The sequence below is a fragment of the Cupriavidus basilensis genome, from assembly GCF_000876015.1.
In the GTDB taxonomy this organism is placed as follows: domain Bacteria; phylum Pseudomonadota; class Gammaproteobacteria; order Burkholderiales; family Burkholderiaceae; genus Cupriavidus; species Cupriavidus basilensis_B.
Genome location: NZ_BBQM01000007.1, coordinates 1 through 54,488 on the forward strand (window position 1 = coordinate 1; position 54,488 = coordinate 54,488).

Genomic DNA, 54,488 nt, shown 5'->3' on the forward strand with positions numbered 1-54,488 from the left:
GCGCGCGGCGCCCGCCGCGATGAGCAGCGCCAGCGCTGCGAAGATGGCTCGTGCGGTGGTGGTCATGGGTGGGCTCCGGGGGGCGCCGCGAGGCGTGCCAAACCCTATCACATCGCGCGCGCGGATGTGATGCGCAATACGCAGATCGATCTGCGCCGGCTGCGCGGCACGGAGGATGCCGGGGCCGGCGCTGCAATGGGTACGCGCCGCTGCGTCAGGGCAGGTTGCGGCCCGGCGGCAAGGCCACCGGCGACGAGACCGGCGCGGTGACGGGGCTGGCCGTGGCGCCCGGCGCGGGGGTGTCGGGCGGCGACAGCGGCGCCGGCTGTGCCGGCACGTTGCTGCCGCTTTCGCCCGGGGGCGGGTTCTGCGAGCTCGCGGCGGCGTCCAGCCGCGCGCGCTCGGCCTCGCTGATGTAGTCGAAGGTCTTGACCACCTTGACCACGCCGCCGGCATTGCGCGCCACGTCGGTGGCGCGGTCGCCCTCGGCCAGCGTGACCACGCCCATCAGGTAGACCACGCCCTTCTCGGTGACGACCTTGATCGAGTTGGACGGAATGCCCTCGGTGGTGATCAGCAGGGTCTTGACCTTGCTGGTGATGTAGGTGTCCTGGCTCTGCGTGGCGAACGACGGCGACGACACGATCTCCAGCTCGTCGATCACCTCGCGCGCATTGGGCAGGCCGCGCACGTATTGCTCCACCTGCTGCCTGACCTCGTTGTTCCTGGCCTCGCCGGTCAGCAGCACCTTGCGGTTGTAGACCGTGACGCTGACGCGCGCCTGGCCGTTGTAGCGCGAGTTCAGGGTGTTCTCGGCCTCGAGCTGCAGGCCGCGGTCGATGGCCTGGGTGCCGGTGGGCCGGCGGTCGGTGGCCAGGGTCACGCCGCCGGCCATCGCGCCGGCGAGCACCGGGAAGCAGCCGGCAAGCTGGGTGGCGGCCACGGTCAGCGCCGCCACCGTGGTGGCGGTGCGGGCCAGGCGGAAGAGACCTCCGAGGCGTCCGGAAAAGCGTCCGGCGGGACGGACGGTGCGGGATTCACGCGGGTTGGGCAGAGTCGTCATGCGGTCCTTGCTGGAAGCGGTGGGGCGGAAATGCGCCATGAAGCACGGTTGCGGAAAAGCGGCGGCGCCGGGCGGGCTCAGCCTTCGCCCAGCAGCGCCTCGTCGATGCCGTCGCACAGGCAATGCAGGGTCAGCAGGTGGACTTCCTGGATGCGCGCGGTGCGCTCGCTGGGCACGCACAGGCTGACGTCGAATTCGTCGAGCAGGCCGGCGACCTCGCCGCCGCCCTTGCCGGTCAGCGCCACCACGCACATGTCGCGCTGCTTGGCGGCGGCCACCGCGGCCACCACGTTGGCGGAGTTGCCGGAGGTGGAGATCGCCAGCAGCACGTCGCCGGGCTGGCCGAGCGCCTGCACCTGGCGGGAGAACACCACGCTGAAATCGTAATCGTTGCCGACCGCGCTCAGGATGGAGCTGTCGGTGGTCAGCGCGATCGCGGCCAGGCCGGGCCGCTCGCGCTCGAAGCGGCCGATCAGCTCGGCGGCGAAGTGCTGGGCGTCGGCCGCCGAGCCGCCGTTGCCGCAGGCGAGGATCTTGTTGCCGCTGGTGAGCGCGACCACCATGCGCTCGATCGCCGCGGCGATGTGGGGCGCCATCACCTGCGCGGCCTCGCGCTTGGTGTCGGCGCTGTCGAAGAAATGTTGCTGGATGCTGTCGATATGCATGGCTCGATCGGCCTTGTCTGAATCCCTGCCTGTGTTGCCGCGCGGCGCGCGCCGCGCGATACCGCGCATTATGACGCAGGCGCCCGTGCCCGCCCGCACCCGCCGGCGCGCTAGCCGCCGTCCGCGTCGAACGCGCCGCGGATCCATTCGAGCCGGCCCGGCTCCAGCGCCACCACGTCGAGCCGGCAGGCCTCCGCCGGCGCGCCGCCGGCCTGCCGCGCGGCGAGGAAGTGCGCCGCCGCCAGCAGGATGCGGCGCTGCTTGGCCGGCGTGACGCTGGCCGCGGCGCCGCCGAACGCGCGGCTGGCGCGCTCGCGCACTTCGACGAACACCAGCGTGCCATCGGCCTCGCGCATGACCAGGTCGATCTCGCCGCCTTTGCAGCGATAATTGCGAACCACGAGCGCCAGGCCCCGCCCTTGCAGGTAAGCCAGCGCGCGCGCCTCGGCCCGGGCTCCCCGCGCCTGCGTGGTGGATTTGAATGATGGATTCAACGGAAGTTCTCAAGCATGACTGACTGGATCTCCCTGGCGGCCGGCCAGTCCTACCCGTCCGGCACCCTGTACGTGGTGGCCACGCCGATCGGCAACCTGGCCGATCTCTCGCTGCGGGCCCTGCACGTGCTCGGCCTGGCCGACGCCATCGCCTGCGAGGACACCCGCAACACCGGCCAGCTGCTCACGCGCGTGGGCCTGCACCGGCCGCTGCTGGCCGTGCACGAGCACAACGAGCGCGAGGCGGCGCAGCGCATCAACGCGCGCCTGGCCGCCGGCGAGCGCATCGCCTACGTCTCGGACGCCGGCACGCCCGGCATCTCCGACCCCGGCGCGCGGCTGGTCGAGGCGGCGCGCGCGGCCGGCCACAAGGTGGTGCCGCTGCCGGGCCCGAGCGCGGCGGTGGCGGCGCTGTCGGTGGCCGGCGAGCTGCTGGACAGCGGCGGCGGGCGCTTCACCTTCGCCGGCTTCCTGCCGCCCAAGGCGCGCGCGCGCGCCGAGGCCATCGCCGCGCTGGCCACGCTCGACCACGCCTGGGTGGTCTACGAGGCGCCGCACCGCATCGCCGACACGCTGGCCGCGCTGGCCGCCGCGCTGCCGGCCGGACGGCGCCTGCTGGTCGGCCGCGAGCTGACCAAGCTGTTCGAGGAAATCCCGGTGATGCCGGTGGGCGACGCGCCGGCCTGGCTGGCCGCCGACCCGTCGCGCGCCAAGGGCGAGTTCGTGCTGGTGGTGGAAGGCGCGGCACCGGCCGCGCCGGACGCCGGCCTGCCCGACGCGCGCGCGCAGCAGGTGCTGGCGCTGCTGCTGGCCGAGCTGCCGGCCAAGCGCGCGGCCAAGCTGGCCGCCGCCATCACCGGCGCGCCGACCGACGCGCTGTACCGGCTGGCGCTGGCGCAGCGCGCCGGGGACGACGGCGAGGACAGGGAAGACTAGCGGCGGACCGCCGCGGGCGCCGGCCGGAGCAGGAATCGGGATACCGGCCACCGCGCGGGCGGCGAGGCTGACAGCGCGGGCGTGCCGGGTCCACATCACGCCGCCGGCGCCGTCAGCGCTGCTTGCGCCGCACGGCCGGCTTGCGCGCCTTGCGGGCCGCGCGCGGCGGCGGATCGGCGACGAGCGCGTCGGCAAGGTCGCCGCCACCGGCGTCGCCGCCATCGCCGCTGTCGTCGTCCGGCCCGGTGGTCTGCGGGCCCAGCGCGGCGACCTCGCTGCGCGACAGGCGGCGGATCTCGACCTGGGTCGAGCCGTGGCTGGTGAAGCCGAGGCGCCGGGCCGCGCCGTATGACACATCGAGCACGCGGTTGCTGTGGTACGGGCCGCGGTCGTTGATGCGCACCACCGCCACCTTGCCGTTGCGCAGGTTGCGCACCAGCACCCAGCTATCGAGCGGCAGCGACGGATGGGCGGCGGTCATGGCGCGCATGTCGAAGCGCTCGCCGTTGGCGGTGCGGCGGCCGTGAAAACCCTTGCCGTACCAGGAGGCCATGCCGCGCTGCTCGAACGAGCCGAGGTCGGGACGCAGGCCTTCGAACGAGCCCGGGCCGGTATCGGCCAGGCCTTCGTTGTTGCCCCAGCGGAACAGGCCCCAGCCGTTTGTGGCGTCCTTGCCGGCGTCCTTCGCGCCATCCTTGCCGGCCTCCTTCTGGACCGGCTCCTGCGCGCCCGGCTTCGCGCCGGCGGGCTTGACGGCCTTGGCCGGTTTGGCCGGTTTGGCCGGTTTGGGGGTGGTGGCGACCGGCGCGCTCTCCTGCTCGTCGCCCGCCGGAGGCAGGGCGCAGGCGGCAAGCGCCAGCGCGCATGTGGCGTGCACGCACAGACGGGCGATCCGCCCGGGGCGGGAAAGGTAGGGGGGGAACCGAAACATCGCGCGAGTCTAGCATCAGGCAGTTGGGCGTATGGTCTTGATTTTGTTACGAATTGTCTGTAACAAAGCTGAAAAACGGCGAAAACGCCGGCTACCGGCGCGTACCCGTGGCCGCGTGGCGCCGGCGCCAGCCCAGGCCTGGCAAGGCTTTGCGGTGTGACGCGGGCACGGCTTCGCGCGTGCCCGGCGCCGGCGCGCCGCGCATCCGGCCACGCGCCAGACGCTACAATGCACGGCACCGCGCGTGCCGGCGGCGAAGGCCGGCAACGGAAGTTGGCAACGAAGCCGGCAACGAATGAATGCCGGCCACCGGGGCACGCGCCCGCAGAACCCACATTCCACGTCCCTCCCCGCCCGCCCATGCAAGTCCTCCTGATTCCCGTGACGCCCTTCCAGCAGAACTGCGCGCTGCTGATCGACGAGACCACCGGCCGGGCCGCGGTGACGGATCCCGGCGGCGACCTCGAGCGCATCCACGCGGCGGTCAAGGAGCGCGGCGTGACGCTGGAGAAGATCTTCCTCACCCACGGCCACCTCGACCACTGCGCGGGCGCGGCGGCGCTGGCGCGCGAGCTGGGCATCCCGATCGAGGGGCCGCACGAGGACGAGCGCTTCTGGATCGACCAGTTGCCGGAGCAGACCACCCGCTTCGGCTTCGGCCATGCCGAGGCGTTCGAGCCGCAGCGCTGGCTCGATACCGGCGACACCGTGCAGTTCGGCAGCGAGACGCTGGAGGTCTACCACTGCCCGGGCCACACGCCGGGCCACGTGGTGTTCTTCTCGCGCGCGCACCGGCTGGCCATCGTCGGCGACGTGCTGTTCGCCGGCTCGATCGGCCGCACCGACTTCCCGCGCGGCAACCATGCCGACCTGATCCGCTCGATCCGCACGCACCTGTGGCCGCTGGGCGAGGACGTCACCTTCGTGCCGGGCCACGGCCCGGTCTCGACCTTCGGCGACGAGCGCAGGAACAATCCCTACGTGGCCGACCACCTGATCGACGTGGGCTGAGCGCCGCCACGCCCCGCTCCCCGCGCCCCGCCCCCCGTTCTCCCAGTCATGGCAAAGAAACAGGCACCCGACACCCGCCCCGAGATCTACGTGAGCACCGACGTGGAGGCCGACGGCCCGATCCCCGGGCCGCACTCCATGCTGTCGTTCGCCTCGGCGGCGATGCTGGCCGACAAGACCGTGCTCGGCACGTTCTCGGCCAACCTGGAGACGCTGCCGGGCGCGGCCGGCCACCCGGCGCAGATGCAGTGGTGGCTGACCCAGCCCGAGGCCTGGGCGGCCTCCCGCCGCGACCTGGAGCCGCCGGCGCAGGCCATGACGCGCTACGTGGAGTGGGTGGAAAGCCTGCCCGGCAAGCCGGTCTTCGTGGCTTTCCCGGCCGGCTTCGATTTCACCTGGATGTTCTGGTACATGATGCGCTTCGCCGGCCGCTCGCCGTTCGGCTGGGCCGCGCTCGACATCAAGACGCTGGGCTTCGCCATGACCGGCCTGCCCTACCGCAAGACGGTCAAGCCGGCGCTGCCGGACGCCTGGAAGGACCCGCTGCCGCATACCCACGTGGCGCTGGACGACGCGCTGGAGCAGGGCGCGCTGTTCTGCAACATGCTGGCCGAGTTGCGCGCGCGCGAGGCGACGGCGGCAACAGCGGCGGCGGCATCGACACCCGCGGAAGCGGCCCCGGGCGACACGGCGGCCTGAAGCGCCCGCCGGCGCGCGCCACATCGCCACATCGCCACATCGCCGCCGCGGGCCATGTCACGCGAAGCTCGCATCTTGCGCCGCGCGGCCTATAGTTAAGTCGTATATGGCCCGAACCCGCGAGTTCAGGGCTGCCGCGCCGCCAAGCCATATACGCATGCCGTCATGCACGCCATCGTGCACGCCCTCTCCGGCTTCCGGCATGCCCGGCCGGCGCGCGCCATGCCCAGGAGGTGTCGCCCATGCGTTTCCATCCCGACCTGCACCTCAGGCAGATGGCCGGCCGGCTGCACTGGCCGCACTGGCCGCACTGGCCGCATTCATCGCACTCGCCGCGCGCGCCGCATCCTCCGCGGGAAACGAGCGGAGCCCGCGAGGCAACCCGCGAGACATCCGCGCCGCGCGACACGCGCGGCGACGCCCACTGGCATTCCCTGCAGGAAGACGCCGAGGTCGCCAAGGCCACGCTCTACGTCAGCGCCGTGACGCTGGTGATCCTGCTGGTGGTGCTGGCGGCAATCGCTTTCGGTCAGGAGGCCATGCACTGGCTGGGTGTTCAATAGACGACCCGCCTGAAGCAGCCGCGTCTGTCTGACCGGGCCGGCCCCCGCCACGCGGGGGCCGGTTTTGTTTGGGGCCGCGCCAGGCTCAGGCCAGCAGCGGCGCCACGTTCTCGGGCGGGCGCGCGATCACGGCGCGGCGGTTGCGCACCACCACCGGACGCTGCAGCAGGATCGGATTGTCGGCCACCGCGCCCAGCACCTCGGCATCGGTCAGGCCGGGATCGTCGAGGCCCAGCTCCTTGTAGGGCGCCTCGTTGGCGCGCACCATCTCGCGCACCGGCACGCCCAGCATGGTGTGAAGCTGCTTGAGGGTGGACAGCGTGGGCGGCGTCTTCAGGTATTCCACGATGTCGACCGGCTCGCCCAGCCGCGCCGCGGCGGTCTCCACCAGCGCCAGCGCTTCGCGCGACTTCGAGCAGCGGGGATTGTGATAGATGGTGATCATGGCGGTCCTCCTCGTCCGGACGCGCCCGCGGGCGCGCAAATCCGCACTATACAAGCGCGCCGGCGCCGGCGCAGCCGCTTCTGGCCACTTCTGGCCGCCGCAGGCGGCTTCAGGCGGCGTCAGGCCGCGCCGTCCGGCGCCGGCGCGAGCGCGCGCAGGGCTGCCACGGTGGCGCGCAGGCCGGCGCGCAGCGGCTTGTCGTGGCGCAGCACCAGCGCCAGCGTTCGCGCCAGCGGCGGCGCCAGCGGCCGCACCGCGATGCGCGCGCGCGGCTGGCCCGGCGGCAGGGCCATGCCCGGCAGCACCGAATAGCCGAGCCCGGCGCCGACCAGCTCCTTGATGGCTTCCACGCTGTCGAGCTCCATCACCGGGCGCGCGCCGACGCCGGCGCGCAGGAACCACTCGTCCACCAGCCGGCGCGTGTTGCCGCCGGGCGAGAACAGCACCAGCGGCAGGCCGGCGAGGTCGGCCGGCGCCACCGTGGCCGGCAGCGGCGCACCGTCGGCCGGGCCGATGGCGACGAAGGCGTCCGGCAGCACCGGCGTGATGTCCAGCATGCGGCCCGCCGCCGGCAGCGTGACGAAGGCGAGGTCGAGCGCGTTGTCTTCCACCGCCTTGAGCGCTTCGCCGGTGTTGAGCGTGCTGACCACGATCTCCAGCGCCGGCATGGCGCGGCGCAGTTCGCGCAGCGCCGCCGGCAGCAGGTAGATGCAGGCGGTGGCGCCGGTGCCGAGCCGCACCCGCCCGACCGCGCCGCCGGCGTGGCGCGCCATGCTGTCGTCGGCCGCGGCCAGCGCGCCGGCCACGCCGCGCGCGTGGGCCAGCAGGTCTTCTCCCGCAGCGGTAGGTACGGCATGGCGGCCCACGCGCTCCAGCAGGCGCAGGCCGTAGCGCTGCTCGAGCTGGCGCACCTGGAGGCTGACCGCCGGCTGGCTCAGGCCGAGGCGCTGCGCCGCCGCCGAGAAGCTGCCGAGTTCGCAGACCAGCGCGAAGGCTTGCAGGAAGTCAGGATTGAGCTGGCGCATGGCAAAGAAATGCTTATGCCGGGCATAAGTTGGCGAAGCTTCCTTTATAGCATCGCGGCGAGGTAAGGTAGCGCCATCGTCGATATGACAACCTCAACGCCGCCCGGCCCCGCCGGGTTCCGACTCCGCCCCGCAGACCAGCCCGCACCATGAAGACCCCGCTCGCCACGCTCTCCGCCGCCTCCGCCACCCCGCTGGCCGTGGCCAACGCCACCGCCGCCGTGCAGGGCAGCGCCGGCCTCGCCGTGCGCGACGCCGGCGCCGCCGACATCCCCGCCATCCAGGCCATCTACGCGCACCACGTGCGCCACGGCCGCGCCTCGTTCGAGGAGGTGGAACCCGGCGTGGACGACATGCGCCTGCGCCACGCGGAGGTCAGGCGCCAGGGCCTGCCCTACCTGGTGGCCGAGCGCGGCGGCGAGGTGCTCGGCTACGCCTATGCCTCGGCCTACCGCACGCGCAGCGCCTACCGCTTCGCCATCGAGGATTCGGTCTATATCGACGACCGCCACCGCGGCCAGGGCCTCGGCCTGGCGCTGCTGGCGGCGCTGGTGTCGCGCTGCGAGAACGGCCCGTGGCGGCAGATGATCGCGGTGGTGGCGTGCACCGCCAGTGGCGAGGGCGCCGGCTCGCTGGCGCTGCACGAACGCGTGGGCTTTCGCACCATCGGCCGGCTGCAGTCGGTCGGCTTCAAGCACGGCCAGTGGATCGACACCGTGCTGATGCAGCGCGCGCTCGGCGACGGCGACGAGCGCCTGCCCGGCGCGCCGGCGGCGTGATGGCGGCGTGAACGCCGCTCAGCGGCCGCGCAGCGCCTGAACCACGCTTGGCTTGCCCGGAAACCAGTGCCCGAGCGCGCAGCCGAGCCCGACGGCCAGCATGCACGCGACCCGCGCCGGCCGCCGTCCTCAGGCGGCCGCGCGCGGCTGCGCCGGCGCCGGCGGCGAGAAGCGCAGGCTCACGGCGATGCGGTTCCATGCGTTGATGTTGGCGATGGCCGCGGTGAGATGGGCCAGCTCGGCGGGCGGGAACTGCGTACTCACCGCTGCGTAGACGGCGTCGGAGGCGCTGTCGTGGCCCAGCAGCGTCAGCGCCTCGGTCCACGCCAGCGCCGCCTGCTCGCGCTCGGTGTAGATGCCGGCGTCGCGCCAGGCGGCGAGCAGGTCCAGCTTGCGCGCGTCCACGCCGGCGGCGCGCGCGAGGTTGAGGTGGAACTGCAGGCAGAACGCGCAGCCGTTGATCTGCGAGGCGCGCAGCTTGAGCAGTTCGGTCAGCGGCTTTTCCAGTCCGGCGTCGTCGACGGCCTTGGTCAGCGCGCGCAGCGCGGCGGCCACGCCGGGCGCGATGCCGGTGAAATCGGTGAACTCCATGCGGGAATGGTTCGACATGCTGGCTTGCTCCTTTGCGGTCCGGTGGCCGGGATGGCGGTCGGCTATATCAGGGTTCGAACATAATATAAGAGCACTGATATAAAGAGCAAGCGGCAGACGCCGCGGAGACATCGCTCCGGGCTGGAACTATATGCTGGAGAATTTGATGCTGCAATTTTATTGATGCCGATCATTCGTCCGGGGAATGATCCGCGTCATGCAGCAGGGAAAGGAAACCCGGCGGGAATGCCCGGGTCCCGGGCCGGCGCCATGCGGGCCCCGGCGCGCCGGCCCGGAACGTGGGCAACCTTGCGGACCACTTCGCCGGCAGCGGGCGGCGCGCCGTGGCGCCACCCGCTGCGCGCCTGAAACGATTTCAGCCCAGCAGGTCCGACAGCGCCAGCGCCACCACCTTGGTGGCGCGGTTCAGGTCGTTCAGGCGCAGGTTCTCGTCCGAGTTGTGGCCGCGCGCTTCCATCAGCGTGCGCGGGCCGGCGCCGTACAGCACGGTCGGGATGCCGCGCGCGGTGTAGTGGCGCGCGTCGGTGTAGAGCGGCACGCCGTGCACGGGGATCTCCACGCCGAACACTTCCTCGGCGCGGCACTTGAGCGCGCCGATCAGCTTTTCCACGCCGGGCAGTTCCGACAGCGGCTCGGCCAGGATGATGCGCTCGACCTTGACCTCGATGCCCGGGCGCTCGGCCGCGGCCTTCTCCACCACGGCGCGGATCTCGCCCTCGGCGTCGAAGCCGATTTCCTCGGGGATCATGCGGCGGTCGACGCGGAACGTCACCAGGTCCGGCACCACGTTGGTGTTGATGCCGCCCTTGATCAGGCCGACGTTGAGCGTGGCGGTGTCGATGCCCGGCGTCTTCGACTTGCGCGTGGCCAGCTCGGCGCGCAGGCCGTAGATGGCCTGCAGGATGTGGGTGGCGGCCTCGATCGCGTCCACGCCGGTGTGCGGCATGGCGGCGTGGCCCTGCTTGCCCTTGACCGTGACTTCCACGTGCAGGCAGCCGTTGTGGGCCGAGGTGATGCCGTAGGAGAAGCCCGCCGAGATGGCGTAGTCGGGCTTGCTCAGGCCCTGGTCGAGCAGGAACTTCGGGCCGATGTCGCCGCCGGTTTCCTCGTCGTAGGTGAACTGCAGCTCGACCGTGCCGTTGAGCTGCGCGCCCTGCTGCTCGGCCGCCATCAGCGCCAGCAGGGCGTAGGTGTAGGTGGCGAAGTCGGACTTGGACACCGCCACGCCGCGGCCGTACATGACCGGGCCGTGCTCGCTGTCGCCGGTCTCGGCGCCGTAGGGGTCCCGGGTCCAGCCCAGGCCCGGCGGCACCACGTCGCCGTGCGCGTTCAGGGCGACGGTGGGGCCGCCGCTGCCGAAGCTCTTGCGCACCACCAGGTTGGTGGCGCTGATCATGCCGGCGGCCTTGACCAGCGCGTCGGGCACCTTGTGCGCCTCGACCTGGAAGCCCAGTCCCTTGAGCAGCGCCGCGGCGCGCCGGCTGTGCGCGTCGCAGTCGCCGGGCGGGTTGTCGGACGGCACCTTGACCAGTTCGGCCAGGAAGGCTTCCTGCGCGGGGCGCTGCGCGTCGATGTAGCTGGTCAGGGTGGTCTGCAGCGGGTTCACGTTGTCTCGTGCGGTCATGTCTGGTCTCTGATCTTTGCGTGTCTGGGAAATGCGGGGGAATGCGGCGTGCCTTATCGCTGCGGCGCGAAGTGCTCGACGAAATCGCTGAACACCGCCGCCGCGCTGGCCGCGTCGGCGGCGGTCATGGTTTCGGTGGGATGGTGGCTGATGCCGCCGTTGCCGCAGCGCACGAACAGCATCGCCACGTCGGCGATGGCGGAGATCGCCATCGCGTCGTGGCCGGCGCCGGACGGCAGGTGGCGCACCGGCAGGCCCTGGCGCGCGATGGCGTCGGCCCACTGCGCCTGCAGCCACGGCGCGCACGGCACGCTCGCGGCCTCGTGCGTCTTGCGGATCTGCGCGCGCACGTTGCGGCGCGCGCACACGCGCTCGATCTCGGCCAGCACGTCGTCCACCGCGGCCCGTCGCACCGCGTCCTCGCCGGCACGGATGTCGATCGAGAACACCGCGCGGCCCGGCACCACGTTGGTGGCGCCGTTGGGCACGTCGAACTGGCCCACCGTGCCGACCAGCCCGGGCAGGCCGCCGCAGCGGCGCTCGATGAACAGGCCGATCTCGGCGCCGGCCATCGCCGCGTCGCGGCGCATGTCCATCGGTACCGTGCCGGCGTGGCCGGCGAGGCCTTCCAGCTCGACGATGAAACGGGTGGCGCCCGAGATCGCCGTCACCACGCCCAGCGGCAGCCCTTCGTTGAGCAGCACCGGACCCTGCTCGATATGCACTTCCACGAAGGCCAGCACCTGCGCGCGCGGATGCGCGGCGGCGGGCAGGCCGGCCGGGTCGAAGCCGGCCTCGCGCATCGCCTCGCGCATGGTCTTGCCGGCCTCGTCCACGTTGTCGAGCACGTTGGTGTCGAAGGTGCCGGCGATGGCGCGGCTGCCCAGCAGCGTGGCCTTGAAGCGCACGCCCTCTTCCTCGGCGAAGCCCACCACCTCGATGGCGAACGGGAAGCGCCTGCCCTGCCGGTGCCACCCGGCCACGCAGGCGATCGGCAGGATCACGCCGAGGTTGCCGTCGTAGCGGCCGGCGTCGCGCACGGTGTCGAAGTGCGAGCCGGTGAGCAGCGCCGGCGCGCCGGGCGTGGCGCCCTCGTAGCGGCCGATCACGTTGCCGGCGGCGTCGCGCCGCACCGTCATGCCGGCCTCGCGCATCCACGCGGCCAGTTGCGCCGCGGCGCCGTGGTGGGCGCCGGTCAGGTAGGTGCGGGTGAGCAGACCGGGCTGCTCGGTGTGGACGGCGAGGTCGTCGGCCCAGGCCATGATGCGCGCGCCGGTCTCGGCGCTGCCGGGGGCGGGCGTGAGGGTTGCTGCCATGCGTGTCTCCTGCTGGAAGTGCGCGAATGCGGTGTGGCGCCGCCACATGCAAGCCCCGCGCCAGCGCCGCCGGGGGGCTGGCCGGGCCGGTCCCGACGGCGCCGCGGCTCTCGCGGCGAGAGCGCTATTCTGTGCGATGCATGGTAGCACAGTGAATTCAAAAATTGCATACAAAAATGATATGCACTATATTGACTGGCACGTTCCGACAATGCGCCGCCGACAATCCCGTCCGGACAACGCATTGCGCGGGTTCCGCTCCAACAGGAGGGCCTCCCGCGCACGCCGCCGCCCGCACCCGGCGCGGCGCACGGCACGCCAGGCCGGCGTCGCGCGCCGGCATTCCTGCTGCTTTCGACAGGTCGCGCCAGCCTTCGCATGGACGCGCCGCATGGAGACAACGATGCACCCAGCAGTCCAGCCAGGGCAGGCTTCCGGCCGCCCGCAGTCCGCTCCGCAATCCCCGCTCGCGCGCTTCGCGCGCTCGCTGTTCGGCCAGGTCCTGATCGCCCTGCTGCTGGGCACGCTGCTCGGCCTGTTCTTCCCCGAGTTCGCCGCGCAGCTCAAGCCGCTCGGCGACGCCTTCATCAAGCTGATCAAGATGCTGATCGGCCCGATCGTGTTCTGCGTGGTGGTGGCCGGCATCTGCGGCGCGGGCGAACTGAAGAAAGTGGGCCGCGTCGGCATCAAGGCGGTGTTCTATTTCGAGGTGGTCACCACCATCGCGCTGGCGCTGGGCATCGCGCTGGCCTACCTGTTCCATCCCGGCACCGGCATGAACGTCAACCCGGCCTCGCTCGACGCCTCGGCGATGGCGGCCTACGTCGACAGCGCCGGCAAGATCAAGAGCGCGGGCACGGCGGACTTCCTGCTCAAGCTGATCCCCAACACGGTGATGGGCGCGTTCGCCAGCGGCGACGTGCTGCAGGTGCTGCTGGTGTCGATCCTGTTCGGCTGCGCGCTGTCGCTGGTGGGCGAGCGCGGCCGCCCGCTGGTGGGCATCATCGACACGTTCTCGCACACGCTGTTCAAGATGATGGGCTTCATCATCAAGCTCGCGCCGCTGGGCGTGCTCGGCGCGGTGGCGTTCACGGTGGGCAAGTACGGCATCGGCTCGCTCAAGCAGCTCGGCTACCTGGTGGTGGTGTTCTACGGCGCGGTGGCGCTGTTCGTGCTGGTGGTGCTGGGCACGGTGATGCGCCTGTGCGGCTTCTCGGTGCTCAAGCTGATCCGCTACCTGCGCGCCGAGCTGGTGGTGGTGCTGGGCACCGCGTCGTCCGACAGCGTGCTGCCGCAGGTGATGAAGAAGCTCGAATTCCTGGGCATCAAGAAGTCGGTGGTGGGGCTGGTGATCCCGACCGGCTACTCGTTCAACCTCGACGCGTTCTCGATCTACCTGACGCTGGCCGCGGTGTTCATCGCCCAGGCCACCAACACGCCGCTGGCGCTGGGCGACCTGCTCGGCATCCTGGCGGTGGCGCTGGTCACGTCCAAGGGCGCGCATGGCATTCCCGGCTCGGCCATCGTGATCCTGGCGGCCACGCTGTCGGCGCATCCGGCGATTCCCGCCATCGGCCTGGTGCTGGTGCTGTCGGTGGACTGGTTCATCGGCATCGCGCGCGCGGTCGGCAACCTGATCGGCAACTGCGTGGCGACCGTGGTGGTGGCCGCCTGGGAGAAGGACATCGACCGCGTGCGCGCGCACGACGTGCTCGACGGCCGCATCGACGCGGCCGAGCTCGACGCCGGCCTCGCTCCGGCCCCGCACGAAGCAGACCAGGCCACTCCCGGGACGGCCCCGCTGCCCGGCGCGGCCGCGGGGCGCTAGAATCTCGGCATTCCTGATCACGAGAGGCCGCCCCGGCGCGCCACCATGCCCGAGCACATCGACCCTGCCATGACCTCCGAAGCGATCGCCGACGACATCGTCGCGGCCATCGTTTCGCACCGGCTGCCGCCCGGCACCAAGCTGCGCGAGGAGGCGCTGGCCAGCGTCTACCGCGTCAGCCGCACCAAGGTGCGCGCCGCGCTGCTGATGCTGTCCAAGGACAAGGTCATCCAGATCGTGCCGGACAAGGGCGCCTTCGTGGCCAAGCCCAGCGCGGAGGAAGCGCGCGAGGTCTTCGCGGTGCGCCGCATCCTGGAGGCGGCGCTGGCGCGCGAATTCGTGGCGCGCGCGGGCGCGGCCGACTACAAGCGCATCGACCGCCATCTGGCCGCCGAGAAAAAGGCGCTGGCCGGCAGCGACGCGCAGCTGCGCACGCGCCTGCTGGGCGACTTCCACATCCTGCTGGCCGAGGTGGTCGGCAACGGCGTGCTGACCGGCATGCTGCAGGAGCTGTCGATGCGCAGCGCCGTGATCACCATGCTCTACCAGTCGCGCCGCGATGCCGCCTGCTCGTCCGACGAGCACCGCGAGTTCATCGAGGCCGCGCGCGCCGGCGACGCCGAGCGCGCGGTGACGCTGATGGTGGCGCATCTGAACCACGTCGAGGCGGCCCTGCATTTCGAGGAGCTGCCCGCCGCGCGCGGCAAGGACCTGGTCACGGCGCTGCTGGCCTGAGCGGCGCGCCGGCCTTTTGACCGAGGTCAATGCGCGCGGGGCCGGACTGCCCCAATATTCAAACCGTCATGAAGCTGCGGGGGCGCGCTTCATGACACTGGGCGGTCCCCCTGTGGACCCCCGCCCGCACGCCGGCCTGGGTGCGGGCTTTTTCGTTTACGCGGCCGGTTTTGCGCGGCGCGTCCCGCTCCGCTCCCTGTCCCGCTCCCTGCCCTGCTCTCCATTCTTTCCCCAGGTTTACCCCTGCCCGCTTGTTGCGCGCCATGCGCACCCCTGTTGCCTGAGATGCGCGTGATCGAATCGCGGCATCGGAGTAGCATGTCGGAGGCCCGGACCAGGCGCCGGCCGGCCCCGCCCGGCACCACAGAAAAAAGCAGAAGACAGGAGACAGACATGACCCGTTCAGCCTCGCCCGCCGCGCACCGCCGCGGCTGAAGCGGCGGCCCGCCCATCCGGCGCCGGGCCTCACCCGATTTCCACCAGTCCGACCCGCGACGGCGGCCGCAAGCCCGGCGCCGCCCCGGCCGGCGCGCGGCATCCGTCCGCCGCGCCCGGCAGGCCGGCCCGACCCGTTTCTCTTCGTTCCAACCGACAAGGATGCCAGCATGACCTCTCCCGTGCTCTACCACGCCGCCGAAGGCGTCGCCACCATCACCCTGAACCGCCCCGACGTGCTCAACGCGCTCAACGCCGAACTGTTGGCCGAGCTGCGCGCCGCGGTGGAGCGCGCCGCGCAGGACGACGCCGTGCGCGCGCTGGTGCTCACCGGCAACGGCCGCGGCTTCTGCGCCGGCGCCGACCTGGCCGGGCGCCAGGGCGAGATGAAGGATTCCGGCACGCTGCTGCGCGAGCGCTACCACCCGATCATCCTGGCGCTGCGCAGCATGCCCAAGCCCGTCGTCACCTCGGTCAACGGCGTGGCCGCCGGCGCCGGCATGAGCCTGGCGCTGGCCGGCGACGTGGTGCTGGCCGGCCGCTCGGCCTCGTTCCTGCAGGCGTTCTCCAAGATCGGCCTGGTGCCCGACGCCGGCAGCACCTACTTCCTGCCGCGCTACGCCGGCGAGATGCGCGCCCGCGCGCTGGCCATCCTGGCCGAGAAGATCGACGCCGAGGAAGCGCACCGCATCGGCCTGGTGTGGAAGGTCCACGCGGACGACGCGCTGGCCGCCGAAACCGCCAGGCTCGCCGCACACCTCGCGCAGATGCCCACGTTCGCCTACGGCCTCATCAAGGAAGCGCTCAACGCCAGCTTCGACAGCAACCTGCCCGACCAGCTCGAGCGCGAAGCCTCGCTGCAGACGCGCGCCTCGGGCAGCCAGGACTTCAAGGAGGGCGTGGCGGCGTTCCTGGAAAAGCGCAAGCCGCAGTTCAAGGGGCGTTGAGCCGCCGCGCGGACACCCGCGTGGACGATGATGCGCCGGTGGTTTGCCCCCCCTCCCGCGAGCGGGAAAGGGGAGCAAGCAGGCGGCGGAGAGGGCAAGTGCCGACGCTTGCCCGCGCGCGACGGTACGCACAGACCACACACCAGACACCAGACACGGAAGCCCACAACGATGACCGACCCCGCACACGGCGCGCAGCGCATCGTCCTCACCATCGACCGCGGCGTGGCCGAGGTCCGGCTCAACCGCCCCGACAAGATGAACGCGCTCGACCCCGCCATGTTCGACGCGCTGATCGAGACCGGCCAGCGCCTCATGAACGAGCCGGACCTGCGCGCGGTGGTGCTGTCCGGCGAAGGCCGCGCGTTCTGCGCGGGGCTCGACATGCAGAGCATGGCCGGCATTGCCGATGGCGCCAGCGGCGGCATCGGCGCGGGCCGGCTGGCCGCGCGCACGCACGGCATCTCCAACCGGCCGCAGTACGCCTGCATGGTGTGGCGCGAGCTGCCGGTGCCGGTGATCGCCGCGGTGCACGGCGTGGCCTTCGGCGGCGGGCTGCAGGTGGCGCTCGGCGCCGACCTGCGCTACGTCGGCGCGGACACGCGCATGTCGGTGATGGAGATCAAGTGGGGACTGGTGCCGGACATGGCCGGCATGCTGCTGATGCGCGGCCTGGTGCGCCCGGACCGGCTGCGCGAGCTGGTCTACAGCGGCCGCATCGTCGGCGCCGAGGAAGCCTGCGCGCTCGGCCTGGCCACCGCGCTGGTGGACGACCCGCGCGCCGCCGCGCTGGCCGCCGCGCGCGAGATCGCCGGCCGCAGCCCCGACGCCATCCGCGCGGCCAAGCGGCTGCTGCGCGCCGGCGAGGACGGCGGGGGCCACGACGGCGCCGCCATCCTGCGGGCGGAATCGGTCGAGCAGGACCGCCTGATCGGCACCGCCAACCAGCGCGAGGCGGTGCTCGCCAACCTGGAAAAACGCGCGCCGGTGTTCAAGCCGGCCGCCTAGCGCTCACGCGCGCCGGCCGCGCCGCCGGCGCCACAGCACCGCGTAGACCGCCGCGTTGAGCACCAGCACCAGCGCGCCCAGCACGAACTGCGCGTGGCGCGTGAGGCCGTCCGGATAGATCAGCGGCATGACGTAGTGCTGCACGAAATCGCCGCCGTAGGCCTGCTGCCCGGCGCGCTCGCGCAGCGCATTCTCCAGCGGCGTGAGCGGGCAGATCCAGCCGCTCCACTCCACCGCCACGCCCCACGCCGCCGCCGGCAGGTGCAGCCACGCCAGCCGCGGCCAGCGCAGCACCAGCACGCCGCCGAACGTCACGAACAGGATGAAGGCCAGGTGCGCCAGCACCACCGCGCCGGCCAGCCACGCCGCCATCATGGCGCGTGCCGTCCGGTCCAGTAGCCCGGCGCCGCGAAGGCGGCCTTGAGGTGCTCGATGAAGAAACGGATCTTGGCCGGCACCGGGCGCTGCTGCGGGTACACCGCGAGGATGTCGTAGTCCGGCAGCGCGTAGTCGTCCAGCACCGTGATCAGCTCGCCGCTCTCCAGCTGCGGCAGAATCTCCCAGGTGGAGCGCCAGCCCAGCCCCAGGCCCTCGCCGGTCCAGCGGTGCAGCAGCTCGCCGTCGTTGCAGTCCAGGTTGCCGTTCACGCGCACCGTCACCGTCCTGCCGTCCTGCCGGAAATACCAGCCGCGCTGCTGGCCGCCCTGCAGGTTGAACGCCAGGCAGTTGTGCTGCGCGAGGTCGTCCAGCGTGTGCGGCACGCCGTGGCGCGCGAAGTAGGCCGGCGTGCCGCACACCACGCGCTTGTTGGTAGCCAGCCTGATGGCGACGAAGTTCGGGTCGATGGCGCCGCCGATGCGGATGCCCACGTCATACCCCTCGCGCACCAGATCCACCACGCGGTCGGTCAGGTTGAAGGAAATCTGCACCTCCGGGTTGGCCGCCAGGAACGCCGGCGCATGCGGCGCCACGTGCTTGCGCCCGAACGCCGCCGGCGCCGACACGATCAGGTGGCCGGTGGCCTTGTGCTTGCCCTCGGCGATCAGCATCTCGGCGCGGTCCAGGTCCGCCAGCGCCTTCTTGCACTGCTCCATGAACGCCGCGCCCTGCTCCGTCACCACGATGCGGCGCGTCGAGCGGTGCAGCAGCTTCACGCCGATGCGCGCCTCCAGCGCATTGATGCGCCGCCCGATCATCACCGGCGTCACGCCCTGCGTGAGCGCCGCCGCGGCCATGCTGCCGTGTTCCACCACGGCGATGAACGCCTCGATCTGTTTGAGTTTGTCCATGCTCGTCCGTCTCCTGCCCGCCATTGTGGCGCATTTGGCGCAGGCGGCGCGCGCAGGGGTCAGCGCGGCTTGGAGCGGAACGGCTTGATGACGTATTTTTCGCCGTGCGCGGCGCAGTCGTCGGCGATGGAATGCCATCTCGCGTGCGTGACCAGATAGGTGCTGCCGTTGATGTCGTCCACCGTTTCCACGGTGTCCCGGCCGAGCTTGAGGTTGCGGCGCGCGGTGGTCAGTCCTGCCTCGCGCATGTCCCGGTATTCGCTTCCGTCCCAGAGGATGTTGGTCTTCTCCTCTTTCCAGTTCACCCACACCTGAAGATTGCCATCGGGCCATTCGTAACCGACGACGCAGAAGTGGTTGGCGACGCGGTTCTTTCCGTCAATGGCGACGCGGTTGCGCATCGCGCGCTCGGGCCCGAGAAAGTATGGGTTCCGCGAAACGACGAACCGGCCCCTGGGCGGGCTGCCGAACGTATCGGGCAGGTCCGCGCCGGCGCAGGCCGGCAGCGGCGCGGAAAGGACGACCGCCACCAGGCCGATGCAAGCGATGCGCGCGCCGGTCATCTACCGGGTCCGCCTGAATGGCTTGATGGTGTACTTCTCCCCATTCGCCATGCAGTCGTCGGCGATCGCGTGCCACCACGCGTGCGTCTCCAGATAGGTGCTGCCGTTGAGGTCGTCCTGCGTCGCCACCGTATCCTTGCCCAGACGCAGGTTGCGGCGTGCCATCGTCAATTGCTTCTCGCGCGTGTCCTTGTAGATACTGCCGTCCCACAGGATGTTGGTCTTCTGCTCGCGCCAGTTGACCCAGACCTGCAGATTTCCGTTCGGCCATTCGTAACCGACGACGCAGAAGTGGTTGGTGACGCGATTCTTTCCGTCAATGGCGACGCGGTTGCGGATCGCGCGCTCGGGCTCGAGGAAGTACGGATTCTGCGAAACGACAAAACGCCCCTTGGGCGGGCTGCCGAATGCGTCGGGCAGCGCGTCGCCTGCCATCGACGGTGCGGAGGCAAGCAGCAGGGCCAGCAGCAAGCCGGATAGTCCCATCTTGGTTGCGATCGTCCTCATTTCCGGTCCTTCATCAATGGGTCGCGGAGGAACTCTTGGGTGAGCGTGTAGAAATCATTGCCGCTCTCCGTCGCAAACTTCACGAAGTTCCGGCCGGGAGATTTCGCTTCGGCGGTCTTCCAGGCGTACAAGCCTGTGGGACACGGATCGCTACCTGGCTTGGTGCCTTTGGCTACCTCGATCGCATCCTTCACGAATTCCCGGGTGGCGATGTGGCGTGAATCGGTTGCGTCGTTGGCAATCCTCGCCAGGTCCTGCAAATTCCTGTTCAGGTTGCCCGCAAGGGTCGGATATTGCTCAAACCCCTCCACCTGCTTCGGCGCCACGATCAGCGCGGCCAGCGTGCCCGCGTTGCCGGCGCCGAAGAACCTGGGCCCGAACTTGAGCCGGTTGAGCAGCACATGCCGCATCCATTGCATCGACAGCAGCGTGCGCGACTGGGAAACGAAGCCCGGCTGGCCGGGGCCTTTGGCCTCGGCCAGCAGCAGGCGCGCCAGCATGCCGGTTTCGTCGCCGGCGGGCGGCAGGGCCAGCGCCGGTTCGAGCTGGATCTCGACGCCCTGCGTGGCGTGATCCGGCGCCCCGCCCTGCGTATGCGCGGTCAATGTCGCGCGCGTTGCGATGCGGACGTCGCCGATGTCGAGCTTGAGCTTTTGCTCGACGTTGCTGTCGCGCGCCGACACCACCGACACGCGCGCCGCCAGCGACGAGCTGGCGATGCGCAGGTGCTTGCGGTCGGGTCCGAGTCCCGACACCTTGAACCACAGGGTATTGCCGCCGATCAGGGTCATCCGGGCGGGCAGGCTGCTGCCGTCCATCCTGAGAAAACGTGCCATTCATTCTCCTGAAGTGCCGTGAAGTCGACACCGCGGATCAGGCTAGCGCGCACCGCGCGCCCGCTTGCTCAGGCCTTTCCCAACGCTGTTGCGGATATTTCCGTAATGCGCGCCATCTTGCGCGTCGTCTCGCCTCTTATCGCTTCTGCTCGCGTGCCGGCAACGGCGAAGGCGAGTCCGGCGGCTGCATGGCGCGCAGCTCCGGTTACGACTTCAACGATCAGGGGCCGCTGCCGGATGCGGTTGGCGCGGACCTATCTGGTGGCCTGATCGTCGACCTGCCCGGTGGCTTGATCGATGGCCGGTCCGTCGACGTGATCGATGGCCTGGCTGGCGGCCTGATCCGGCGACGCCGGGCCTTCCTCCTGGCGGTCCAGACTGTCCAGACCGTCCACGCTGTCCGGCGGCACCGGCGCCGGCGACGGCACGGCGGTCCGGACCGCTGCAACGGGTACGCCGCGCGCCGTCGCGGCCCCCGCTGGCACCGCGGCGCGGCCGAGCTGGGCGCTGATCTCCGCGGCTTCCGCCAGCACGTAGGCCAGCCGCCGCAGCGGCCGCGCCACCTGCAACTGCAGGAACACCACCAGCGCGGCGCCGGCCACGAAGGCCACGCCGTACAGCGACAGCAGCGGCACCAGGCTCGCGCCCTTGCGCGGCAGCTCCAGCAGGCCGGTGACGAGCATCAGCGCCAGCGGACTCACCGCCACCAGCAGCGCCGCGATCTTCGCCATGCCTTCCCACATGCGCAGATGCAGCTCGACGCGGCGGCCGCGCGCGCGCAGCGCCTGCGCCGGGATGCGCGCGAGCGCGCGCAGCAGCGCGCTTTCCGCGTCGTCGGGGCGGTCGATCTGCTCGGCCAGCGGCCCGAGCGGGTCGCGCAGCCGGCGCGCCAGCGCGGGCGCGTGGCTGAGCAGCACGCCGCCGAGCCCGGCCACGCTGCCGGCCAGCAGGCAGTAGAGCAGGCGCAGCAGCCACGGCGCGGGCGCCTGGTGCCGCGCGCGGGCGTAGAGCACCGCGCCGGCCACCAGCAGCGCCGCCAGCGAGCAGCCCCAGAACAGGCCGAACAGGCCGCGCTGCAGCCGCGCCGGATCGAGGCCGGCGTGGCGCGGGGCGGGAGTGTCGGACGGGGATGAAGGCTTGCGCTTGAGCGCGTCGAGCAGCTCGCGGGTGGTGGGGAGCCTGGTCAGCATGGCAATTCGGTTTGCGGTGAGTCATTTCCGCGCGCGGCGCCGGTGGCGCGCGCGCGTGCGCACATTGTCGCCATTTGGCGCGCGCGCAGGGATGCGCGGTGGCGCGGCGCGGGGCTTTTCCCGCAAATTCGGACGTATCGTTGCCGTCACACAACGTGCGGTAATCCCCCGTTGCGCGGCAGCGCAAATCACGTCCCGCGGCGCGATTCCATACTCGGAGTATCGAATCAACTGATCCCGCTTCCCTTTATCCCGCCCCGCCCGCGGGCATAGCATGGCCTCCAACAGTGAATCACCGCCATTCCCAGCATCCCGGCATTGCCCGGAACACATTGCAGGCACATTGGAGACAGACATGCCCAAGATGAGAGCAGTCGACGCGGCCATCGCCGTACTGGAAAAAGAAGGCATCACCACCGCGTTCGGCGTGCCCGGCGCCGCCATCAATCCGTTCTACTCGGCCATGCGCCGCGCCGGCACCATCGACCACTTCCTGGCGCGCCACGTCGAGGGCGCCTCGCACATGGCGGAAGGCTACACGCGCGCCGAGGCCGGCAACATCGGCGTGTGCATCGGCACCTCGGGCCCGGCCGGCACCGACATGATCACCGGCCTGTACTCGGCGTGGGCGGACTCGATTCCCATCCTGTGCATCACCGGCCAGGCGCCGCGCGCGCGGCTCTACAAAGAAGACTTCCAGGCGGTGGACATCGAGTCGATCGCCAAGCCCGTGACCAAGTGGGCCGTGACCGTGCGCGAGCCGGCGCTGGTGCCGCAGGTGTTCCAGCAGGCCTTCCATCTGATGCGCTCGGGCCGCCCGGGGCCGGTGCTGATCGACCTGCCGTTCGACGTGCAGGTCGCCGAGATCGAGTTCGACCCGGCCACCTACCAGCCGCTGCAGCCGTACAAGCCGAGCGCCTCGCGCGCGCAGATTGAAAAGGCCATCGCCATGCTCAACGCGGCCGAGCGCCCGCTGATCGTGTGCGGCGGCGGCGTCATCAACGCCGACGCGGCCGATTTGCTGGTCGAGTTCGCCGAGCTGGTCAACGTGCCGGTGGTGCCGACGCTGATGGGCTGGGGCGTGCTGGCCGACGACCATCCGCTGCAGGCCGGCATGGTGGGCCTGCAGACCTCGCACCGCTACGGCAACGCGACCCTGCTGGCGTCGGACTTCGTGCTCGGCGTCGGCAACCGCTGGGCCAACCGCCACACCGGCAGCGTCGACGTCTACACCAAGGGCCGCAAGTTCGTGCACGTGGACATCGAGCCGACGCAGATCGGCCGCGTGTTCGGCCCGGACCTGGGCATCGTGTCCGACGCGAAGGCCGCGCTGGCACTGTTCGTCGAGATCGCGCGCGAGATGAAGATGGCCGGCCGCCTGCCGTGCCGCAAGCGCTGGGTGGCGGACGTGCAGAAGCGCCGCCGCACCATGCTGCGCAAGAGCGATTTCGACAACGTGCCGGTCAAGCCGCAGCGCGTGTACCGCGAGATGAACCGGTATTTCCCGCGCGACGTGCGCTACGTCTCCACCATCGGCCTGTCGCAGATCGCCGCGGCGCAGTTCCTCTCGGTCAACCAGCCGCGCCACTGGATCAACTGCGGCCAGGCCGGCCCGCTGGGCTGGACCATTCCCGCCGCCATCGGCGTCAAGGTGGCCGCGCCGGAATCCGACGTGGTGGCCATCTCGGGCGACTACGACTTCCAGTTCATGATCGAGGAACTGGCCGTGGCCGCGCAGTTCAAGGTGCCCTACATCCACCTCGTGGTGAACAACTCCTACCTCGGCCTGATCCGCCAGGCGCAGCGCAATTTCGACATGGACTACTGCGTGCAGCTCGCGTTCGACAACGTCAACGCGCCCGAGCTCGACGGCTACGGCGTGGACCACGTGAAGGTGGTCGAAGGGCTGGGCTGCAAGGCGCTGCGCGTGTTCAGGCCGGAAGACATCGCGCCGGCCTTCGCGCGGGCGCGCGAGCTGATGGCCGAGTTCTCCGTGCCGGTGGTGGTGGAAGTCATCCTCGAGCGCGTGACCAATATCGCGATGGGCACCGAGATCGACAACATCAACGAGTTCGAGCCGGTCGAAGACATCGAGGAAGCCGTCCTCGGCGAAGAGGCCGAGACGGCCTGACCCGCAACGCAAGCACACGGCGCGCGCTTGCGGGCGCGCGCGGATGCCATTTTTCCGGAGAGAAGACATGCCAAGACTGGCCGCCAACCTGACCATGCTGTTTACCGAAACGGGCTTCCTCGACCGCTTCGAAGCCGCCGCGCGCGCGGGCTTCCGCGGCGTGGAGTTCCTGTTTCCCTACGCCTTCCACGCCGACCAGATCGCGGACCGGCTCAACCGCTTCCAGCTCGACCTCGTGCTGCACAACCTGCCGGCCGGCAAGTGGGACGCGGGCGAGCGCGGCATTGCCTGCCACCCCGACCGCGTCGGCGAGTTCCAGGACGGCGTGGGCGAGGCGCTCCGGTACGCCAGGGTGCTGGGCGTGCGCCAGTTGAATTGCCTGGTCGGCATCCAGCCGCAGAACGTGAAGCAGGAACAGGCGCAGGAAACGCTGGTGGAAAACCTGCGCTTCGCCGCGCAGGCGCTCGCCGCCGAGCAGATCGACCTGCTGGTCGAGCCGATCAACACCTTCGACATTCCCGGCTTCTTCCTGTCGGGCACGCGCCAGGCGCTGGACCTGATCGCGCAGGTCAACGCGCCCAACCTCTACGTGCAGTACGACATCTATCACATGCAGCGCATGGAGGGCGAGATCGCCGCCACGCTCAAGGCCAACCTGCCGAAGATCAGGCACGTGCAGCTGGCCGACAACCCGGGCCGCAACGAGCCGGGCACCGGCGAGCTGAACTACCGCTTCCTGTTCCAGTGGCTCGACCAGATCGGCTACGACGGCTGGGTCGGCTGCGAGTACAAGCCGAAGACGACCACGGTCGACGGGCTGGGGTGGCGCGCGGAGCTTGGCGTGCAGTAAAGACCGCCGCTTGTTTGCTCCCCTCTCCCGCGAGCGGGAGAGGGGCCGGGGGAGAGGGCTGGCGCCTGCGAATGCCGCCGTGCGGGAAACAGCCGCTGGCCCCGCTTGATGTGGCTCCTGGTCAAACCGCCCCTCTCCCCGGCCTTCTCCCCGTGAGGGGAGAGGGCGAACACCTTGCCTGGGCTGGCTCTGGCGGCTTGGGCCCACTCAAAAAAAAACCGCTGGCTTCATTTCATTTTTTCGCTCCAAGGAGACAACACATGGCAAACCAACGCAACGTCGGCTTCATCGGCCTGGGCATCATGGGCGCGCCGATGGCGGGCCACCTGCGCGCGGCCGGGCACACGCTGTTCGTGCATGACGTCAATCCCGCGCCGCAGGCGCTCGTCGAGGCCGGCGTCACGGTCTGCACCAGCGCCGAGGAAGTGGCCAAGCGCGCCGACATCATCGTCATCATGGTGCCGGACACCCCGCACGTCGAAGCGGTGCTGTTCGCCGACAAGGGCGTGGCCGCCGCGCTCAAGGCCGCGGGCAAGGAAGCCGCGCACGGCAAGATCGTGGTGGACATGAGCTCGATCTCGCCGATCGCCACCAAGGTCTTCGCCGCGCGCATCAACAAGCTGGGCGCGGCCTACCTGGACGCGCCGGTGTCGGGCGGCGAAGTGGGCGCCAAGGCGGCCTCGCTGACCATCATGGTGGGCGGCCCGCAGGAAGCGTTCGACGAGGTGCGCCCGCTGTTCGAGCTGATGGGCAAGAACATCACGCTGGTGGGCGGCAACGGCGACGGCCAGACCACCAAGGTGGCCAACCAGATCATCGTGGCGCTGAACATCCAGGCGGTGTCGGAGGCGCTGCTGTTCGCGTCGAAGGCCGGCGCCGATCCGGCGCGCGTGCGCCAGGCGCTGATGGGCGGCTTCGCCAGCTCGCGCATCCTGGAAGTGCATGGCGAGCGCATGGTCAAGCGCACCTTCGAGCCGGGCTTCCGCATCGAGCTGCACCAGAAGGACCTGAACCTCGCGCTGCAGGGCGCCAGGACGCTCGGCGTGGCGCTGCCCAACACCGCCACCGCGCAGGAGCTGTTCAACACCTGCGCGGCCAACGGGCTGGGCAAGCAGGATCACTCGGCGCTGTGCCGCGCGATCGAGATCATGTCGAACCACGAGATCGCCAAGGGCGGCAAGTAAGCACGCCAGCGCGGCCTGCCGCGCCGGCAGGCCAGTACCGCTCCCCGGCGGCGCCGGGGAGACCGCATTTCCGGACCCATCCATGTACGCCACCGATTCCTACTCCGCCCTGCCGGCGCCGCGCCCGGCCGGCCTCGGCGATCCCCGCGCGCTGCTGCGCGACCTGTTCGACACGGCCGTGGCGTCCGTCAGCGCCAGCCACTGCCTGCCGCCGCAGCTGCCGGCGCCGCCCAGGGGGCGCACCGTGGTGATCGGCGCGGGCAAGGCCGCCGCCGCGATGGCGCAGGCGGTGGAGCGGCACTGGCAGGGCGAGCTGTCCGGGCTGGTGGTCACGCGCTACGGCCACGGCGCGCCGTGCGGCAGGATCGAGGTCGTCGAAGCCGCGCACCCGGTGCCCGACGAAGCCGGCCAGCAGGCGGCCCGGCGCATGGTCGAGCTGGTCGGCGGCCTGGGCGCCGACGACCTCGTGCTGTGCCTGATCTCGGGCGGCGGCTCGGCGCTGCTGGCCGCGCCCGCGCCCGGCATCACGCTGGCCGACAAGCAGGCGGTGAACCGCGCGCTGCTCAGGAGCGGCGCCGACATCGGCGAGATCAACTGCGTGCGCAAGCACCTGTCGGCGCTCAAGGGCGGCCGGCTGGCGCTGCACTGCGCGCCAGCGCGCGTGGAGACGCTGCTGATCTCCGACATCCCCGGCGACGACCCCACGCTGATCGCCAGCGGCCCGACCCTGCCCGACGCCACCACCTGCGCCGACGCGCTGGCGGTGATCGCCAGGTACGGCATCGACTTGCCGGCCCGCGTGAGCGCGCACCTGGAAAGCGGCGCCGGCGAGACCCCCAAGCCCGGCGACGCCCGCTTCGCCGGCCACCGCGCCGTCACGCTGGCCACCGCGCAGCAGGCGCTGGAAGCGGCCGCGGCGCGCGCGCGCGCGCTTGGCGTGGAGGCCCACATCCTGTCCGACAGCGTCGAGGGCGAGGCGCGCGAGGTGGCGCTGGTGCACGCGGCGATCGCCCGGCAGATCGCGCAGCACGGCCAGCCGTTGCGCAAACCGTGCGTGCTGCTGTCCGGCGGCGAGACCACCGTGACCGTGCGCGGCCGCGGCCGCGGCGGGCGCAATGCCGAATTCCTGCTGGCGCTGGCGGCGGCGCTCGACGGCCAGCCCGGCGTGCACGCGATCGCCTGCGACACCGACGGCATCGACGGCTCCGAGGACAACGCCGGCGCGCTGCTGTCGCCGGACACGCTGGCGCGCGCCGGGGCGCGCGGCCTGTCGGCGCTCGCGCACCTGGCCGACAACGACGGCTACGGTTTCTTCGACGGCCTCGGCGACCTGATCGTGACCGGCCCGACCCGCACCAACGTGAACGATTTCCGCGCGATCCTGATCGTGTAGGCAACGCGCATGAACCCAGGCGCGCCCGCCGCGGCGCGCCGCCCGAGAATGGAAGAGGAGACCACATGAGACGCCAGCGCAAAGCCAAGATCGTTGCCACGCTCGGCCCGGCCAGCACCGACATCGAGGTGATCCGGCAATTGTTCGAGGCCGGGGCCGACGTGTTCCGCCTGAACTTCAGCCACGGCTCGCACGAGGACCACCGCCGCCGCTACGACGCGGTGCGCCAGGTGGAGGCCGAGACCGGCCGGCCCATCGCCGTGCTGGCGGACCTGCAGGGTCCGAAGCTGCGCATCGGCACCTTCGCCGCCGGCAAGGTGGCGGTGCGGGCCGGCGACGTGTTCGTGCTCGACAGCGACCCCGGCCCCGGCGACGCCACCCGCGTGCACCTGCCGCACCCGGAGCTGTTCCGCGCGGCCGCGCCGGGGCAGTCGCTGCTGATCGACGACGGCAAGGTGCAGCTGAAGATCGAGTCGGTGGCCAGCGGCAGCATCGTCACGCGCGTGGTCAACCACGGCACGCTGTCCGACCGCAAGGGCGTCAACGTGCCCGACGCGGTGATCCCGATCCCGGCGCTGACCGAGAAGGACCGCAAGGACCTCGACTTCGCGCTGGCGCTGGGCGCGGACTGGATCGCGCTGTCGTTCGTGCAGCGCCCGGCCGACATCGTCGAGGCGCGCGAGATCATCGGCACGCGCGCCGGCGTGCTGTCCAAGATCGAGAAGCCGGCCGCGCTGCAGCAGTTGGAGGAGATCGTGCGCGTGTCCGACGCGGTGATGGTGGCGCGCGGCGACCTCGGCGTGGAGCTGCCGCCCGAGCGCGTGCCGGGCGTGCAGAAGCGCATCCTGCGCGTGTGCCGCCAGCACGGCAAACCCATCGTCATCGCCACGCAGATGCTGGAATCGATGATCGACTCGCCGGTGCCCACGCGCGCCGAAGCCTCCGACGTGGCCAGCGCGATCTACGACGGCGCCGACGCGGTGATGCTGTCGGCCGAGTCGGCCAACGGCCGCCACCCGGTGGCGGCGGTGGCCATCATGGACCGCATCATCGCCGAGGTGGAGCGCGACCCGCTCTACCGCAACCTGCTCGACGCGCAGCACGAGGCGCCGCTGTCCACGCGCCAGGACGCGATCTGCGCGGCGCTGCGCGAGGTCACGCAGATCATCGGCGCGGTGGCCACCGTCACCTATACGTCGTCCGGCGCCACCGCGCTGCGCGCCGCGCGCGAGCGGCCGTGCGCGCCGATCGTCAGCATCACGCCGAACCTGGAGATCGCGCGCCGGCTGGCCATCGCGTGGGGCGTGCATTCCACCGTGAGCCCGGACGTGCAGAGCGTGGACGAGATGGTGAACGCCGCCACCGGCGCGGCGCTGGCCGAGGGCTACGCGCAGGCCGGCGACCAGATCACCATCGCGGCGGGCATGCCGTTCGGCCAGGGCGGCACCACCAACCTGCTGCGCGTGGCCGAAGTCACGGGCGCCGCGCCGGCGCGCGCGCCGCTGGCGGCCGCGGCGGCGGTTACGGCCTGATACATCACTCCCGTTCGCTGGCTGCACCGCCGTTGCTATACTGACCGGCACGCCGTGGCGCACTGCGCGCCGCAGCCACCGGACAGCCAGACAAGCCACACCAGCAACGCGGAGCCACCATGCGTCTCGATGACGAAGCCGAAAGCCAGAACGTAGAAGACCGCCGCGGAGGCGGAGGCGGATTCGGGGGCTTCGGCGCGGGGCCGAGGACGATCGGCATCGGCACCATCATCGTGGCGCTGGCGGCCTCCTATTTCTTCGGCATCGACCCCACCGTGATCATGCAGGGCGCCTCGGTGCTGCAGGGGCAGCAGCCGCAGACCCAGCAGCACGTGCCCAGCCATGCGCCCGCCAACGACCAGATGACGGTGTTCGTGCGCAAGGTGCTCGGCAACACCGAGCGCACCTGGTCGCACATCTTCGAGACCGACCTCAACCGCCGCTACGCGCCGCCCACGCTGGTGCTGTTTACCGGCGCCACGCCCACCGCGTGCGGCACCGGGCAGTCGGCGATGGGGCCGTTCTACTGCCCCGGCGACCAGAAGGTCTACATCGACCTGGCGTTCTACGACGAACTGCGCAAGCGCTTCGGCGCCGGCGGCGACTTCGCCCAGGCCTACGTGATCGCGCACGAAGTGGGCCACCACGTGCAGAACCTGCTGGGCGTGTCCGGCAAGGTGGACGCGGCGCGCCGCCGCATGGGCGAGGCGCAGGCCAACCAGCTCTCGGTGCGCGTGGAGCTGCAGGCCGACTGCCTGGCCGGCGTGTGGGCGGCCACCGCCGAGCGCATGAACCAGCAACTGCTCGAACCCGGCGACATCGAGGAAGGCCTGAAAGCCGCCGCCGCCATCGGCGACGACCGCCTGCAGCGCCAGGCGCAGGGCTACGTGGTGCCGGAAGCGTTCACCCACGGCACCAGCGACCAGCGCGTGCGCTGGCTGCGCCAGGGCCTCGACAGCGGCGACATCCGCAAGTGCGACACCTTCGCCGCCAAGCAGCTCTGATGGCGCGCGCGCGAATGCGCGCACGAACGGCATCGACCGCGTTCAGGCGGGACGGGACAAGGCTGCGGGGAGATGAAACCGGGAACGGCGCGGAGGACGGCGGGACAGCAGGACAGCGGAACGGCGGAACGGCGGAGGAAAAATCACCCGCCCGGCGGGAGAGAGAAGGAGGAGGAGGTCAGCCGGGCGGGTGGGAGATAAAACGGTAGGACGGGGCGGCGGGCCCCTGACGCGAGACGGTCACCGAAGTGACCGCCAGGCGACACGGCGCATCGGGTCAGACCCGGTAGCCGTAGAGCGAGCCGTCGCCGGAACGCGCGTTGTCGAGCGAGGACGCCGCGATTTCGCCACCGGCCGCGCGCGCGCCTTCACTGAACGAATCGAACTTGCCCTGGCGGGCGCCGTCGGTGAACGGATCGAACTTGCCTTGGCGCAGGCCGTCGGTGAACGGGTCGAACTTGTCTTTCTTGGCGCCTTCCGTGTACACGTCGAACTTGCGCAGCGCGTCCGCATAGACTTCGAACTTGCCGACCTTGCTGCCGGCGGGAGCGGCCAGCGCCGCGGCCGACGAGGCCAGGATCAATACGCCTAAGGCGCTGCCAAGGATACGTTTGGCATTCATTTGGGACTCCTTCAACTGATCTATGTATTTTTTTGTCTGCCTTGCCATCGGCCGCGGCAATCTATGTTGCGCTGCGAGCACGAACTGAAGATTAGTGGTTCGGCCTGCAACGAGAAATACCGCTGCGACGAATGGTGCGTTGCGAGTCGTGAAACGCTGGAAGTCCGGACGAACGGCGCCTTTGCAGCGCGAACGGCGTGCGCGAGAAGCGAACGGCGGCGGCGAGCGGGTGGCGCAAGGGCCTCCCGGAAATGGCGCGCGATGGTGGCCGGCCGAGGCCGGAGGCGGGCTGGCGGGGATCGGGGGAAGCGCGCGAAGGGACCTCCGCGCCGCCGGCGCGACGCGGGCGGCGCGGGCCGGGAACCCCTGCCGGGGGCGTTCCCGTATCTGCGGAATGGCTCTGGAATGCGGCTGTTGCGCCGCCCGCGGGACTACAGCGTGAACTGGCCGTTGGCCTCGGGCTGGAACGACAGTTCGATGACCGTCACGCTCTGCTCGCGCCCGTCCGGCAGGCGATAGCTCACGGTCTGGCCGGCGCGCGCGCCCAGCAGCGCCTGCCCCACCGGCGACAGCACCGAGAGCCGGCCGGCGTCGAAATCGGCGGTGTCCGGATAGGCCAGCGTCCAGCGGCGCGGCGCCGCCTCGCCTTCCAGCGCGCACATCAGGCTGGAGTTCATCGTCACCACGTCCTTCGGAATGGCCTCGGCCGGCACGATGGCGGCGCGCGCGAGGATGCTGTCGAGCATCTCGGCCAGCGGCGCCGCGCCGGCGCGGCTGGCGATGCGCTCGAGGCGGGTGACGTCGAGCTCGGTCAGGTAAAGGGTCGGTTGCTGCTTGGATGAAGCCGTCATGGTGGATCCTCGCTAGGTGTCGGTGCGTGGACCCGGCCCGCGGGCGCGATCCGCGCGGGATCGGCCCGGCGCTGCCAGGTCAGGGAACAAGTCGGGCCGTCGGATGCGACGGAAAAACCGCGAACAGGGTGTGGCTCGGCCCGGTTCGGCGCTTACCTGCGTGCTGGGGAGACGTCAGGCGGTGAACCGGGCGGGATCAGGCGGTGCGCTGACCCGGCGGCAGGCGGTGGCCTGTTTGGCTTGCGCGCGCCGTGCCGGCGCCGCCCACGCGCGCGCGCCGGCCTGCCCGGTACGGGCAGGCGTGGCGGCGGTCGGGACAAGGCGGCAGGGCATCATGCGTGCGGCAAAAGTGGGTGGGCAGTCCGGAGCGAGAGCGGCGAAACAACGGCGAAACAACGACGAAACGGCGGGGGGAAACAGCGGCAAGAACAACCGCGAAACAGCGTGCTTCCCCGAACCGGCGTGGCGCGCGGCGAGAGCGATGGCTCACTCGGCCGCCGCGGACCGGCTCGCCGGCACGCCGCATTCGCCGCTTTTCACCAGCGTGGTGCGCGGCGGACAAAGGGGATCGTAGCACAGGCGCCGCCGTCTCTTAAGAAGGCGCCGGAGACGCCGGCAGGCGTCAATGATGGCCCTGGGGATGCGGATGGCATTCGCAGGCGGCGCCGGCCGCGGCCTGCTGGAGGTTCTGCAGGATGCCGCATTCGCTGGCGGGATGCTGCTGACCGCCGCAGGTATGGCGCAGCGCCCGCAACTGGCCTTCCAGCGCCTCGAGCGCCACGCGCTGGGCGTGGATCTGCTCGATCTGGCGGTCCAGCAGCGCGTTGATGTCGTCGCAGGCGAGCGTGGGATCGCGCTCGAAGTCGCGCAGCCGCCGCACGTCCGACAGGCTCATGCCCAGCGAGCGGCAGTGCCGCACGAAATTGAGCTGCAGCAGATGGCCGTCGCCATAGCGGCGGTAGCCGTTGTCTTCGCGCTGGGGCGCGTCGAGCAGGCCCTCGCGCTCGTAGTAGCGGATGGTTTCCACGTCGCAGCCGCTGTGGCGGGACAGTTCACCGATTCTCATGCCGACTCCGGGTGATGCCTGCATCAGGCAAAAGACCCTGTAGTCGTTACAGGGTTGCCTTGAGTCTAGTCCATCGCGCCCGGTCCCGCCAGCGCGGCTCACGCCACGGCGGGGCCGCGCGCCTCGTCGCGCACGTGCAGCGCGCGCGGCGCGAAGGCCGCGCGCAGCACCTCCACCGCCAGCGCCGGCCGGGCCGCGCCGCACATGAACACGTCCACCGCGGCGAAGCCGTATTCCGGCCAGGTGTGGATGCTGATGTGCGACTCGCGCAGCAGCAGCACGCCGGTCACGCCCAGGCCCGGCCCGAAATGGCGGAAGCGCGCGTCCACCACGGTGGCGCCGGCGGCCTGCGCGGCCTGGTACAGCACGCGCTCGACCAGCGCGGCGTCGGCCAGCAGTTCGGCCGCCACGCCTTGCAGGTCGGCCAGCAGGTGGTGGCCGAGCACGGCCGGGCACGGCAGGGCCGGGGCGTTCATGGCTGCGCGCTCCGCCGGCTCATTTGTGGCCGCCGCCGGAGGACCAGCCGCTCGAGCCGGACGAGCCGCCGCCCCAGCCGCGCCCGCCCGAGTAGCCGGACGAGCCCGAGGAGCCGGAGCCCGCGCGGCCGGTGTCGCCGAGGTTGAAGAAGGTCGTGCCGAACAGCACGATGATGCCGTAGACGAGGTAAAGCAGACGCACGCTGACTCAGTCCTTTCCGGCCCAGCGCCGGACCAGCCAGATCGGCGCCCACAGCAGCAGCAAGCCGATCACGAGGGTGAACCAGCCCCGGCCCGTGACCAGGGCCACGGGCACGTTGAGGATGGCGAGAAGAATGGCGTAGACCTTGGCGCTCTTGCGGCAGAAGGCCAGGTCCGCGCCGCTGTCCGCGGGCCGCGCCGCCGGCAGCGCGCGCGCGGCCTGCGCCAGCCCGGGGCTGGACTTGAACCACTGCGCCACCTGCGCGCGCGCCACGGTGGTCGACAGGGTCCAGACGATCTCGGTGGCCGAGGTCTCGCGCGTGAGGCGCCGCGCCCGCTTGCCGTACTCGGTCAGGCGCGTGGTGTCGCCGACCTGCACGCGCCAGTTGAAGGTGCCGGCCGCGTACAGCACCTCGCTCTGGTAGTCGTAGCCCTGCCGAAAGGTCTGGCCCTGGTAGCTCACGGCATCGCCGGACACCGTGCGCGGCCACGTGTCCAGCACCTCGACGCGGTCCCAGCCGTCCGCCTGCTCGACCAGCCACAGCAGGCCGCGCTGCTCGCTGAACAGCAGGTACTCGACCCAGGTGGAGGCTTCGTCCTCGTCGCGGTCGGTGCACTGCATCAGGCCCAGCACGATGTACGGCGTGCCGTCGATGGTGCCGGTGTCGCCGGGCGCGAGGCTGGTCTGGAGCGCGTCGAGTTCGCGCTGCTTTTCCAGCACCAGCGCGGTCGAGGTGGTGCAGTCGATCTGGCTGTGGCAGCTCGGGCAGACCACGAAGCTGGCCACGCCGGCGCGGTAGGCGATCGGGCCGCCGCAGCCCGGGCAGGCCAGCGGCACGGCCTTGCCGCGGTAGCGGTCGGCGCTGCCGGCGATCTGCTCCTTGTCGCGCAGCAACTGGCACTTGAGCTGGTCCAGCGTGACCGCCGCGCCGGTGTAGACCGCGGGCGGGTAGCCGTCGGCGTAGTCGAGCGTGACGAAGCGGCCCTCGTCGCGGAAGTCCGCCACCTGCGCGGTCCAGCCCGCGCCGACCGCGAACGGCAGCTCGCCCTGGCCGCCGGTGCAGCGCGCGCTGCGCACGTCGCTGGCGAGGTAGCGGTGCTTGTCGAAGAACAGGCTCGCGCCCGGCGCGAGATGCTCGTACCGCGGCAGCGGCGCGCCGTCGAGCTGGGCTGCATCGAGCGGTGCTGCGCCGGCCTGCGCGCCGGCGGCATGGCGCCGCGTCAGCATGTACTGCCCGGAGGCGTCGGCCAGCCAGCCGTCGCTGCCGTCGTCGAACAGCAGGTACCACTCGTTCCACAGCCCGGCGTCGTAGCGCAACTGGATGCGCCCGACCAGCGTGAAGCCCTGGCCGTCCCACTGCCCGCCGGTGCCGAGCTGCAGCGGCGTGTAGTCCTCCAGCACGGCGGACATCTTGCCGATGTCCCTGACCGTGTCCGCATCCTTGAGCAGCGTGCTGTGGCAGTACTCGCACACCACCATCACGGCGGCCGACGAGCGGAACGCCGCCGGCGCGCCGCAGCTTGGGCAGTTGATCTCTTGCATGCGCCGCGCGTCAGCCAACCAGTTTCTTCAGGATCTCGGCCTTGGCGTTGTCGAAGTCGGCCTGCGAGATCAGGCCCTTGTCGAGCAGGTCCTTGAGCTTCTGCAGGCGCGCGGCGGGGTCGTCGGCCGCCGGCGCAGCAGCCGCAGCAGCCGCAGCAGCAGCCGGCGCGGCGGGAGGCACGGCCGGCGCGGGCGCGGCGGCGCCGAGCCCGCCCGCCATCGCCTGGCCCATCACGGCGCCGGCCGCGAGACTCGCGCCCAGGCCCGCCACGCCGCCCTCGTTCTGCGCGGCCAGCGGGATCGAGCTGGCCACCTGGTACTGCGTGTACTTGGCCATATCGCCCATCATGCCCATCGAGATGCGCGTGTCGATGGCCTTCTGCAGTTCTTCCGGCAGCGACACGTTCGTCACCGCGAAATTGTCCAGCGCCACGCCGTAGCGCTCGAACTCCGGCGCGAGCCGCTCGCGGATGGTCTGCGACATCAGCGCCTGGTTGGCGGCCATGTCGAGGAACGGCACCGCGGCGCCGCCGAGCGTGGCGGTCATGGTGGCGACCAGCAGGTTGCGCAGCTGTTCCTCCACCTCGTCGCGCGTGTACTCGGCGCGCGTGCCGCTGATCTCGGTGTAGAACTTCGCCACGTCGGCGATCTTGTACGAGTACAGGCCGAACGCGCGCAGCCGCACCATGCCGAAATCGGCGTCGCGGATGGTGACGGGCTGCGCCGTGCCCCACTTGCGGCCGATCTGCAGGCGCGTGCTGAAGAAATACACGTCCGACTTGAAGGGCGACTCGAACAGCTTGTCCCAGTTCTTCAGGTAGGTCAGCACCGGCAGCGTCTGCGTGGTGAGCTTGTACATGCCGGGCCCGAACACGTCGGCGATCTTGCCTTCGTTGACGAACACCGCCATCTGCGACTCGCGCACGGTCAGGCTGCCGCCGTACTGGATTTCCATGTCCTCCATCGGGTGGCGCCAGGCCAGCACGCCATCGCTGTCCTCGGTCCACTGGATGATGTCGATGAACTGCTTCTTGATGAACGATCCGATGCTCATGGCAATCCCCAGGTTGCGCGATGTTTCAGGACAGGCAGGCGGCGTTGATGGCGCCGACCGTGACCGAGATGGCGCCCATCAGCCCGCCCATGCCGACGTTGTTCGATTCGATGGCCGCGTCCATGTCGGGCAGCGCGCGCGCCAGCCCGGCATAGGCCAGCGCCTGCACCAGCATGGCCCCGACCGCCCACAGCACGAACATCAGGAAGGTGTCGTTGTGCTGGATGCTGGACGACAGCGTGAAGCAGAAGCCGATCATCGCGCCCGACAGCGACAGCGCCGCCGCGAGGTTGCCCTGGCGGATCAGCGCGAACTCGCGGAACGGCGTGATCCTGGTGTAGACTCCGACGAACACGGCCAGCAGCGCCAGGCCGGCCAGCAGGTGCAGCACGTAAGCGTAGATGCCTTGCATCATCGATGTTCTCCGGCGGGTTCCGTGGCGCCGCGGCAAGCCGTCCGTTCAGCACGCATGATCCGTACAGGATGATGGGGACGGCCGCGCGGCGGCATGTAGCGCTCAGGTATGTGGCGCTCAAGTATATCGTCGTCCATTTGCGTACATCGCAACAATTTGCAATCCGGCGGGCGCCATGCCGCCGGCCCGCGCCGACCCTCCCGTCCCTTCCCGTCCCTCTTCTCGCCTCTTGCCCGCTTCCCGCCCCCGCAACGCACCCGAACCGATGCGCGACCGTACCCTTGTTCTTTCGGTGTTGATCGTGGCGTCCTGCGGGCTCGGCTACGAGCTGATCGCCGGCGCCCTGTCCAGCTACCTGCTGGGCGACTCCATCCTCCAGTTCTCCTCGATCATCGGCTGCTACCTGTTCGCGATGGGCGTGGGCTCGTGGCTGTCGCGCTACGTGAAGGACGAGGACGTGCTGGCGCGCTTCATCGACATCGAGATCCTGATCGGCCTGCTCGGCGGCGTCTCGGCGGCGCTGCTGTTCGTGGTGTTCGCGTGGCTGTCGGCGCCGTTCCGCACCGCGCTCTACGCGCTGGTGTTCGTGCTCGGCGTGCTGGTCGGCATGGAGATCCCGCTGGTGATGCGCGTGCTCAACGCGCGCCGCAACGCCTTCAGCGAGCTGGTCAGCCGCGTGCTGACGTTCGACTACCTCGGCGCGCTGGCGGTGTCGCTGGTGTTCCCGCTGGTGCTGGCGCCGCGCCTGGGGCTGTCGCGCACGGGCTTCCTGTTCGGCATGCTCAACGCCGGCGTGGCGCTGGTCACGATCCACATCTTCCGCGCCGAGCTCAAGGCGGTGGTGCCGCGCCTGCTGCGCGCCTCGCTGGTGCTCGCGCTGCTGGCCGGCGGCTTCCTCGGCTCGGGGCAACTGACGCACTGGGCCGAGCGCGGCATGTTCGGCGACGAGATCATCCACAGCCAAAGCACGCCGTACCAGCGGCTGGTGATCACGCGCTGGAAGGACGACCTGCGCCTGTACATCAACGGCAACCTGCAGTTCTCCTCGCGCGACGAGCACCGCTACCACGAGGCGCTGGTGCACCCGCTGCTGCAGGCGCTGCCGTGGGCGCGCCGCGTGCTGGTGATCGGCGGCGGCGACGGCCTGGCCGCGCGCGAGATCCTCAAGCACCGCAACATCGAGCACGTCACGCTGGTGGACCTCGACCCCGCCATGACCACGCTGTTCTCGCGCAGCGCGCCGCTGGTGGCGCTGAACCGGGGCTCGCTCACCGACGCGCGCGTGCGCGTGGTCAACGCCGACGCCGCGCAATGGCTGGAGCAGCACGACGACATGTTCGACGCCATCGTGGTCGACCTGCCCGACCCGTCCAACTTCGGCCTCGGCAAGCTGTACTCGGTGCCGATGTACAGGCTGCTCGCGCACCATCTGGCCGAGAAGGGCTACGCGGTGGTGCAGTCCACCTCGCCGTACTTCGCGCCGCGCTCGTTCTGGGACATCGACGCCACGCTGCGCGAGGCCGGCCTGCATACCTGGCCCTATCACGCCTACGTGCCGTCGTTCGGCGAATGGGGCTTCATCCTGGCCGGCAAGCGCGCCGACTACACGCCGCCCACGCACTATGACGTGCCGATGAAATTCCTCGACGCCGACAGCACCGCGCTGATGTTCCGCTTCCCGGCCGACATGGCGCCGCGCGAGGCGCGCGCGAACCGGCTCAACGAGCAGACGCTGGTGCATGACTTCGAGCAGGACTGGCGCAATGTCATTCGCTAGCGCCGCGGCATCGACCGGCAGGAACACGGGCACGGAGCCGGCATGGACCGCCGCCGCTTCCTGATCGCGGCGGCGGGTACGGCGGGCACCGGCCTGCTGGCCGGCTGCGACCGGCTCGGCGACGAGGCGCGCCGCTTCCTGGCCGGCGTCGGCCTGCGCGAGCCGTGGCCCGCGGTGCTGCGCCCGGGCATGGCCGAAGGCCACGCGCTGCGCGACGCCGCGTCGTGGCCGGCGCCGCAGGACGAAATCGTGACCGAGGTCGCCATCCTCGGCGGCGGCGTGGCCGGCCTCAGCGCGGCCTGGCAACTGGCGCGCGCCGGCCTGCGCGACTTCCTGCTGGTCGAAGGCCCCGAGTTCGGCGGCAACGCGGCGGCGGGCCGCTTCGGCGAACTCGGCTTTCCGCGCGGCGCGCACTACCTGCCGCTGCCCTCGCTCGAATCCGCCCACATCCACGAGATGCTGGCCGACACCGGCGTGATCGCGCGCGACCCGTTCGGCGCGCGGCCCGAGTTCGACGAGCGCGCGCTGGTGCACGCGCCCGACGAGCGCCTGCTGTTCGACGGCAAGTGGCACGACGGCCTGCTGCCCAGCGAGGCGGTGGCCGGCGCGGAAGCGGCCCAGCACGCGCGTTTCCTCGCGCGCATGGCGCAGCTCAAGGACGCGCGCGGCGGCGACGGCCGCAAGGCGTTCGCGATTCCGCTGGCGCTGGCGTCGCAGGACCCGGCCTGGACCGCGCTGGACCGGCAGAGCATGCGCCAGTGGATGGCCGCCGAGGGCTTCACCTCGCCCACGCTGCACGCCTATGTCGACTACTGCTGCCGCGACGACTACGGCGCCGGCCACGACGCGATCTCGGCCTGGGCCGGCGTGTATTACTTCGCCAGCCGCGCCGGCCACGCGGCCAACGCCGCCGACGGCGCGGTGCTGACGTGGCCCGACGGCCTGCACACGCTGGTCGCGCGGCTGGCCGCGCGCATCGACGCGCGCCGCGCCGGCGGCACACCGACCGGCAAGACCGGCACGCGGCCGTGGCGCCAGCCCGGCATGGCCGTGCAGGTGCGCGAGCACGGCCGCGAGGTCCGCGTGCTGTGCGCGCAATGGCCCGGCGGCACGGCCGCCGGCGCGCCGCGCCTGTTCCGCATCCGCGCGCGCCGCGTGATCTGCGCCATGCCGCTGCACGTGGCCGCCCACGTGGCGCCGCTCGCCGCGTTCGGCTTCGACCCGGCGCGGCACCTGCCGCCGAGCGCGCCGTGGCTGGTGTCCAGCTTCCGCCTGCGCGGCTTCCCGGACGAGCGGCCCGGCGTGCCGCTGGCGTGGGACAACGTGGTGCACGGCGGGCGCGGCCTCGGCTACGTGGTCAGCACGCACCAGCTGATCCGGCAGGCCATGCCGGCCGACACGGTGTTTACCGCCTACTGCCCGCTCGATGCCGCCGCGGCGCCGGACATGGCGGCGGGCACCGCGCCGCGCGCGCCGGCCGACACGCGCCGCTGGCTCGCCGCCGCCACCCCGGCCGAGCTGATGGACTACGCCACCACCGACCTGCGCGCCGCCTACGGGCGCGCGTTCTGGCGCCATGCCGACGCGGCGGAGATCACCGTGCGCGGCCACGCGATGGCCTCGCCGCGCCCCGGCTTCCTCGCCAATGCCGGCGCCGCCGCGCTGCGCGACGCCGACGGGCGCATCCTGTTCGCGCATGCCGACCTGTCCGGCCTGTCCGTGTTCGAGGAAGCCGCGTGGTGGGGCACGCGCGCGGCGCGGCGCATCACCGGATGAGCCCGGCCGGGTGACGCCCGCCCCACCCCGGCGCGCGGCCGCATGCGTATTGCGGCATCCTGTAGAATTCCCGGCACGGTTTCGTGTCGAACCCTTCGATCCCGCGAACCCGAACCCGACGTCATCCTTCGTGCGCCCCATCCGCCTGTTGCTGCTGCTCCTGATGCTCGCCGTCATGCCCTTCCAGAGCTGGGCAGGCGCGGCCACGTGCGCGGGCGGCAACATCGGCGCGCCGCACGAACAGGCGTTCGCCGCCGCGGCCGATGAACGCGGCGGCGAAGGCGCCGCCCAGGCTGCCGCGATGCTTTCGGCATTCGATGCCGATACCAACGCCGATCCCGCCGGCCAGGACACCGGCGACGCGAAGGACCCGGCCCAGGGCGGCGCCGACCTCGCCGAATCCCTGCTGCCCGCCGCGCCGCTGCGTTTCGCCGCCAGCCTCGCGCGCGGCAGCGCGCCCGCGCACCGCGCGGGCCTGCTGCCCGATCCCGACCTCCCCCTCCAGCAGCGCCCTCCCAGCGCCTGATTCCCCGCGCGCCGGCCCGGCGCGCACCTCGCTTCCTGCACCTTGCCGCCGGCACCCGTGCGCCGTCCGCGGCGCCGCGTGCGCGCAGTCCGCGCGGCGCGCACGCGCGCGCAAGGTGCCAGCGCCGCTTTGCCGTTGTTCCCTTGACCAGACTGACCTTCCTCACAGACAAGAAATGAAACGCGTCCTGCTCTTCCTGGCGACCAACCTCGCCGTCATGCTCGTGCTCAGCTTCACCGCCAGCCTGCTCGGCGTGAACCGCTTCCTCACCGCCAACGGGCTCAACCTCGGCATGCTGCTGGCGTTCGCCGCGCTGATGGGTTTCGGCGGCTCCTTCATCTCGCTGCTGATGTCCAAAATGATCGCCAAGTGGTCCACCGGCGCCCAGGTCATCACGCACCCGGGCAACAGCACCGAACTGTGGCTGGTGCAGACCGTGCAGAAACTGACCCAGCGCGCCGGCCTGCCGATGCCCGAGGTCGCCATCTACGAAGGCGAGCCCAACGCCTTCGCCACCGGCGCCAGCAAGAACAGCTCGCTGGTGGCGGTCTCCACCGGCCTGCTGCAAAGCATGTCGCACGACGAGGTGGAAGCCGTGCTGGCGCACGAGGTGGCCCACATCGCCAACGGCGACATGGTCACGCTCACGCTGATCCAGGGCGTGGTCAACACCTTCGTGATCTTCCTCGCGCGCGTGGTCGGCTACTTCGTGGACTCGATGCTGCGCAAGAACGACGAAGAGTCGAGCGGCCCCGGCATCGGCTACATGATCACCGTGGTGGTGTGCGAGATCGTGTTCGGCATCCTGGCCAGCATCATCGTGGCCGCCTTCTCGCGCCACCGCGAGTTCCGCGCCGACGCCGGCGCGGCCAGGCTGATGGGCACGCCCTCGCCGATGGTCGCCGCGCTGCGCCGCCTCGGCGGCCTGGAGCCTGACGGCCTGCCGCAGAACATGCAGGCGATGGGCATCGCCGGCGGCAAGTCGTGGCTGTCGCTGTTCTCCAGCCACCCGCCGATCGAGCAGCGCATCGCCGCGCTGCAGGGGCAGCGCTGAGCGGGTTTCCGCTCCCGCTCCCGCACCCGCTGCCGTGGGCTTGCCCGTTCAGGCGCGGAATGCCGCCCGGTAGCGCTCGGGCGTGGTCTGCATGTGCCGCTGGAACGCTTGCCGCATCACGTCGGCGTTGGTGAAGCCGGTGGCGCGGGCGATGCCTTCCAGGCGGCGGCCATCCTTCTCCAGCAGGCGCCGCGCCGCTTCCACGCGCAGGCGCTCCACGTAGCGCGCGGGCGTCTCGCCGACCTGGCGCGCGAACACGCGCGCGAAGTTGCGCGGGCTCATGGCCACGCGCTCGGCCAGCACCGGCACCGACAGGTCGCGCGCCAGGTGCTGCGCCATCCATCCCTGCAATTCCCGCAGCTCCGGGTTCTGCGCGCTCTGCGCCTGCAGCAGCGTGGAGAACTGCGCCTGGTTGCCGGGGCGCTGCAGGAACAGCACCAGCTCGCGCGCCACCGCCAGCGAGGCGGCGTGGCCGAGGTCTTCCTGCACCAGCGACAGCGCCAGGTCCATGCCGGCGGTGACGCCGGCCGAGGTGTAGAGCTCGCCGGCGCGGATCCAGATCGGGTCGGGGTCGACCTCCACCTGCGGATGCTGCGCGGCCAGCCGCGCGGCGTGGCGCCAGTGCGTGGTGGCGCGGCGCGCGTCGAGCAGGCCCGTGCGCGCCAGCACGAAGGCGCCGGTGCACACCGCGCCGAGCCGGCGCACGCGCGGCGCCTGCGCGCGGATCCAGTCGACCAGGCGGGCGTCCTCGGCCGCCGCGCGGTGGCCCGCGCCGCCGGCGATCAGCAGGGTGTCGATCGGGCCGGGCAGCATCTCGCCGATGCGATGGTACGGCGCGTCGGCCAGCAGCCGGATGCCGCTCTCGGTGCGCACCACGGCGTCGTCGCGCGCGCTGGCGACGCGGATGTCGTAGGCCGGCGCGGTGCGGCCTTCGAGGCGGTTGGCGTGGCCGAACACCGCGCTCGGCCCGGTCACGTCGAGTTCCTGCGCCGGGTCCGGCGCGACGATCACGACGATGCGCGGCGGATCGTCCGGCAGGGGAAGGCTGGCTGGCATGGCGTGTGTGGGAAACCTGTGGAGAGGGACGGCCCGCCGATCATACCGGCGCGCGCCGTCATCCGGCCAGCACCGCGCGGCGCGCCACGCCGCGCTGCCATCCGAGCGTGACCAGCAGCGCCACCGCCAGCGCCGGCAGCACGGCGAGGTTGACCGCCTGCCAGCCGTAGCGGTACAGCACCTGCCCGGCCGCCAGCGTGGCCAGCGCGGTCAGCGCCGCGGCGGCGAACTCGGCCAGCGCCTGGGTGCGCGCGCGCTCGGCCGGGCGGTAGCTTTCCGCCAGCAAGGTGGTGCCGCCGACGAACATGAAATTCCAGCCCACGCCCAGGCACAGCAGCGCCACGTAGAACGCCGGCACCGCGGTGGACGCCAGCGCCACCAGCGAACCCACTGCGGCGAGCGCGATGCCGCACATCAGCATCGGCCCGCGGCCAAAGCGCTGCAACAGCCAGCCCGAGAAGAACGACGGCGCGTACATGCCGACCAGGTGCCACTCGATGATCTGCGCGCCCTGGCCGATGGTGTGGCCGCACGCCACCGCGGCGATCGGCGTGGCGGTCATGACGAACATCATCACCGCGTTGCCGATGCCGTTGTTGGCGAACGCGGCCAGGAACACCGGCTGGCGCGCGATCTGCGCGAGCGGGCGCGCGGGCAGCGCGGCGCCATGCTCCCGCGCCGCGGCGTGGGCGGGCGCGTCGCGGTAGCCGAACGCCAGCAGCAGGACGGTGGCCAGCCCGAACACCGCCACCACCGCGTAGGAGCCGGCGAACGGCTGCGCCACCAGCAGGTCGCTGCTCCACGCGGCGATGGCCGGGCCGCACACCGCGGCCACCACGCCGCCGGTCAGCACCGTGGAAATCGCGCGCGGCTTGTCGGCGGCCGGCGCGGCATCGGCGGCGGCCAGCCGGTAGAAGCGCGCGAAGGCCTGGAACACGCCGACCAGCGCGGTGCCCACGCAGAACGCGGCGAAATCATGGTGCGCGATGGCCCACACCGACACCAGCCCGCCTGCGCAGCAGGCCAGCCCGCCCAGGCAGAACGCGGCGCGGCGGCCGAGGCGCTCGATCAGGAACGCCGCCGCGATGGCGGTGACGGCGGACGCCACCGTGATCAGCGCGAACGGCAGCGTGGCCAGCGCCTTGTCCGGCGCCAGCGTGTAGCCGACCAGCCCGGTCAGCGTGAGGTCGACCGACAGGGCCGAGGTGAAGAGAGCCTGGCAGACCGCCAGCAGGCGGGCTTGCGGGATCGCGGGACGTGCCATCGGGGGCGCTCCGGTAAGGACGGGCGTTGGGGATGACACCGAGCGTAAGGAAAGCGCCGCCGCGCCGGCTGACAATGATCCGTGGAATCCTGCCATGTGGATGCGGCGGGCGGCGGGCGGCGGCGGGCCGCGAACAATCAGTCAGTCAGTTGAACACGTCCTGCCGGTAGCGGCCCTGCGCGACCATGCCGGCCAGCCAGTCGGACGCCGCCGCCTCGGGCATGCCGCCCTGCTGCGCGGCGATCTCGATCAGCGTGCGGCGCACCGCGGGCGCCATCTGCCGCCCGTCGCCGCACACGTAGAGGGTGGCGCCGTCGCGCAGCAGCGCCCACACCGCGGCGCGGTCGCGCCACAGCAGGTGCTGCACGAAGCGCTGGTCCGGCGCGCCGGTGGCCGAGTACGCGGCGTGCGCCTGCACCACGCCCGCGTCCTGCCAGCGCGCGATGTCGTCGCGGTACAGCCAGTCGTGCGCGGGATGGCGGCAGCCGTAATAAAGCTGGCTGGCGGCGACGCGCATGCCGGCGGCCCGCTGCGCCGCGCGCTCCTCCAGGAAGCCGCGGAACGGCGCGATGCCGGTGCCGGGGCCGACCAGGATCATCGGCCGGGCGGGATCGGCGTCGGGCACGAACGGCGGGTTCGGCGTGCGGATGCCGGCGGCCACCACCGCGCCGGGCGCCAGTCCCTGCAGCCAGGTCGAGGCCACGCCGCGGAACATGCCGCGCCCGGACAGCGCGGGCGCCCACACCGTGCCGACCGTGATCGCGGCCACGTCCGGCGACACCGCCGGCGACGAGGCGATCGAATAGAGGCGCGGGCGCATCGCCACGGTGCAGGCCAGCAGGCCGGCCAGCGTCAGCTCGATGGCGGGATGGCGCGCCAGCACGTCGGCCAGCGCGAGGCGCGGCGCCGCCACCCGCGCGGCGTAGCCGGCGGCGGGATCGTCCGAGCCGAGCTGCTCCAGCGCGGCGCGCGTGCGCGGGCAGCGCGTGTATTGCAGCAGCGTGCGCAGGGTCTGGCGCGACACCACGTCCTGCAGCTCGATGAAGTGCGTGAGCAGCTCGCGCACCGGCAGCGCCTCTTCCAGCGGCAGGCCGCGCGCGGCGCCGGCGTGCGCGGCCGACAGCGTCGCCATCGCGTCGGGATCGAGGTCGAGCCGCGCGCACAGGTCGTCCACCACGGCCGGCTGGTTCTGCGGGTACACCGCGAGGTGGTCGCCGGTGGCGTAGCGCACGCCTTCGGGCAGGCGCAGGCGGATGTCGCGCGTGGAGGTCCGAGGCGCCTCGCGCGCGAAGTCCCACAGGCCGGCGGGATCGCTGACCAGCTCGGTGTTGGCCAGCACCGTGAACGCCTGCGTGGACGGCGGCAGCGTGCCGGCGCGGATGGCGGCGATGCCGCGCAGCCGCACCGCGATCGCGCCGGCCGCGGCGGCGGGCGCCTCCGGCCCGGCGCCCTGCGCCTCGCGCAGCGCTTGCAGCGCCTGCCACAGCGCGGCCAGCCATTGCCCGGCGGCGTGGTCGAAGTCGCCGTTGCCGTCGGCCTCGCCGCGCGCCAGCAGCGGGGTGGCGCCGGCCGCGTCGAAGAACGCCTGCACGCGCTTGGGAAACGCCTGGTAGGTGGCCCATTGCGAGTTGCCGCAGCCGAGCACGGCGAAGCGCAGGCCGGGCGCGCGGTAGCCGGCAGGCGCCTGCGCCTGCGCGTCGAGCATGGCCTCGAAGCGGCGCGCCGAATCGGGCGCGCGGCCGTTGTAGGTGGCCGCCACGATCACCGCCAGCCCATCGGTCGGCAGCGTGTCCACGGCGGCGTCGAGATCGCGCAGCGTGGCGGCGAAGCCGGCCTGCAGCGCGCCCGCGTGGATCTGCTCGGCGAGCTCGCGCGCGGTGCCCAGGCTGGAGCCGCACAGCACCGCCAGCGGCAGGCCGCCGCCGTGCACCGCCGGGCGCGCGGGCTGCGCCGCGGCCGCGCCGGCCTGCGCCGCGGCGATGCGCTCGTGCGGGCGGCGCCGGCGCGCGCGCAGCGTGAAGCCGTCGGGCTTGAGCGTGAGCGTTTCCTTGATGCGGAACTGGTAGTCGTGCGGATCGCTGAACTGGAAATTGCGCAGCATCAGCGCCAGCGCCAGCTTGGCCTCGGTCAGCGCGAACTGCCGGCCGATGCAGGCGCGCTCGCCGTTGCCGAACGGCTTGTAGGCATGCGGATGGATGCGCGCCTCGTTCTCGGGCAGGAAGCGGTCGATGTCGAAGCGCTCGGGGTCGGCCCACACCTTGGGGTCGCGGTGCAGCCCGGTGAGCACCACCGACAGGCGGCGGTCCTTCCGGATAAGGTAGCGCCCGCCCAGCAGCGTGTCCTCGAACGGCGCCACCGAGAAGCCCGGCGCGGTCGGCCACAGCCGCAGCGTTTCCTTGAGCACGCGGTCGATCACCTGCAGGCGCGCGAGGTCGGCGTAGGCCGGCGGCGCGTCGCCGGGCAGCACGGCGTCCACCTCGGCGTAGGCCTGCGCCAGCACGCCCGGATGGCGCATCAGCTCGTACAGCGCGAAGGTCAGCATCCCGCTGGTGGTCTCGTGCCCGGCGATCAGGAAGGTGATGACCTGGTTGCGGATGTTCACGTCGTCCAGGCGCTCGCCGCTGTCGGGGTCGCGCGCGTCGAGCATCAGGTTGAGCAGGTCGGGCTCGGGCGCCTGGCCGCGCGCGGCCGCCGCGCGGCGCTGCCTGACCACGTCGTCGACCAGCTCGCGCATGAAGCCGACGTCGGCGGCGAACTTGCGGTGCGCCGCGTGCATGAACTTGTCCTTGATGGCCAGGCGCGTGAGCTTGCCCATCGCTTCCTCGAGCGCGCCGACCATCGCGCCGATGAACGGATGCAGCTGCGCGCTGGCGAACGAGTCGAAGTCGTAGCCGAAGCCCGACAGCGCGATGGTGTCGAGCGTGAGGCGCGTCATGTCGTCGGCCACCGCGATGTCGGCGTCGGGCCCCTGGCGCTCCCACTTGCCGACCAGCCGGTTGGCCACGCGCAGCATCACGTCGAAGTAGCCCTTCATGGCGCGCTGGCTGAACGCGGGCATCAGGATGCGGTGCGCGCGGCCCCAGTTCTCCTCGCCGTGGTCGGCGGTAAACAGGCCGTCGCCGCCGACGTCGCGCAGGTAGGACAGCGGCGGGCCGATCAGCTTGCGGAAACGGCGCCCGTCGGCCAGCTCGGCCACCAGCCCGGCATCGCTGACGAAAGCCACGTGCCGGCCGGCGAAGTTCAGCTCGAAGATGCCGTCGAACTCGCGGCTGCGCGCCAGCAGATGCTGGGCGACCATGCCCGGCGTGACCTGCAGCAGGTTGCCGACCACGGGCCAGCCGGGCGCCTGCGGGATGGGTTCGGGCTGGCGCGCGGCCGGCGCATCGGGCTGGCGGTCGGGCGCACGGTCGGGCACGCGGTCGGGCACGCGGTCGGCGGCGGCGGATGCCGGGTTGGGCACTGGCTGCATGTTCAGGTCACCGTTCGAAGGCGGCGCGCGGGCGCCGGGGTTGTCTCGCGTTCGTTGTTCTTGTGGGCGTAGACAAATGTCTACTTTTGCAGCAAAGTAGACGAACGCAGACCGAGTGTCAATTCCAAACCGGCATTTCACGGCGGGTGCGCACGAAGCGGCTTATCCGGCCAGACAATTCAGACAGACGGAAACCAATGGACGACGTTGCCGCCGGCAAACGCAAACTGATCGACGCCGCGCTGCGCCTGGCCGCCGCGCGGCGCAGCTTCGCCGGCCTGGGCCTGCGCGAGCTCGCGCGCGAGGCGGGGCTCAACCCCAACACCTTCTACCGCCATTTCCGCGACATGGAGGACCTCGCGCTGACCGCCGTGGCCGAGGTCGGCGCCGAGCTGCGCCCGATGCTGCGCGCGGTGCGCTGGGCGGCCGCGCGCGACAACCCGGACGAGGTGGCCACGCGCGCGTGCGCGGCGTTCTTCGCCTACGCCGAGGCGCACCGGGATGCCTTTTTCGTCGGCGTGTGCGGCAGCACCGGGCCGCAGCCGGCGCTGCGCGACGCGGTGCGCCAGCTGCTGGCCGACATCGCCGCCGAGATGGCGGAGGACATCGAGCGGCTGGGGCTGTGCCCGGGCCTGCCGCGCGCGGCGCTCGACGATCTCTCGGGCTACGTGGTGTCCTACCTGTTCCACCTGTCGACCGATTATCTCGAAGCCGACGCGGCGGGCCGCCGCCGGCGCATCGAGCAGTCGCGGCAACTGGTGTGCTGGCTGCTGCGCGGCGCCGCCGCGCAGCAAGGCGGGCGGGCGCAAGCGGCAGCACCAGCACCATCGGCAGCCGCGGCGCGCAAGCGCAAGCCGCGGCAGGCGCAGCCGCACTGAACGCGGCGGGCGCCGGCGCTCAGGCCAGCCGCGCGTAGCCGGCGGCCACCGCGGCGCGCGCCATGTGCGCCACCGGCGCGTAGTGCGCGAGGCCGGTGCGGGCGATGCCGCGCAGCCGCAGCCGCCGCGCCAGCGCGGGCTCGGCCTCGATCACGCGCGCCAGCACGTCGCCCACGCGCGCGCTCTGCGCCGGGCTGGCATGGCGCGAGCACACCAGCGGCAGGCCGGGCGCCGACGCGGTGCCGGCGATCTGGCGCAGCGCCGCCAGCCGTCCGGGCAGGTGGTCGCGCGCGAAGGCCAGCGTGACGCAGTCGATGGCCGCCACGTCGGCGTCGCCGCGCGCCACGGCGTCGAGCGAGGCCAGGTGCGAGCCGGTGCACAGCGCCGCGGCGAAGAAGCGCCCGCCGCGCGCCAGCGGCGCCACCGCGTGGCGCAGCGCGTTCATGCCGCTGTGCGAGGCCTCGTCGTTGTACGCCACGCGCAGCCCGCGGCAATCGGCCAGGCTGTCGGGGCCGTCGGCGCGCGCCACGATCGCGCTGCGATAACGCTCGCCGTCGCAGCCCGGCGCGTCGAACAGCGGCGTGCCGATCACGCGCACGTGGCGCTGCAGGCCTTGCACCAGCGGGTAGCCGCAGGTCTGCGACAGCAGCAGGTCCGGGCGGCGCCAGAATTCGTGCAGTTGCGCATGCGTGGCGCCGGGCTCGACGGCGCGCAGGAACAGCGGATCGCGCCCGCGCGCGAGCACCGCCGCCACGCGCGCAATCAGGGCCAGCCAGTCTTCGCGCAGCGCGGGCGATACGTTGTACATGGGCAGCGCGGCCACCCAGTGCCGGCGGTCATCCATGCGCGCTCACCCGGTCAGGCGCGCGCGCGCGTCGTTGCCGGCCCGCCGGTCTGCCGTGGCGGGTGTGGCCGGCATGGCCGGCGTGGCCACGGCGGCGCCGCGGAACAGCGGATGCACCACCGGCGCGGCCGGCCGCAGCGCGAAGCGCGCCAGCCATTCGCCGTACCCGTTCACCACGAAGCCGCCGCTGCGCCGCCGGTAGCCCGCCGCGCGCGCGCGATAGACGCGCCCGAGGGCAAACCACGGCAGCGCCGGCAAGTCGTGGTGGACCAGGTGGAAGTTGTTGTTGAGAAACAGCAGCCGCCACGGCCACGCCGCCTCGTTGAGCACGCTGCGCCGCGCCGGCAGCGCGTGCGGGCGGTGCTCCTGGAACGAGCGCACCGACGACAGCGCCAGCGCGGGATAGGCCACGCCCGCCAGCATCAGCCACGGCGCGATGCCGCACGCGCGGTCGAGCCACAGCAGCAGCGCGGCCAGCGCGAGCAGGTGCGCGGCCCACATCGGCAGGTCGCGCAGGTCGCCGGCGCGCAACCGGCGCGCGGCGTCGGCCGCGCTGCGCGCGATGGCGAAGGCCGGGCCCAGCAGCAGGCGCCCCGCCATCGTGTTGCGCCAGCGCAGCAGCGTGCGCCGCAGGGGGCCGGCGGCCTGCCAGTCGCCCGGCAGCAGGAAGTAGCTCTCCGGATCGGCGCCGGGATGGGTCAGGTCGTCGTGCGCGTGATGCCGCAGGTGCTCGCGGCGATAGAGCCCGTACGGAAACCACACCGCCAGCGGCGCCATGCCGAACAGCGCGTTGAGCCACGGCAGGCGCGTGGGATGGCCGTGCAGCAGCTCGTGCTGCAGCGACATGTACCAGGTGGAGGCGAGTACCAGCAGCGCCAGCGCGAGCGGCAGGCCCAGGCGGGCCGCGTTGAGCGCCGCGCCGAACCACAGCGCGTAGACCGCCGCGATCAGCAGCCAGGTGGGCAGTTCGGTGCGCCAGAGCCAGGCGCGGCTGGCGCGCGCGATGTCCGCGCGCTGGAGGTCGTCCAGGTAGATTGCCATTGCGTCATCGTGGAACGGTGGCGGGCTGTACGGCAATCGAGGCGATGCGGACACCCAGGGCGTCGCGGCCGGCGGCGCCGGCACGAAACGTCAGTCCAGCTTACGCGCCGTGGCGCAAAACGGAACGAAGGAAAGCCGATATGGATATGCATGCCCGCAAGCGGCCTGCGCATGCGGCGCAGGTGGCGCAGGTGGCGCACGGAGGGCGCGCCACGGGCTCAGTCGAGCACCTTGCCGCGCATGGCCTTGACCTGGCTGCGCTGGCTCTTGCCTTCGAGCCGCCGCATGCGCGAGCCGAAGGTGGGCCGCGTGGGGCGCCGCGCGCGCGGCGGCGTGGCCACGCTGCGCACCAGTTCGTGCAGGCGCCGCACGGCTTCCTCGCGGTTCATCTCCAGGCTGCGGTGCTGCTGCGCCTTGATCACCACCACGCCGTCGCGCGTGATGCGATGGTCATGCAATTGCAACAGGCGCGCCTTGTGGTCCTCGTCCAGCGACGCCGACGCGCGCACGTCGAAGCGCAGGTGGACCGCGTTGGAGACCTTGTTGATGTTCTGCCCGCCCGCGCCCTGCGCGCGGATCGCGGTGATCTCGTACTCGGTGTGGGGGATGACGGTTTCGCTCGACATCGGGCAATGATAGCAAGCGCGCCGGCCCGCCGTGGCGGGCGGCGCTGCCGGGGCCGGTCAGGCGACCGCCGCGAGCTTGACGATGTGCAGGCTGGCGCGGCCCTGGAGCACCTTGCCCAGCGCGGCGAGGGCCGCGCCGCGGCCGTGCTGCGCGAGCGCGTCCTCGTCGCGCCAGCGCTCCAGCATCACGAAGCGGCCGGCGTCGTCGAGGTCGCGGTGCAGCTCGTAGTATTCGCAGCCGGGCTCCAGCCGCACCTGCGCGACGGCTTCGCGCAGCGCCGCTTCGACCAGCTGCAGGTGGGCCGGCTCCGGCACGATGGTGGCGACCACCGCCACGGGCGGCTTGCGGGATTCGGTCATGCTGGCTCCTGTCGGTTAGGCAAAACCCCGATCATCCCCCAATCCGCGCCGGCCGGGAATGCGCCGGCGCGCAAAAGAGTTTCCCCGATCCGGCGCAAATGGCGCCGCCACCGATTGCCCGGCCGGCTAGTCGACCTGCGCGTTGGAGCGCTTCACCACCGCGGTCCATTTCTGGATCTCGCCGTTGACGAAGCGCGGCAGCTGCGCGGTGTCGAGCCTGGCGATCTCCAGCCCCTGCTCCGCCAGCTTCTTCTGCACGCCCGGTTCCTGCATCACCGCTTGCATCGCGCCGGCCAGCCGCTTGCGCACCTCGTCGTCCAGCCCGGCCGGGCCGGCGAGCATGAACCACGCGGTCAGGTCGAAGCCGGGATAGCCCGATTCCGCCACGGTCGGCACCTCGGGCGCGCTCACCGAGCGCTGCTGGCTGCTGACCGCCAGCGCGCGCAGCTTGTGGGCCTTGAGGTAAGGCAGCACCGCGACCGGGTGGTAGAACATGAAGTCGACCTGTCCGCCCAGCACCGCGGTCAGCGCCTGCCCGCCTTCCTTGAACGGCACGTGCGTCATGCTGATGCCGGCCATCGACTTGAGCAGCTCGCCGGCGAGATGGCCCGAGGTGCCGCTGCCGGCCGAGCCGAACGACAGCTTGTCCGGATTGGCGCGCGCGTAGGCCACCAGCTCGGCCAGCGTCTTGTACGGCGCGTCGGCGCGCACCACCAGCAGCGTGGGCGTGTAGCCGGGCATGGCCAGGTACGCGAAGTCCTTGCCCGGGTCGTACGGCAGGTTGCGGTAGAGCGCCTTGTTGATGGCCAGCGTGCCGACCGTGCCGAAGGTCAGCGTGTAGCCGTCGCCTCTGGACTTGGCCACGTAGTCGGTGCCGATGGCGCCGCCGGCGCCGGCCTTGTTCTCCACCACGAAGGGCTGGCCGAGCTTCTTCGCCATCGCCTCGCCGAGGATGCGCGCGGTGATGTCGGTCGAGGTGCCGCCGCCGAACGGCACCACCAGCCGCACCGGCCGCGACGGATAGTCCTGCGCCTGTGCTTGTGCCGGCGCTTGCACCAGCATGAAGCCGGCGGCGCAGCTCATGGCCAGCATCGCGGCCATCATGGTCTTTTTCATGTCTCCTCCTGTTTTTTTTGGCTTACCTGGAACCGGTCTGCGCCGCGCCGCGCGTTCGCGCCAGCGCGGCGCGCACTTCCTCGTTGTGCTCGCCCAGCAGCGGCGGCGCCATGACGTCGAGCGCGCGCTCGCCGTCGAACGACACCGGGCTGCGCACGGTCCTGAACTCGCCCAGCGTGGGATGGGTGCCCGTGACCAGCAATTGCAGGTGCCTGGCCTGCGGGTCTTCCAGCGCCTCGCTGGTGTCGTACATCGGCGCGTGCGGCACGTCCTCGGCCTGCAGCCGCTCGCACCATTGCGCGCGCGTGCGCTGGCGGAACAACTCGCCGAGCAGGTCGATCAGCGCCTGCTGGTTGGCGATGCGCTGCTCGCGCGTGGCGAAGCGCGCGTCGGTAAACAGCGCGGGCCGCTCGATCGCGTTGGCCAGCCCCTGCCAGAATTTCTCGGGCGAGGACATATGCAGCGCGATCCATTTGCCGTCCGCGCATGCCAGCACGTAGGACTGCGACACGCTGGGCCGGCTGTACGGCCCCATCACCTCGCCCGCCGCATAGTAGTGCGTGAAGGCGTCGAGGTTGAAGTGGCTCATCGCCTCCAGCATCGACACCTCGACCTTGCGGCCAACGCCGGTGCGGTTGCGCTCGTGCAGCGCGCCGAGGATGCCGTAGGCGGCGTAGAAGCCGGTCATCGCGTCGGCGATGGCGGGGCCGACCACGCGCGGGTTCTCCGGGTTGATGAGCAGGTTGAGGAAGCCGCTGGCCGCCTGCGCCACGGTGTCGTAGCTCGGTCGCGCGGCGGCCGGGCCGGTCGCGCCGAAGCCGCTGATGGCGCAGTAGATCAGGCGCGGGTTGAGCGCGCGCAGCCGTTCCTCGCCGGCGCCCAGGCGCTCGGCCGCGCCGGGGCGGAAGTTCTGGATGTAGACGTCGGCCTCGCGCACGAGGTCGTCGAACACGGCCAGGTCCTCGGCGTTCTTGGTGTTGAGCGTGATGCTGCGCTTGTTGCGGTTGTAGGTCTGGAAATGCGGGCTGTACAGGCCGCCCTTGAACGCGCGGAACGGGTCGCCCGTGTCCGGCTGCTCCAGCTTGATGACGTCGGCGCCGAGGTCGCCCAGCAGCATGCCGGCGGCGGGCCCGGTGATGAACGTGCCTTGCTCCAGGACTTTCACGCCCTGCAGAACCTTGATCATGGATGCTCCTTGCTCACGCTGATGTGCCGCTGCATGTGCGCGTTCACGCGCGCGGATCGAAACCCGCCGGCGCGGCGCCCGTGTAGACCACCTCGCGCGTGGCCTGGTACGACAGCGCGAAGCCGATCGACTGACGCAGCTCCTCGCTGAGATGGGCGATCAGCCCGCCGGTGCGCGCCAGGATCGGCACACCCTTGAGCGCGTTGAGCGGGAAGCCCACGCCGAGCAGCACGGCGGGAATCGCCGCCGAGACGTTGAGGCTCAGGTCCTTGCCGACGATGCCCGGAATCGCCGCCTCGACCGCCTCGGCGATGTCGATGTAGGTCAGGTCCGCGCCGGCCTCGCGCGCCACCGCGAACAGCGCCGCCACGCGCGGATCGCGCGCCTTGTGCAGCGGATGGCCGTAGCCGGGAATCGCGCGGCGGGCTTCGCGCCAGGCGGACACCACCGCGGCGGCGGCCTGTTCCCGCGTATCGCCGCCGGCGATGCGCGCGCGCACTTCCTCGAGCAGGTAGCCGGCGCTCTCGGACGCGCCGAGGATGACCGAGCCGCAACCGAGGATGCCCGCCGCCACCGCGCCCTGCAGCGCGTCGGGCGCGGCCGCCAGCGTCATGCGGCTGGCCTGCACGCTCGGCACCAGGCCATGCTCGGCGATGGCCACCAGCGTGGCGTCGACCACCTTGAGCGCGGCCGCGCCGGGCCGGTGGCCGGTGACGAGGAAGTAGAAGTATTCGGTGAAGCTGAGCTTGCCGATCAGGTCCTGGCACAGGTCCGCGCCGCGCACCACGATGGTCTCGGTGTTGGACGTGCTGATGCCGGTCTGCGGGATGGTTTCCTTGCCGATCTTCATGGTTGCGCTGTCTCCGTAGCTGGAATGGGCCGGGCGCGTGGCCGGGCCTCGTGTCGTGTATGGGCAGTCTATGGGCGGCGCGTCACAGATGGAAATGATGAATATCGATCCAAATGATCGATGGCATCTATGTAGAATGCGGCGCATGTCCCGCACTGATGGTGGAATGCCGTGGAACTCCGACACCTGCGCTACTTCGAGGCGCTCGCCGAGACGCTCAATTTCACGCGCGCGGCCGAGCGCATGCACGTCACGCAGTCGACGCTGTCGCACCAGATCCGGCAGCTGGAAGAAGAAGTGGGCCAGCCGCTGTTCGACCGCGCCGGCAAGCGCGTGTCGATCACCGAGGCCGGCGAGACGCTGCTGCTCCACATCGGCCCGGCGCTGCGGCAGGTGGACCACGCCATCCACGCCGTGCGCGGCGGCGAGGAGCCGCTGGTGGGCGAGGTCCGCATCGGCGCCACGCACAGCTTCAACATCCAGCTCATCCCGCAGTGCGTGGCGTCGTTTCTGAACCGCTATCCGGCCGTGCGCGTCATCGTGGAGGAGCTCAGCGCCGCCGACATCACGCGGCGCATCGTCGCCGGCGAGCTGGACCTGGGCGTGTCGTACCGGCCCGAGCAGAGCGAGGCGCTATGGTTCGAGCCGCTGTACAACGAGGAACTGAAGCTGGTGGTCGGCGAGCGCCACCCGCTGGCGGGCCGCCGGCGCGCGCGCATGGTGGAGCTGCACGGCATGCGCATGGTGCTGCTGCCGGCGTATTTCGCCACGCGGCAGCTGCTCGACGAGTGCTTTCGCGCGGCCGGGGCCGAGCCGCTGGTCATCGCCGAGCTCAACTCGAT

General features: G+C 71.5%; 54 protein-coding genes (1 of these 54 running past the window's edge). 21 read left to right on the top strand and 33 right to left on the bottom strand.

The window, feature by feature from the left end:
* Window positions 1-214: 214 nt before the first annotated feature.
* The 3 genes from KF708C_RS04320 to KF708C_RS04330 form a co-directional block, all read right to left on the bottom strand.
* Window positions 215-1,063 (bottom strand): BON domain-containing protein, encoded by an 849-nt coding sequence (locus tag KF708C_RS04320; RefSeq protein WP_231586382.1) that lies wholly within the window; start codon window positions 1,061-1,063, stop codon window positions 215-217.
* Window positions 1,064-1,140: 77 nt separating this feature from the next.
* On the bottom strand, window positions 1,141-1,728 hold the full coding sequence (locus KF708C_RS04325; protein ID WP_020200356.1) for a phosphoheptose isomerase: 588 nt from the start codon (window positions 1,726-1,728) through the stop codon (window positions 1,141-1,143).
* 110 nt (window positions 1,729-1,838) lie between these two features.
* A complete protein-coding gene (locus KF708C_RS04330; RefSeq protein ID WP_029043042.1) occupies window positions 1,839-2,222 on the bottom strand; it encodes a YraN family protein in 384 nt (127 codons plus the stop codon).
* 15 nt (window positions 2,223-2,237) lie between these two features.
* Here KF708C_RS04330 and rsmI point away from each other — a divergent pair, with 15 nt between their 5' ends.
* A complete protein-coding gene (rsmI, locus tag KF708C_RS04335; RefSeq protein WP_059410859.1) occupies window positions 2,238-3,158 on the top strand; it encodes a 16S rRNA (cytidine(1402)-2'-O)-methyltransferase in 921 nt (306 codons plus the stop codon).
* A gap of 112 nt (window positions 3,159-3,270) precedes the next feature.
* On the opposite strand, the gene KF708C_RS04340 is transcribed toward rsmI, so the two are convergent.
* Entirely contained in the window at window positions 3,271-4,089 is an 819-nt protein-coding gene (locus KF708C_RS04340; protein ID WP_059410860.1) for a septal ring lytic transglycosylase RlpA family protein, read from the bottom strand.
* A gap of 360 nt (window positions 4,090-4,449) precedes the next feature.
* On the opposite strand from KF708C_RS04340, the gene KF708C_RS04345 reads away from it, so the two are divergent.
* The 3 genes from KF708C_RS04345 (at window position 4,450) to KF708C_RS04355 (ending at window position 6,362) form a co-directional block, all read left to right on the top strand.
* On the top strand, window positions 4,450-5,100 hold the full coding sequence (locus KF708C_RS04345; RefSeq protein ID WP_059410861.1) for an MBL fold metallo-hydrolase: 651 nt from the start codon (window positions 4,450-4,452) through the stop codon (window positions 5,098-5,100).
* A gap of 48 nt (window positions 5,101-5,148) precedes the next feature.
* On the top strand, window positions 5,149-5,799 hold the full coding sequence (locus KF708C_RS04350) for a hypothetical protein (RefSeq protein WP_059410862.1): 651 nt from the start codon (window positions 5,149-5,151) through the stop codon (window positions 5,797-5,799).
* A 242-nt stretch (window positions 5,800-6,041) separates the two neighbouring features.
* Window positions 6,042-6,362 (top strand): hypothetical protein, encoded by a 321-nt coding sequence (locus KF708C_RS04355; RefSeq protein WP_059410863.1) that lies wholly within the window; start codon window positions 6,042-6,044, stop codon window positions 6,360-6,362.
* Window positions 6,363-6,447: 85 nt separating this feature from the next.
* On the opposite strand, the gene arsC is transcribed toward KF708C_RS04355, so the two are convergent.
* Together arsC and KF708C_RS04365 are read right to left on the bottom strand one after the other, a co-directional pair.
* Entirely contained in the window at window positions 6,448-6,807 is a 360-nt protein-coding gene (gene arsC / locus KF708C_RS04360) for an arsenate reductase (glutaredoxin) (protein WP_020200363.1), read from the bottom strand.
* A gap of 119 nt (window positions 6,808-6,926) precedes the next feature.
* The gene (locus KF708C_RS04365) at window positions 6,927-7,832 is read right to left on the bottom strand and encodes a LysR family transcriptional regulator (RefSeq protein ID WP_059410864.1); all 906 of its coding nucleotides are present in this window, start codon (window positions 7,830-7,832) and stop codon (window positions 6,927-6,929) included.
* Between the two features lie 149 nt (window positions 7,833-7,981).
* On the opposite strand from KF708C_RS04365, the gene KF708C_RS04370 reads away from it, so the two are divergent.
* Window positions 7,982-8,611 (top strand): GNAT family N-acetyltransferase, encoded by a 630-nt coding sequence (locus KF708C_RS04370; protein WP_020200365.1) that lies wholly within the window; start codon window positions 7,982-7,984, stop codon window positions 8,609-8,611.
* Between the two features lie 129 nt (window positions 8,612-8,740).
* On the opposite strand, the gene KF708C_RS04375 is transcribed toward KF708C_RS04370, so the two are convergent.
* The 3 genes from KF708C_RS04375 to KF708C_RS04385 form a co-directional block, all read right to left on the bottom strand.
* The gene (locus KF708C_RS04375; RefSeq protein ID WP_020200366.1) at window positions 8,741-9,202 is read right to left on the bottom strand and encodes a carboxymuconolactone decarboxylase family protein; all 462 of its coding nucleotides are present in this window, start codon (window positions 9,200-9,202) and stop codon (window positions 8,741-8,743) included.
* 376 nt (window positions 9,203-9,578) lie between these two features.
* Complete coding sequence (locus KF708C_RS04380) at window positions 9,579-10,847, bottom strand: M20/M25/M40 family metallo-hydrolase (RefSeq protein WP_059410865.1); 1,269 nt, start codon at window positions 10,845-10,847, stop codon at window positions 9,579-9,581.
* Between the two features lie 53 nt (window positions 10,848-10,900).
* Window positions 10,901-12,163 (bottom strand): allantoate amidohydrolase, encoded by a 1,263-nt coding sequence (locus KF708C_RS04385; RefSeq protein ID WP_059410866.1) that lies wholly within the window; start codon window positions 12,161-12,163, stop codon window positions 10,901-10,903.
* Between the two features lie 403 nt (window positions 12,164-12,566).
* Between KF708C_RS04385 and KF708C_RS04390 the strand changes: the two genes are divergently transcribed.
* The 4 genes from KF708C_RS04390 (at window position 12,567) to KF708C_RS04405 (ending at window position 17,116) form a co-directional block, all read left to right on the top strand.
* The gene (locus KF708C_RS04390) at window positions 12,567-13,991 is read left to right on the top strand and encodes a C4-dicarboxylate transporter DctA (RefSeq protein ID WP_020200369.1); all 1,425 of its coding nucleotides are present in this window, start codon (window positions 12,567-12,569) and stop codon (window positions 13,989-13,991) included.
* 45 nt (window positions 13,992-14,036) lie between these two features.
* Window positions 14,037-14,726 carry a GntR family transcriptional regulator gene (locus KF708C_RS04395; protein ID WP_020200370.1) on the top strand — a complete coding sequence of 230 codons (690 nt, stop codon included), beginning with the start codon at window positions 14,037-14,039 and terminating at the stop codon, window positions 14,724-14,726.
* Between the two features lie 605 nt (window positions 14,727-15,331).
* A complete protein-coding gene (locus tag KF708C_RS04400) occupies window positions 15,332-16,108 on the top strand; it encodes an enoyl-CoA hydratase-related protein (protein ID WP_059410867.1) in 777 nt (258 codons plus the stop codon).
* 171 nt (window positions 16,109-16,279) lie between these two features.
* Complete coding sequence (locus tag KF708C_RS04405; protein ID WP_059410868.1) at window positions 16,280-17,116, top strand: crotonase/enoyl-CoA hydratase family protein; 837 nt, start codon at window positions 16,280-16,282, stop codon at window positions 17,114-17,116.
* Window positions 17,117-17,119: 3 nt separating this feature from the next.
* Here KF708C_RS04405 and KF708C_RS04410 read toward each other — a convergent pair whose 3' ends face one another.
* The 6 genes from KF708C_RS04410 to KF708C_RS04435 all read right to left on the bottom strand — a co-directional run bounded on the left by KF708C_RS04410 (window position 17,120) and on the right by KF708C_RS04435 (window position 21,501).
* Window positions 17,120-17,491, bottom strand: coding sequence for a DUF2784 domain-containing protein (locus KF708C_RS04410; protein WP_059410869.1), 372 nt, complete (start codon window positions 17,489-17,491; stop codon window positions 17,120-17,122).
* Complete coding sequence (locus tag KF708C_RS04415; RefSeq protein WP_059410870.1) at window positions 17,488-18,405, bottom strand: LysR family transcriptional regulator; 918 nt, start codon at window positions 18,403-18,405, stop codon at window positions 17,488-17,490. The genes KF708C_RS04410 and KF708C_RS04415 overlap by 4 nt, the downstream gene beginning before the upstream one ends.
* 59 nt (window positions 18,406-18,464) lie before the next feature.
* The gene (locus KF708C_RS04420) at window positions 18,465-18,968 is read right to left on the bottom strand and encodes a hypothetical protein (RefSeq protein WP_059410871.1); all 504 of its coding nucleotides are present in this window, start codon (window positions 18,966-18,968) and stop codon (window positions 18,465-18,467) included.
* A complete protein-coding gene (locus KF708C_RS04425; RefSeq protein WP_231586383.1) occupies window positions 18,969-19,475 on the bottom strand; it encodes a hypothetical protein in 507 nt (168 codons plus the stop codon).
* Window positions 19,472-20,311 (bottom strand): hypothetical protein, encoded by an 840-nt coding sequence (locus tag KF708C_RS04430; RefSeq protein WP_156173727.1) that lies wholly within the window; start codon window positions 20,309-20,311, stop codon window positions 19,472-19,474. Before KF708C_RS04430 ends, KF708C_RS04425 begins: the two co-directional genes overlap by 4 nt.
* Before the next feature lie 254 nt (window positions 20,312-20,565).
* A complete protein-coding gene (locus KF708C_RS04435; RefSeq protein WP_059410874.1) occupies window positions 20,566-21,501 on the bottom strand; it encodes a hypothetical protein in 936 nt (311 codons plus the stop codon).
* A gap of 355 nt (window positions 21,502-21,856) precedes the next feature.
* On the opposite strand from KF708C_RS04435, the gene gcl reads away from it, so the two are divergent.
* The 6 genes from gcl to ypfJ all read left to right on the top strand — a co-directional run bounded on the left by gcl (window position 21,857) and on the right by ypfJ (window position 29,595).
* Entirely contained in the window at window positions 21,857-23,632 is a 1,776-nt protein-coding gene (gene gcl, locus KF708C_RS04440) for a glyoxylate carboligase (RefSeq protein ID WP_059410875.1), read from the top strand.
* A gap of 67 nt (window positions 23,633-23,699) precedes the next feature.
* Entirely contained in the window at window positions 23,700-24,482 is a 783-nt protein-coding gene (gene hyi / locus KF708C_RS04445; RefSeq protein ID WP_059410876.1) for a hydroxypyruvate isomerase, read from the top strand.
* Between the two features lie 260 nt (window positions 24,483-24,742).
* On the top strand, window positions 24,743-25,666 hold the full coding sequence (gene glxR, locus KF708C_RS04450) for a 2-hydroxy-3-oxopropionate reductase (protein ID WP_059410877.1): 924 nt from the start codon (window positions 24,743-24,745) through the stop codon (window positions 25,664-25,666).
* An 82-nt stretch (window positions 25,667-25,748) separates the two neighbouring features.
* Window positions 25,749-27,059: a glycerate kinase type-2 family protein gene (locus KF708C_RS04455; RefSeq protein WP_059410878.1), complete on the top strand. Its 1,311-nt coding sequence runs from the start codon at window positions 25,749-25,751 to the stop codon at window positions 27,057-27,059.
* 65 nt (window positions 27,060-27,124) lie between these two features.
* On the top strand, window positions 27,125-28,591 hold the full coding sequence (gene pyk, locus KF708C_RS04460; RefSeq protein WP_020200383.1) for a pyruvate kinase: 1,467 nt from the start codon (window positions 27,125-27,127) through the stop codon (window positions 28,589-28,591).
* Window positions 28,592-28,710: 119 nt separating this feature from the next.
* Window positions 28,711-29,595, top strand: a complete 885-nt coding sequence (ypfJ, locus tag KF708C_RS04465; protein ID WP_020200384.1) for a KPN_02809 family neutral zinc metallopeptidase — start codon at window positions 28,711-28,713, stop codon at window positions 29,593-29,595.
* 277 nt (window positions 29,596-29,872) lie between these two features.
* Here ypfJ and KF708C_RS04470 read toward each other — a convergent pair whose 3' ends face one another.
* The 8 genes from KF708C_RS04470 to KF708C_RS04505 all read right to left on the bottom strand — a co-directional run bounded on the left by KF708C_RS04470 (window position 29,873) and on the right by KF708C_RS04505 (window position 35,820).
* Window positions 29,873-30,217: a hypothetical protein gene (locus tag KF708C_RS04470; RefSeq protein WP_029043047.1), complete on the bottom strand. Its 345-nt coding sequence runs from the start codon at window positions 30,215-30,217 to the stop codon at window positions 29,873-29,875.
* Between the two features lie 431 nt (window positions 30,218-30,648).
* A complete protein-coding gene (gene rnk, locus KF708C_RS04475) occupies window positions 30,649-31,068 on the bottom strand; it encodes a nucleoside diphosphate kinase regulator (protein ID WP_020200386.1) in 420 nt (139 codons plus the stop codon).
* Window positions 31,069-31,690: 622 nt separating this feature from the next.
* The gene (locus tag KF708C_RS04480; RefSeq protein ID WP_020200387.1) at window positions 31,691-32,134 is read right to left on the bottom strand and encodes a Cd(II)/Pb(II)-responsive transcriptional regulator; all 444 of its coding nucleotides are present in this window, start codon (window positions 32,132-32,134) and stop codon (window positions 31,691-31,693) included.
* Window positions 32,135-32,232: 98 nt separating this feature from the next.
* Complete coding sequence (gene speD / locus KF708C_RS04485; protein WP_020200388.1) at window positions 32,233-32,610, bottom strand: adenosylmethionine decarboxylase; 378 nt, start codon at window positions 32,608-32,610, stop codon at window positions 32,233-32,235.
* Window positions 32,611-32,629: 19 nt separating this feature from the next.
* Entirely contained in the window at window positions 32,630-32,812 is a 183-nt protein-coding gene (locus tag KF708C_RS04490) for a hypothetical protein (RefSeq protein ID WP_020200389.1), read from the bottom strand.
* Window positions 32,813-32,818: 6 nt separating this feature from the next.
* Window positions 32,819-34,354 (bottom strand): DUF4178 domain-containing protein, encoded by a 1,536-nt coding sequence (locus KF708C_RS04495; RefSeq protein ID WP_059410879.1) that lies wholly within the window; start codon window positions 34,352-34,354, stop codon window positions 32,819-32,821.
* Between the two features lie 10 nt (window positions 34,355-34,364).
* The gene (locus tag KF708C_RS04500) at window positions 34,365-35,408 is read right to left on the bottom strand and encodes an SPFH domain-containing protein (protein ID WP_059410880.1); all 1,044 of its coding nucleotides are present in this window, start codon (window positions 35,406-35,408) and stop codon (window positions 34,365-34,367) included.
* A gap of 25 nt (window positions 35,409-35,433) precedes the next feature.
* Window positions 35,434-35,820, bottom strand: coding sequence for a DUF350 domain-containing protein (locus tag KF708C_RS04505; protein WP_029043048.1), 387 nt, complete (start codon window positions 35,818-35,820; stop codon window positions 35,434-35,436).
* A gap of 268 nt (window positions 35,821-36,088) precedes the next feature.
* Between KF708C_RS04505 and KF708C_RS04510 the strand changes: the two genes are divergently transcribed.
* The 4 genes from KF708C_RS04510 to htpX all read left to right on the top strand — a co-directional run bounded on the left by KF708C_RS04510 (window position 36,089) and on the right by htpX (window position 40,956).
* A complete protein-coding gene (locus tag KF708C_RS04510) occupies window positions 36,089-37,600 on the top strand; it encodes a polyamine aminopropyltransferase (protein ID WP_059410881.1) in 1,512 nt (503 codons plus the stop codon).
* Window positions 37,601-37,642: 42 nt separating this feature from the next.
* Window positions 37,643-39,376 carry an NAD(P)/FAD-dependent oxidoreductase gene (locus KF708C_RS04515; protein ID WP_059410882.1) on the top strand — a complete coding sequence of 578 codons (1,734 nt, stop codon included), beginning with the start codon at window positions 37,643-37,645 and terminating at the stop codon, window positions 39,374-39,376.
* A gap of 148 nt (window positions 39,377-39,524) precedes the next feature.
* Window positions 39,525-39,902 carry a hypothetical protein gene (locus KF708C_RS04520; protein WP_059410883.1) on the top strand — a complete coding sequence of 126 codons (378 nt, stop codon included), beginning with the start codon at window positions 39,525-39,527 and terminating at the stop codon, window positions 39,900-39,902.
* Between the two features lie 175 nt (window positions 39,903-40,077).
* Window positions 40,078-40,956 (top strand): protease HtpX, encoded by an 879-nt coding sequence (gene htpX / locus KF708C_RS04525; RefSeq protein ID WP_059410884.1) that lies wholly within the window; start codon window positions 40,078-40,080, stop codon window positions 40,954-40,956.
* Between the two features lie 48 nt (window positions 40,957-41,004).
* On the opposite strand, the gene KF708C_RS04530 is transcribed toward htpX, so the two are convergent.
* The 3 genes from KF708C_RS04530 to KF708C_RS04540 form a co-directional block, all read right to left on the bottom strand.
* Entirely contained in the window at window positions 41,005-42,012 is a 1,008-nt protein-coding gene (locus KF708C_RS04530; protein ID WP_059410885.1) for a GlxA family transcriptional regulator, read from the bottom strand.
* A gap of 58 nt (window positions 42,013-42,070) precedes the next feature.
* Window positions 42,071-43,276: an MFS transporter gene (locus KF708C_RS04535; protein ID WP_059410886.1), complete on the bottom strand. Its 1,206-nt coding sequence runs from the start codon at window positions 43,274-43,276 to the stop codon at window positions 42,071-42,073.
* A gap of 145 nt (window positions 43,277-43,421) precedes the next feature.
* Complete coding sequence (locus KF708C_RS04540; protein ID WP_231586384.1) at window positions 43,422-46,745, bottom strand: bifunctional cytochrome P450/NADPH--P450 reductase; 3,324 nt, start codon at window positions 46,743-46,745, stop codon at window positions 43,422-43,424.
* A 197-nt stretch (window positions 46,746-46,942) separates the two neighbouring features.
* Between KF708C_RS04540 and KF708C_RS04545 the strand changes: the two genes are divergently transcribed.
* Window positions 46,943-47,623 carry a TetR family transcriptional regulator gene (locus KF708C_RS04545; RefSeq protein WP_059410887.1) on the top strand — a complete coding sequence of 227 codons (681 nt, stop codon included), beginning with the start codon at window positions 46,943-46,945 and terminating at the stop codon, window positions 47,621-47,623.
* A 19-nt stretch (window positions 47,624-47,642) separates the two neighbouring features.
* Here the strand turns inward: KF708C_RS04545 and KF708C_RS04550 are convergent, their stop codons facing one another.
* The 7 genes from KF708C_RS04550 to KF708C_RS04580 all read right to left on the bottom strand — a co-directional run bounded on the left by KF708C_RS04550 (window position 47,643) and on the right by KF708C_RS04580 (window position 53,646).
* Window positions 47,643-48,467: a phosphate/phosphite/phosphonate ABC transporter substrate-binding protein gene (locus KF708C_RS04550; protein ID WP_059410888.1), complete on the bottom strand. Its 825-nt coding sequence runs from the start codon at window positions 48,465-48,467 to the stop codon at window positions 47,643-47,645.
* Window positions 48,468-48,473: 6 nt separating this feature from the next.
* The gene (locus KF708C_RS04555) at window positions 48,474-49,508 is read right to left on the bottom strand and encodes a fatty acid desaturase (RefSeq protein WP_059410889.1); all 1,035 of its coding nucleotides are present in this window, start codon (window positions 49,506-49,508) and stop codon (window positions 48,474-48,476) included.
* Between the two features lie 218 nt (window positions 49,509-49,726).
* Complete coding sequence (arfB, locus tag KF708C_RS04560; protein WP_020200403.1) at window positions 49,727-50,134, bottom strand: alternative ribosome rescue aminoacyl-tRNA hydrolase ArfB; 408 nt, start codon at window positions 50,132-50,134, stop codon at window positions 49,727-49,729.
* Window positions 50,135-50,191: 57 nt separating this feature from the next.
* The gene (locus KF708C_RS04565; protein ID WP_020200404.1) at window positions 50,192-50,494 is read right to left on the bottom strand and encodes a putative quinol monooxygenase; all 303 of its coding nucleotides are present in this window, start codon (window positions 50,492-50,494) and stop codon (window positions 50,192-50,194) included.
* Window positions 50,495-50,620: 126 nt separating this feature from the next.
* Window positions 50,621-51,610, bottom strand: coding sequence for a Bug family tripartite tricarboxylate transporter substrate binding protein (locus KF708C_RS04570; protein ID WP_059410890.1), 990 nt, complete (start codon window positions 51,608-51,610; stop codon window positions 50,621-50,623).
* A 22-nt stretch (window positions 51,611-51,632) separates the two neighbouring features.
* Window positions 51,633-52,796 carry a CaiB/BaiF CoA transferase family protein gene (locus KF708C_RS04575; RefSeq protein ID WP_059410891.1) on the bottom strand — a complete coding sequence of 388 codons (1,164 nt, stop codon included), beginning with the start codon at window positions 52,794-52,796 and terminating at the stop codon, window positions 51,633-51,635.
* A 43-nt stretch (window positions 52,797-52,839) separates the two neighbouring features.
* Window positions 52,840-53,646, bottom strand: coding sequence for a citryl-CoA lyase (locus KF708C_RS04580; protein WP_059410892.1), 807 nt, complete (start codon window positions 53,644-53,646; stop codon window positions 52,840-52,842).
* Between the two features lie 171 nt (window positions 53,647-53,817).
* On the opposite strand from KF708C_RS04580, the gene KF708C_RS04585 reads away from it, so the two are divergent.
* Window positions 53,818-54,488 carry the 5' portion of a LysR substrate-binding domain-containing protein gene (locus tag KF708C_RS04585; RefSeq protein WP_020200409.1) on the top strand. 226 nt of this gene lie beyond the right edge of the window, so only the first 671 of its 897 coding nucleotides appear in the window; it begins with the start codon at window positions 53,818-53,820; its stop codon lies off the right edge, out of view.

What these genes read in the sequence shown, in the direction of transcription:
- gcl (WP_059410875.1), top strand. Translation starts at nt 21,857, where the DNA reads ATGCCCAAGATGAGAGCAGTCGACGCGGCCATCGCCGTACTGGAAAAA.
- KF708C_RS04410 (WP_059410869.1), bottom strand. Translation starts at nt 17,491, where the DNA reads ATGATGGCGGCGTGGCTGGCCGGCGCGGTGGTGCTGGCGCACCTGGCC.
- KF708C_RS04500 (WP_059410880.1), bottom strand. Translation starts at nt 35,408, where the DNA reads ATGAGCATCGGATCGTTCATCAAGAAGCAGTTCATCGACATCATCCAG.
- KF708C_RS04345 (WP_059410861.1), top strand. Translation starts at nt 4,450, where the DNA reads ATGCAAGTCCTCCTGATTCCCGTGACGCCCTTCCAGCAGAACTGCGCG.
- KF708C_RS04420 (WP_059410871.1), bottom strand. Translation starts at nt 18,968, where the DNA reads ATGACCGGCGCGCGCATCGCTTGCATCGGCCTGGTGGCGGTCGTCCTT.
- arfB (WP_020200403.1), bottom strand. Translation starts at nt 50,134, where the DNA reads ATGTCGAGCGAAACCGTCATCCCCCACACCGAGTACGAGATCACCGCG.
- rnk (WP_020200386.1), bottom strand. Translation starts at nt 31,068, where the DNA reads ATGACGGCTTCATCCAAGCAGCAACCGACCCTTTACCTGACCGAGCTC.
- KF708C_RS04555 (WP_059410889.1), bottom strand. Translation starts at nt 49,508, where the DNA reads ATGGCAATCTACCTGGACGACCTCCAGCGCGCGGACATCGCGCGCGCC.
- KF708C_RS04390 (WP_020200369.1), top strand. Translation starts at nt 12,567, where the DNA reads ATGCACCCAGCAGTCCAGCCAGGGCAGGCTTCCGGCCGCCCGCAGTCC.
- KF708C_RS04510 (WP_059410881.1), top strand. Translation starts at nt 36,089, where the DNA reads ATGCGCGACCGTACCCTTGTTCTTTCGGTGTTGATCGTGGCGTCCTGC.
- glxR (WP_059410877.1), top strand. Translation starts at nt 24,743, where the DNA reads ATGGCAAACCAACGCAACGTCGGCTTCATCGGCCTGGGCATCATGGGC.
- arsC (WP_020200363.1), bottom strand. Translation starts at nt 6,807, where the DNA reads ATGATCACCATCTATCACAATCCCCGCTGCTCGAAGTCGCGCGAAGCG.
- rsmI (WP_059410859.1), top strand. Translation starts at nt 2,238, where the DNA reads ATGACTGACTGGATCTCCCTGGCGGCCGGCCAGTCCTACCCGTCCGGC.
- KF708C_RS04545 (WP_059410887.1), top strand. Translation starts at nt 46,943, where the DNA reads ATGGACGACGTTGCCGCCGGCAAACGCAAACTGATCGACGCCGCGCTG.
- KF708C_RS04425 (WP_231586383.1), bottom strand. Translation starts at nt 19,475, where the DNA reads ATGAGGACGATCGCAACCAAGATGGGACTATCCGGCTTGCTGCTGGCC.
- KF708C_RS04580 (WP_059410892.1), bottom strand. Translation starts at nt 53,646, where the DNA reads ATGAAGATCGGCAAGGAAACCATCCCGCAGACCGGCATCAGCACGTCC.
- KF708C_RS04480 (WP_020200387.1), bottom strand. Translation starts at nt 32,134, where the DNA reads ATGAGAATCGGTGAACTGTCCCGCCACAGCGGCTGCGACGTGGAAACC.
- KF708C_RS04375 (WP_020200366.1), bottom strand. Translation starts at nt 9,202, where the DNA reads ATGGAGTTCACCGATTTCACCGGCATCGCGCCCGGCGTGGCCGCCGCG.
- KF708C_RS04535 (WP_059410886.1), bottom strand. Translation starts at nt 43,276, where the DNA reads ATGGCACGTCCCGCGATCCCGCAAGCCCGCCTGCTGGCGGTCTGCCAG.
- KF708C_RS04505 (WP_029043048.1), bottom strand. Translation starts at nt 35,820, where the DNA reads ATGCAAGGCATCTACGCTTACGTGCTGCACCTGCTGGCCGGCCTGGCG.
- KF708C_RS04385 (WP_059410866.1), bottom strand. Translation starts at nt 12,163, where the DNA reads ATGGCAGCAACCCTCACGCCCGCCCCCGGCAGCGCCGAGACCGGCGCG.
- KF708C_RS04550 (WP_059410888.1), bottom strand. Translation starts at nt 48,467, where the DNA reads ATGGATGACCGCCGGCACTGGGTGGCCGCGCTGCCCATGTACAACGTA.
- KF708C_RS04575 (WP_059410891.1), bottom strand. Translation starts at nt 52,796, where the DNA reads ATGATCAAGGTTCTGCAGGGCGTGAAAGTCCTGGAGCAAGGCACGTTC.
- KF708C_RS04570 (WP_059410890.1), bottom strand. Translation starts at nt 51,610, where the DNA reads ATGAAAAAGACCATGATGGCCGCGATGCTGGCCATGAGCTGCGCCGCC.
- KF708C_RS04530 (WP_059410885.1), bottom strand. Translation starts at nt 42,012, where the DNA reads ATGCCAGCCAGCCTTCCCCTGCCGGACGATCCGCCGCGCATCGTCGTG.
- KF708C_RS04455 (WP_059410878.1), top strand. Translation starts at nt 25,749, where the DNA reads ATGTACGCCACCGATTCCTACTCCGCCCTGCCGGCGCCGCGCCCGGCC.
- KF708C_RS04320 (WP_231586382.1), bottom strand. Translation starts at nt 1,063, where the DNA reads ATGACGACTCTGCCCAACCCGCGTGAATCCCGCACCGTCCGTCCCGCC.
- pyk (WP_020200383.1), top strand. Translation starts at nt 27,125, where the DNA reads ATGAGACGCCAGCGCAAAGCCAAGATCGTTGCCACGCTCGGCCCGGCC.
- KF708C_RS04540 (WP_231586384.1), bottom strand. Translation starts at nt 46,745, where the DNA reads ATGCAGCCAGTGCCCAACCCGGCATCCGCCGCCGCCGACCGCGTGCCC.
- KF708C_RS04355 (WP_059410863.1), top strand. Translation starts at nt 6,042, where the DNA reads ATGCGTTTCCATCCCGACCTGCACCTCAGGCAGATGGCCGGCCGGCTG.
- KF708C_RS04350 (WP_059410862.1), top strand. Translation starts at nt 5,149, where the DNA reads ATGGCAAAGAAACAGGCACCCGACACCCGCCCCGAGATCTACGTGAGC.
- KF708C_RS04495 (WP_059410879.1), bottom strand. Translation starts at nt 34,354, where the DNA reads ATGCAAGAGATCAACTGCCCAAGCTGCGGCGCGCCGGCGGCGTTCCGC.
- KF708C_RS04380 (WP_059410865.1), bottom strand. Translation starts at nt 10,847, where the DNA reads ATGACCGCACGAGACAACGTGAACCCGCTGCAGACCACCCTGACCAGC.
- KF708C_RS04435 (WP_059410874.1), bottom strand. Translation starts at nt 21,501, where the DNA reads ATGCTGACCAGGCTCCCCACCACCCGCGAGCTGCTCGACGCGCTCAAG.
- KF708C_RS04370 (WP_020200365.1), top strand. Translation starts at nt 7,982, where the DNA reads ATGAAGACCCCGCTCGCCACGCTCTCCGCCGCCTCCGCCACCCCGCTG.
- KF708C_RS04515 (WP_059410882.1), top strand. Translation starts at nt 37,643, where the DNA reads ATGGACCGCCGCCGCTTCCTGATCGCGGCGGCGGGTACGGCGGGCACC.
- speD (WP_020200388.1), bottom strand. Translation starts at nt 32,610, where the DNA reads ATGAACGCCCCGGCCCTGCCGTGCCCGGCCGTGCTCGGCCACCACCTG.
- KF708C_RS04405 (WP_059410868.1), top strand. Translation starts at nt 16,280, where the DNA reads ATGACCGACCCCGCACACGGCGCGCAGCGCATCGTCCTCACCATCGAC.
- KF708C_RS04395 (WP_020200370.1), top strand. Translation starts at nt 14,037, where the DNA reads ATGCCCGAGCACATCGACCCTGCCATGACCTCCGAAGCGATCGCCGAC.
- KF708C_RS04400 (WP_059410867.1), top strand. Translation starts at nt 15,332, where the DNA reads ATGACCTCTCCCGTGCTCTACCACGCCGCCGAAGGCGTCGCCACCATC.
- KF708C_RS04565 (WP_020200404.1), bottom strand. Translation starts at nt 50,494, where the DNA reads ATGACCGAATCCCGCAAGCCGCCCGTGGCGGTGGTCGCCACCATCGTG.
- KF708C_RS04365 (WP_059410864.1), bottom strand. Translation starts at nt 7,832, where the DNA reads ATGCGCCAGCTCAATCCTGACTTCCTGCAAGCCTTCGCGCTGGTCTGC.
- KF708C_RS04340 (WP_059410860.1), bottom strand. Translation starts at nt 4,089, where the DNA reads ATGTTTCGGTTCCCCCCCTACCTTTCCCGCCCCGGGCGGATCGCCCGT.
- KF708C_RS04470 (WP_029043047.1), bottom strand. Translation starts at nt 30,217, where the DNA reads ATGAATGCCAAACGTATCCTTGGCAGCGCCTTAGGCGTATTGATCCTG.
- ypfJ (WP_020200384.1), top strand. Translation starts at nt 28,711, where the DNA reads ATGCGTCTCGATGACGAAGCCGAAAGCCAGAACGTAGAAGACCGCCGC.
- KF708C_RS04415 (WP_059410870.1), bottom strand. Translation starts at nt 18,405, where the DNA reads ATGGACAAACTCAAACAGATCGAGGCGTTCATCGCCGTGGTGGAACAC.
- KF708C_RS04325 (WP_020200356.1), bottom strand. Translation starts at nt 1,728, where the DNA reads ATGCATATCGACAGCATCCAGCAACATTTCTTCGACAGCGCCGACACC.
- hyi (WP_059410876.1), top strand. Translation starts at nt 23,700, where the DNA reads ATGCCAAGACTGGCCGCCAACCTGACCATGCTGTTTACCGAAACGGGC.
- KF708C_RS04430 (WP_156173727.1), bottom strand. Translation starts at nt 20,311, where the DNA reads ATGGCACGTTTTCTCAGGATGGACGGCAGCAGCCTGCCCGCCCGGATG.
- htpX (WP_059410884.1), top strand. Translation starts at nt 40,078, where the DNA reads ATGAAACGCGTCCTGCTCTTCCTGGCGACCAACCTCGCCGTCATGCTC.